The sequence below is a fragment of the Pseudomonas ovata genome (assembly GCF_003131185.1).
Classification (GTDB): Bacteria; Pseudomonadota; Gammaproteobacteria; order Pseudomonadales; family Pseudomonadaceae; genus Aquipseudomonas; species Aquipseudomonas ovata.
In genome coordinates, this window is sequence record NZ_QFFU01000024.1 from 1 (window position 1) to 54,458 (window position 54,458).

Consider the following 54,458-nt stretch of genomic DNA (forward strand, 5'->3'; position numbering starts at 1 on the left):
AGAAACGCCGCGACGTGGAGCTGCGCGAGATTGGGCAGGCGCGTCTGGGCGAAATGGAGCGGCACTCAAAAGAGCAGCTGCGCCGTGACGTTTCCAGGCAACGCTGGCAGGCCAAGGAAGCGCGTGCGACAGCGCCAGTGGCCAAGGCCGCAGGCCAGCCGGCTGTGGCCAGACCACAGCCCGCAGCCTCCAGGATCAAGACCGGCGCCGACGTCTCCAGCTCGCTGGATGCGTTGCTGGCCAAGGTCGCGCAAAAAACCAAGTAATCCCGCTGTAGGGATTTTTTAATTGCATCCGCTTACGCGGAGGCCTTCGCTCGCCTGCGATTTGACCTCTGTTTTACGATGCCTGGCCGACGCATGTCAGAGGCGCAGATGTGACAGATTTTGAGTCTAAATCACCGCCAAATGGCCTCGCTGGCACAGCAATGCCGGGTGATGTTGAAATAAATGAAATTTTATACCCGCGTCAGTATTCCCCTTCGGGTAAAAACAAGGACTTACGAGGTGTAAACCCCTCATGGAGCATAAATGCCCGCGCACTTCGTACCTGCGGTACGGCGCGGAGAATGGGAACTGAAGATCGCAGCAGAGCCCCGTCTAGGCGGGCCAGGGCGGTGAAGCTGCCCTGCCCTGGCTTCGCCACCCTAACGGGCGCCAAGACCCGGATAAATCGCCCCCAGGCGGCTTCACCACCTGCCGGCTCAACCGGGCGCGCGTGCGCGCGGGGCTTTCAAAATATCCACGCTTAACAGACCGCTTTTTGCCTTCGGTGAAGGCATGCATTTTGAGATGTGCATTCTGGCCGGTAGGGCTTTTAGGCACATGAAATTGCAGGGGCTAAACTGTATACATAAACAGTAATATCAATTTCGGTCCCCCTGCATCGAGGTTCGTCATATACGCGCAACCCATCGTCCCGTGGCTCGGCGGAAAACGCCGGCTGGCTGACCGCATCTTTTCGCTATTTCCTCAGTACAGTTGCTAAGTCGAGCCTTTTACGGGAGGTGCGGCACTGTTTTTCCTGCGCCCTGTTCCTGCCGACGTTGAAGTGCTCAACGATGAGAATGGCGACCTGGTGAATCTGTATCGCGTGGTGCAAAACTACCTGGAGGAATTCGTTCGTCAATTCAAGTGGGCCCTGAGCAGCCGCCAGGTTTTCAAGTGGTTGCAGATGACCCAGCCCGAGACGCTGACAGACATTCAGCGTGCCGCGCGTTTCTATTACTTGCAGCAGTCGGCCTTCGCAGGGCGCGTCGAGAGGCAGAGTTACGGCACGGCCACCACCACGGCACCAGGACTGAACCTGCTGCGCCTGTAAGAAACCCTCTCTGCAGCGCATTTGCGGCTGAGCGACACCTATATCGAGCACCTGGCCTGCAGGACGTCATCAAGAAATACGACCAGGAACACACCTTGTTCTATTGCGATCCACCCTACTGGAAGACAGATGGCTATGGCGTGCCGGTCGGCTTCGGGCAGTACGAGCAGATGGTTTTAATGCTGAAACAGCTCAAGGGCAAGGCGATAGTGGGCCTTAATGACCATCCGCAGATCCGGGAAGCGTTTGCGGGCTTTCATATGGAAAGCACCGACATCAACTACACCGTCGGCAGTGGGACCGGCTCAGACGCCACGGAAGTGCTTATTTTCAGTTGGGATTTGCAAGCCGAACCGGCCGGTCTGTTTTGAGCGACAAACAGAAGCCGACGGGTGATGTTTCCGCAGGTCGGCTTTGAACCTAAAGTGATCGCCCAAGTTGAAATATCGCTGTACTGTATGTGCGTACAGTATGGAGATTTTTACTCATGGCTAAGCCCGCTGCCAAACCTCGCGTTCTCACTTCTTATGAACTGCTGGGCATGCGCATGCAAAAAGCAATCAATGAACCTGCAGCGCAAAAGCGTAAATACGCTGTGCTCGAACGCTTGCCAACTGATCAGGCTGACGACTGGGCTCAGATTCTGGAAGAGCTTAATGACACCGACAACGTCACAGTGGCCTACCGAGATGATGGCAGTGTCCAGGTGTTCTGGACGGTTGTGAAAGACGACTGAGCCAAGAAATAAATCATTGCCCGCCTCGTGCGGGTTTTTCAATTCCCAACAAAAATGAGGGCCACAGCATGAGCGTTATCGTATTAGGCAAGCTGGAACACAACAAACAAAGCATCAAGGTTCCCCTGTATAGCTTCAAGGTCCCTGCGGGTTTCCCCTCGCCTGCCGCGGATCACATCGAAAAGCATCTGTCCCTAGATGAGCTGTTCAATGTGCGTGCTCCCCACATTTATCTGGCGAAGATCCAGGGTGACAGCATGCAAGGTGCCGGTATCTATGACGGTGACCTGGTCATCGTTGATCGCAGCCAGGAAGCGCTGCATGGTGAAATCGTGATTGCCGCGCTGAACGGCGAGCCACTGTGCAAACGTCTGCACCGCCAAGGCCGGGAGATCATTCTGCAGTCAGAGAACAAGGCCTACTCGCCGCGCTTTGTCCTCGAGCAAGACGAGCTGATGATCTGGGGTGTTGTGCGTTACAGCGTGCGCGATCATGACCACGCCTAAGAAAGTCTTCGGGCTTTGCGACTGTAATTCGTTTTATGCAAGCTGTGAGCGTGTGTTCCGTCCGGATCTAGCCAAGGTGCCGATCGTGGTGCTGAGCAACAACGATGGCTGTGTCATTGCTCGCAGTTATGACGCTAAGCCCTACGTCAAAATGGGTGCGCCCTACTACCAGATCAAGGACCAGCTGCGCCGGCATGGCATTGTGGCGTTCAGCAGCAATTATGCGTTGTACGGCGATCTTTCAGAGCGCGTCATGACTGTCATCGAATCAATGGTCCCCAATTCAGAGACCTACTCAATTGACGAAAAATTTGTTGACCTGACCGGTATGCCAGGCGATCTGACCCAGTTTGGCCGAAAGCTCAGGGCCAAGGTATTGATGGATACTGGCATCCCGATCGGCGTCGGTATCGCGCATACCAAAACCCTGGCGAAGCTGGCCAACCATACTGCCAAGGTGCTACAGACCCGCACAGGCGGCGTCGTGGACATCTGCGATGACTATAAACGCGATTGGGTACTCAAACGCGTCGACGTCGGTGAAGTCTGGGGAGTCGGTCGACGCATGAAAGCTCATCTGGAAGCGATGGGCATTAAGAAGGCAATGGACCTGGCCCAAGCTGATCCCACAATGCTTGGCCGCAAATTCAGCATTGTGATCGAGAAAACTGCGCGTGAGCTGGCCGGTTTCTCATGCTTGGACCTTTCTGAACCCGACCCGCCAAAGCAGGAGATCTGCTGCAGTAGGATGTTTGGCAAACGCCTTACCGAAATCGGCCCAATTCAAGAGGCGGTGGCAACCTACATGCAGCGTGCCGCCGAGAAATTGCGAGCACAGAACTCGCTCTGCAAGAAAATCCGCGTCAGCATCCGTACTGGCATGTTCAATCCTGAAGAGGCCAAGTATGCCCAAGGTGCTCTGGTAGAGCTGCCCTACCCTACCAATGATGTCCGGCTAATGACAAAAGCTGCAGTGGAAGCGGTGGGACGGATATTTCGAGATGGGTACAGATACAGCAAGGCAGAGGTTTTGCTGATGGATCTTCGTCAACCTGGTGAGTTTACCGATGACCTTTTCTCGATCATCCAGCCGGCTACGTCAGAAAGGGTCATGAGCGTGCTTGATAAAATCAATGGGCGCTGGGGAAGGGGAACGTTGCGGGCCGCTAGTGTGCCCGCAAATCCGGACTGGGCCATGCGTCGAGAATTGATGAGCAGCAGCTTCACTACCCGCTTAGATCAGCTTTGGACTGTGAAAGCCAACTGAGGACATGCACTAGCGGGCAAAGCATTCGTGCGTGCGGTTCATCCCCCGCTTGTGCGGGGGAACAAGGACATGACCTGGTCTCTTTCGTTGGCGCTTCGCCATAACCGACATTTACATAAAAATTTCCTAAATTCCGTATTTTTCATGAAAATATATGTAAATACGGAATTAAAACTTTATTTGTATTTTTTGTGGAATTAGAATGAGGCCATCATCCAGGACGGTAAGCCCATGACTGACACCATCGCTGCTGAAGACCTTGAGAACTTTGTTGATTTCAAAAACGTTTTTTACATGCCTGCCTTCGCGGCGGCGTGCTTGGATTTGAGTACGCGCCGTCTGGCCGACATTGGAGAGGAAAATAATCTAGAGATACGCCGAATCCCCACAGGTACCTCGTCACGGCGCTCTTACACAGCAGAAGATATTTTTGAAATTTCGGCATTGCGCCGTTCCTTGGGACACGTCAAGGGGCTTACTCGGCAAATCGTCGTCTCCACGTTTGTTCCGAAAGGTGGCACGGGTAAGACCAATACTGCTGTAAGTCTCGCCCTTTACGGCCAGATGGCGGGATTGCGGACCTTGCTGATTGACAACGATCCTCAAGGGGATTCGTCCACCATGTTGGGTTATGACCCTGATCTAGATCCTGATGATTTGAAGGAAATGGGTATTCCTGCTGACAGGCTGGTTGACGGGCACCTCGGCAATCTCATCAGTCCCTTGCTGCGGATGCGTCCATTTGAAACGAAATCTTTGGATCAAGTGATCAAAAAGCCATTTGGTGAAAAAGGCATTCACCTCATTCCGGCCGACAGCTCCTTGGAGGATTTGGTGTTCGCCCTCGACGCCTCAAACGCATCTGATATGTGGTACGCAAAGTGGATTAACGATGCTGCCACAGGGAAGATCGAAGGGTGTGACCTCTCGGGGTACGACCTGATTATTTTCGACAATGCCCCATCCGGGTCTCGTCTGACTAAAAACTCAGTTGCTGCCAGCGAATTGCTTTTATGCCCTGTTCGGATGGATAAATTTTCTTTCCGTGCTTTGCTCCGTCTGCATGACTGGTGTGCCAGGTTTGCAAAGGAGTACGACTATTCCCCTGCAATTGCTGCCATTCCTACGATGTTCAAGCGTAATCGAACGCGCCTACAGAACAACCTTGGCCGTCTGAACGCGCTGTTTCCAGGAGGTGTTACTGAGGGAAAAATTTACTTCTCGGAAGACTACGAAAAGGCACTGGATACGGGGATTCCCTTGATGCTTTGGAAGGGTGCCAATAAAGAAACGCTGGCCGATGCCCGGAGCGTCTATGGCGAAATCCTTGAAAAAATCAGGGCACTGGCGACGACTGTATAAGGGCGTTGCTACTAGCAACACCTACAAAACGGCGAGGGTGTTGCTAGTAGCAACACCTGCAAAATCGGCAGAGGTGTTGCTACTAGCAACACTTGAAAAGCGAGATGAAAAATGAAATCCAGCGACTTTCCTGGGAACCCAAATAGCAAAACGATGGCTGCGCTTCGCACCCCCGAAGCCATTCCTGAACCGCAGGGTTCGCGTTTGTCGGCAAAGGCAGCGATGCTTGCAGGAATGAGCGTAGAGCCGGAGGCTGATCAAGTGCCGGCGGTTGGGCCTTTGGAAGGAGAGTGGATAAGCGGAGATTCGGTTTTAGCTGACGTTCCTGTGAATCTGATCGTTCCTTCACCGTACCAGCCTCGATTGTTTTTTGACGAAGGATCCCTCGAGGAGCTTGCGACTTCGATTCAGACAATTGGTCTTTGCAAGCCGATTATTGTTCGGCGGCTGCCCGATGGAAAGCTGGAGCTGGTCGGAGGGGAGCGGCGTTGGCGTGCTGTTCGATTGAACGGATCTGCCACTATCAAGGCTGTTATTCAGATTATGAGTGACGCCCTGGCGATGATAATGGCGATAACGGACAACGGCGGGGAGGACTTGACGGACTACGAGCATGCTAAAAGTTACCACCGGATCCTGCAGGATGGAGAGGAAACCAGTCAGCGAGCGCTTGCGCGTCGCCTCGGTATCAATGTTTCGATAGTCAATCGATGCCTCACTCTGATGCAGCTTCCTGAGCCTATCCGGGCGGTGCTGGACAAGAATCCGAAACTGATCACCAGCAACTATGCGAAGAAATTTGTCGACTATTCAGAGGCGCAGCCAGAGATAGTGGAGAAAGCGGTGCTGGTAATGGCCGAATCTGGTCTCCAGCAAGAAGCGGCTTTGCGACAAATCGAAAAAGAAATCGCGGCATTGAGTAAGACGCCTGAGCCGCTAAAGAGTGAGGTCAAATCGGTTAAAGGTGTTGGCACCATGAAGGTGTCTGGTACACGCCTTGAGTTCAAGTGCGCAAAGGGCATCGATATGCAGCGCTTCGGGGTGCAGTTCGAAGAGTTTTTACGCACGCTCGACTTAGGGGCGGTACGTAACGAGGAGTAGTAATCGCACTTTCCGTAAAAACCACGGCATGCGGGCCTGTAAGCTGTTCAGGAGGCTCGCTGCCAACTCTCTCAGGATTAATCGCGATTCGTCACCAATCCTGATAGAGAATCCTATGACTGCATCTATCCGCCGCGCAACTTCCCTTCGCCTTGCCAATTCAAGCACCTGATCCGCGTCGCTTCCGTGACTGGTCGTCTGCAAAAGCGCGACGTGATGCTTTTGTGGCTCACGCATACCCTGTATGCGGGTCACCGCGCTGGCCGTGCTGAAGGTCGCAGATGTGCTGTATCTCAGAGGAGCCATCCAGCCCTAAGTTTATTTGCGTGCCGACATCACTAAGGGGTGTCGACACGCAATGTGTACCTGATGCATGCCCGTTATCTTGCTGCGCTCGATGCTTGGTTGATGGTACGTCACCAGCATCGTTGGGGGGCTGGTGCAGATGAGTACCAAGAATTTCGCCCAGGTTCGAAGCTGGTCACTACGCACAAGGGGCAAGCCTTTGAACTGGTGTTAAACACCGCCAGTTGGACAGCGGGCGGGTGGCCTACCGTGCCTGTGATGCGCTACAACAGACGTTCACCATGCTTTATCGGCAGGCTGGTACCAAGCTGGGATCGTGCCACAGTGGCAGACGTTCGCTTGCGGTAAAAGTTCTGGCCGCAACCGCAACGTTGAGACAGTACAGACCATTTCTTGGGCGCGCCTGCCTAGATCACAGCAAACCTTATCGAAACGTCGATCAGACCACGATACGAGGGGCTTATGAACTAGCATTGTAGATACTATGTTTAAACAACGCACTTGCGATTTTTTCGCCAAGTATCTACAATGTTTCTACTTTATGAGGTGTTTTTATGGAAGTGAAAATTCAGCAGTGGGGAAATAGCGCGGCGATTCGCTTGCCAGCAACCGTGCTCAAGCAAATGAGCCTGTCCAGCGGTGATGTGTTAAGGCTCGATGCCTCCGCGGAAGTGATGACGCTCAAACCGGCTAAAGCCAAGCTGCATTATCGGTTGGCTGATCTGATGGCCAAGTGTGATTTGAATGCCCCGGAGCCTGCGGAACTGGCCGGGTGGAACGGCATGCAGCCAGTAGGACGTGAAGTTTGAAGCGGATCAAATTCAACCGGGCGGATGTTGTGCGCCTGAACCTGAATCCAACCGCTGGCCGCGAGCAGCAGGGTGATTTTCGCCCGGCGCTAATTCTCACACCTGCGGCTTACAACGCATCCGGCCTCGCGGTCATTGCGCCGATCACGCAGGGTGGCGATTTTGCCCGGTACGCCGGTTTCGCGGTGCCATTAAGCGGTTCAGGCACCGAGACACAGGGTGTTGTTCTGTGTAATCAGATTCGCACCGTGGACCTTGAGGCCCGTGGTGCCAAGCGCATTGAGTCGGTTCCCGAGGTGGTGATTGACGATGTGCTGGCCCGTGTCCAAGCACTCTTTGAATAGCAGGGAAATCGATCCACGAACACTGCGCAGCGCAAGGCAACAGAAGCACTCCGGCTGGCAATGGGCCAAGCCGACAAAGCGGGCTTAGCGCTGCGGGTCTTCGACGGTGCCGTCTTGATCTGTCCGAAAGGTAATTTGAGCGACCCTCGTCACCTTTTTCAGATTTGTACGGCTTGGGAAGCAATCTTTAAGGCCGACTCGAATCTAGGTGAACTGCCTTCGCATGCGTACTCAATGATGGTGAAGTAGCCGAGGTTGCGTCGAGGGGAACCTGTTATTAGAGCTATCGGCGCTACACAGAACGTCAAGGGAAAAGATCGAGTACCCACAAGCCCGCCGTCGTGCGGGCTGAGCCATTAGAAGCGCACCGGGTTTTCTGAAATACCGAACTTGTGAAGTAAGGACTACTAATTGAATATCTTCGATGAGCCCGTGAGCTTGGCTGGTTACCAGCTGGTGAAAGCGTTCGCAGCCTGCCTGAGCAGCTTCCCTGAGGAGGAACAGGTCCCCAAGAGCGCATTCGACATGTGGTCGGCGCCGTTGGCTGAAACTGGCGCCAGTGAAGACCAGATGCGGAAGGTTGGCGAGTGGTATGCCTTGCACCACAAGAATGCCCCATCCCTGCTTTACGTTCTCGGTGCCGTTCGAAAGCTGGTGTTAAACGGGTCATTGCCGCGTCACCAGCCTTGCTGGGACCATCGAGCGCAACGCGATGGCAATCCTCCATGCTGCTGAGAAGCTTGGGTTATCAGCAGATGGCTGCGCCCAGGCGATCATCCTCGCCGGCGCCCTCGCGCATCTTTCGCACTATCGTCGAAGCTTACCGGGGATTGATCGGGCATACCAACGCCAGGAAATCGAAGGTATGGCACGCATGAGTGACTATGCCGCCGACGAAATTCTTGATGAGATAGCGAGCGGCACTGGAGATTTGAAATCGCTAGGTCCGTATTTGTTCTACCTCGATCCTGATTCGTACCAGGACGACGCTTAACTCAGGCCGCAAGGAAGACCTCCCATGACACAACTGATCGAGGCGCTATGAAGTGGCGAGCAGGCAAAGTACTGTGGCGGCGTCGTGCTGGTTTGGGAAGGCTCGGTTACGGCTGGAAGAATTCGTTGCGTGACGCCGACCACGAACGCCTTGGCGTATACGCCGTCGACGAGACTGGCCATGTATTAGAGGAAGATTTCTATTCCACGCACCAGGAGAAGCACCGATGGCAATTGAAGACGTAAAACGGCTGTGTACCGTGAATGATCCTACCCAAGCCCAGCGTCTGCTGGATGAGGGCTGGAAAATCCTAGCGGTATGCGTCAAACAGGACGAATTCGATCAATTTGCCGAGTACCACTTGGGGCATACACAACCGGCAAGTATCTTCGATGGTTCTACCCGGGAAGAAATTAAAGCCGCGCTTGAGGCGGCGCAAGGAAAGGTGTTAGGTCCTCAGGAGTGATCAAGGTCCGTTCAGCAATCGATGGAAAACCCGCTGTACACTCTGGACCGTCGCGAGCGGAAGAAAAGCAATGCCGATATTCTGCGTGAGGCGGGTCTGTAAGCTTTACGCATAACGAGGACATTACGTTAAAAAAAGCCCGATTTTGCGGGTTTTTTGTCAATTTCTGAACGCCAGAATGATGGCAATTGCTATACCGTTATAGCTCCATTTGGTTTGGCACAGGAACAAGGAGGCGCTGTGTCGCTACCCATCACTGCTCGACAGCTTAGAGCCCTCAAGGCATTGCAGGAAAACCATCCAGATTTGGGCAATCTAGCGGCTGCCATTGCCTTGGCGTTCGATGCATCAAAAGTCGACAACCCAGAAATGGCCCGTTTGATCCTGGAGAAGACGTGCCGTCGGATCTTGACGGGTCAGCCTGGAAGCCGTGATGTGCTGATCGAGCACCTTGAGCGCTTTTCTAGTTTGAACTGCCTCACGCTTGATCAGGTCTCTGATTTTACAAACAAGATCAAGGAACTGACGTAACGATGTCTGAAGGGCTTCATGAGGATGTGCTGCGTGTCTTGTCAGCCACTGGTGTGGTGCGTGAGGTGGTGGTAAGCCGACTGGACGAAAAGTGGCGCGTGTCCATCCGCCTAAGCGGTAGTTCTTCGCGCATGTTGTATGTGCGGTCAAGACGTGAACCCGTGCGCACCTGGGCAAGCCTATCGGCTGTAGGCACGTATCTGGAGTGCCTCAACCTTTTCGATTTTCACGTTCAGTTGTAGGTCTGTTTTAAAGCCTGCCTAGGCCATCCAGCTTTTAAATCAAGGACGTATTATGCCCATCGATAATCACACCGCAATAGCGCGAGCGCGAGCGCGAGCCAGCATTCAGGACCTTCGTCTTGCTACAAGCGCCAGTAATGGGTGGATTAGCCCCTACAAAACCGGACACCAACTCCCCGTTAAATTGATGCTGCCGCCAAGCGCCTGAACTCCCTCGGTGAGCGATATTTCAAGGCGCTGTGTGGATGCTGCTCGTTGTAATGCTCGAAGGCAATGGCCAGGTTACGCAGCGCCGTTTCTCGATCCGGTTTGGGCATATGCGCCACGTAGTCACGCTTGAGGGTCTTTACGAAGCTCTCGGCCATGCCGTTACTTTGCGGGCTACGCACCGGTGTCGTTACCGGTTGCAAACCGATCTGCCGGGCAAATGCGCGCGTCTGTTCAGCGGTGTACGCCGAACCGTTGTCGCTTAGCCATTGAACTGGCGTGGTGGGCAGTTGATCACCAAAACGCTTCTCCACGCTTTCCAGCATCAAGTCGCGGATATCATCGCCGCTGTATCCGGTCGGGCTCGCGACCCAGCCGATGGCTTCACGGTCACAGCAGTCCAGGGCGAAGGTTACGCTCAGTTTGGCGCCGTCCTCGCAGCGGAACTCAAAGCCGTCCGAGCACCAACGCGTATCGCTGGTTTTCACGGCGATACGGCCTTCGTGCCGACGCGGCACGCCGGGCTGTTTGATCCGGCGCTCAAGCAGCAGGTTGTGATCACGCATGACCCGGTAAACCCGCTTTACATTGATCGCAGGGAGTCGTTGCTTTTCTCGTGCACGTCGCAGTAATCCCCAGACGCGACGGTAGCCATAGCTGGGCAGCTCGCTGACCTGTTGCTGAATTTCCACTACCAACTCAGCGTCATTCACAGACCTGCTTCGCCGTACTCTGGGCGATAGCGATTGCTTGATCCGAACCGTTAATTGCGAGCGCGCCACACCGAGACATTTGCTGACCAGCTTCACTGGTCGTCCCCCGGCAACAAGGGTGAGTGCGCAATCCATTTTCGCGACCGGGCGATCTCTACGGCCTCTTTGAGGATTTCCGCTTCCATCGTTTTCTTGCCCAGCATCCGCTGCAATTCACGAATCTGCTTGAGCGCATCGGTCAGTTCCGAAGCGGGCACCACGGCCTCACCGGCACTGACCGCCGACAGACTGCCGTCCTGGTAAAGCTTGCGCCACAGGAACAACTGGTTGGCGTTGATGCCGTTGCGTCGGGCCACCACGGACACGCTTTGTCCCGGTTCAAGGCTCTCGCGAACCATGGCCAGCTTCTGGTCGGTACTCCAGCGGCGCCGGCGCTCCTGGCCGAGCAATTCGCCACCCTTATTATTGCTGTTAGTCATAAACATACCCGTTTGCCTATCCCTTATCTTAAGGGGGGAACGGTATCCTGTCTTTCATGGGGCTCGTTCAGTCTCGATAAAGCGGCACCCATTTGCGGATGACATTGACGTTGATGCCGTGGCTAATGGCGACACTGGACACGGTTGCGCCAGGTTGCAGGCATTCCTGAACGACCTGGGCTTTGAACGTTTTCGGATAAGAGCTTCGTTGGCGCATGGAAATCCTGGCGATAAGGACGATCGCGTCCGCTTAAAAATACGCGGACACCATCGCCCTTAAAGCTGGAGTTCGGAAGGTAAGTTCGCCGGACGCTTACGCATAGGCGTCCGCTTAAAAAGGCTAAAAATGGTGTCCACTTAAATTTAGGTGGACACCATCGCCTCAAGCGACGGTGTTAGGAAGGTGTGTTGCCCGGACGGTTACCTCGCTATGACAAGCTGGCCAGGAGCTTTGCGGCCATGGTCACGCTGGCCTGCAGCTTACGTTGTATGCGGCAATACTTTTCGTACAAAACCTAGGGAAACGAGCCTCGGCAAGTGGCGATCTCAGAGCGCAGGTCTTCGATCAGCGTCGAAAGTGCTAAACTGGACGCGAGGATATCACTACGGACAGCGGTAACAAGAAGATCCACACGACCAGAACTAGGTTCGTAAAGCTTTATAGTAAAGGTGCTATCTGCGCTCAATGTACAATCGCAAGATAGGGGAAAAAATGCTGATTCAAGCTTTTTTCGCAACTGAAGCGCAGAAATCACAGATCGCATATTTTATACCGAGATATGCAGTACAAGCGAGTTTACTAGACTGATATTTTGAATAGATTTTTTCAGTCATGTTCGGAAGCAAAAATGCTGACCGCCGCCACCGCATCGCTTGTCCCCCTCTGGATCTGAGATATAACCTCCCCCGCTTGATCAGCCAGCATCACACCGCGTTGTGCACGTTCGCGAGTTGATACCATGCTCGCTACCGCGTCGCGCGTCTCAGTTAGAATTCTTCCGATCATTTCTGCTATTTCCGCTGTTGAGCGGCTCGTACGCCCTGCGAGCTGTCTGACTTCATCCGCCACTACTGCAAATCCACGGCCCTGGTCACCGGCACGTGCCGCCTCGATTGCAGCATTCAACGCAAGTAAGTTGGTTTGTTCAGCAATACCCCGTATCGTGTTAACGATCGCCGTTATTTGCTCAGATCTATCACCCAAATCTCCGACCAATCGCGCGGAAATTCCAATGCTGTCAGCTATTGAACGCATCTCAATTGCTGTCTCGTGAATGACTCTCGCACCTTGCTTTGCTACTTGCTCAGTTTCAGCCGAGATATGATATGCACGTGACGCACCTAGGGAATCTTCGTGGACTTTCTCAATTCGAGCAGTGATGTCGCTAGCAAATTTTATAACCTTGATTAACTTCCCATCACAATCGTAAACAGGGTTGTAGCTTGCTTCTAACCAGACCGATTTTCCGCCCTTGGCTATTCTTTTGAATTGGCCGCTAAAAAGCTCGCCCGCATTCAGACGTCGCCAAAAATCACTGTATCCTTCAGTGCGTGTAAACTCGGGCTCACAAAACAAACTATGATGTTTTCCTTTTAATGCAGGTAACTCATAACCCACAACATTTAGAAAGTTTTGATTCGCGCATACTATATTTCCAGCTGTGTCGAATTCAATAATTGCCATTGACTTGTCAATAGCATTTAATTTTGCGCGAAGCTCTGAATTCTGAGCTACCTGCGCCGTTACATCATAAGCAAGTTTTATTATTTTCTCAACTTTTCCAGACGCTCCCAGCAGTGGGTTATAGGAGGCCTCAAGCCATATTATTTCACCAGTCTTGGTGACTCGAGCAAATGTACCAGACAAAGATTCTCCTATTATCAGCCTTCGCCAAAAAGAAGAATGTTCCGAGCTTCGACCAAAAATTTCCGTACAAAAATCTTTGTGCGATTTGTGAATTACTTCGTCAGTACCATATTCAAATAGCCGCAAGAAGTTATTGTTTGCGTTAGTCACCTTCCCGTCTGAATTAAACTCTATAATAGCCATTGATCGATCAAGAGCCGCAAACAATTCGCTAAGTTCGCTGCTTTTAGCTTCTGCATCGGCTAATTTTTTTTTCAGAGCTTTATTGAACATGAGCATGCCTTGAGAAATTGCATCGAAGTGAATGGGTTATTCAGCTGACTTAACTAAATTAACCTCTGGGCTCAGAGCCGCAATCTGAATTTAAAGGCAATTAGTCAGTGGGCTTGAAATGGAGGGGGTAACTTCAGCCCGTACACAGAGTAATTATGAATTTTCATGAGTGCCAGCAAAGGGAGAAAATAATCCTGCGTTTTTCTTTACGTCTGCGCTTTATTATTATTTTTAACAAAAATGCAATAAAAAATAATTGGATGCAGGGTTGGGCAAAAGCTATAATTATAAATTTACTGCCACAATAATTGAATTATGGATATTTACAACGCCGGCAAACTACATTTTTACAACATAGGTGATGCGTCAGATCATTTCCAGAACTACGATAATTTCATGTCGATAGTTCCTGGTTTAAATGGGGCGTTAGACTACGGGAAAAGGTTTTGTGTAATGGGTACGTCATTCGTAAGTATTTCTTATAGCCAGTCTGGGTGGGGATATAGAACGTCGAACGAACTGGATGGTTTCTTAATCACCATGCCACATTCCGGATTTATACAATGGCGAAACCGTAATGGCACACACAGAGCTGAGCGAGGTGCTGTTGTGATCGCTGATCAAAGGGAAATTCACTTCGCAAACTATGCGGCAGGTATACACTATACAACGGTATACATTTCCAATGCTGACATGGTTAAACAACTTTCCTTGATCTTAGGGTATTTGCCTAGGTCGAGAGTTTTTTTCGAAAAAACAATAAGTGAGCAATGGAAAATCAATTCTATCCAGAAGCTTGTGGAAACGATTTTAGATTTTTCTGAAAAATCATCTTTTTTTGTAAGAAAAGTTGCTGACAGTTTAAAGGAAAGCTTGATAGGTTTTTTTCTTTGTAATTTTAATAGTAATTATACCCTGAGTATCCTCGGTCCCGAAAGATCAATTATGCTAACGCCTCATTTGATCAACAGGGCAGCAGAGTATATGGAGGCTAGTGTAGACCCACACTTAACCGTATGCGAAGTCGCCGCCCATACAGGCCTAAGCGTTCGCTCTTTACAAGTGGGCTTTAAGAAATTTAAGAACACAACCCCTATCGTCTTTTTGCGAGAGCAGAGGCTAGAGAAAGCGAGGCGTATGTTCGGTATGAAAGATAATTCGCTTACACCAAAAGAAATTGCATACGCATGTGGCTTTACTAATTACCAATCCTTTTGCAAGTATTACAGCCTTAAATATTTTGTTCATCCTTCGTTCATAGGACAGCCCACCCACAGCAAGAAGTCGTGAAAGTACATTGGTTCGTAAATTTTAAAAAAATTGAGAGCGGTGATTGATTCCGGCTGGAAGATCAGCTAGCACGCAGCGTTCGCTCTCAGTAGTTTACTGCGGCCTAGTAATAGGAGCTGTTGCCGTTTTGACATAACCTATTGATCTATAGAAGAACAGGCTCATTTTTTTTGAAATTCTCACATACAACCTAACCTGTCCTGCTCGACTAATACTCAGTGATGAGCACTGGCCGAGGTTATTGAAGTTCTGACGTAAGCCATGCACACCCATACTGTCGACCTTGATCCGGTGACGACGGCCCAGTGAGCAACGATGTTCTAGATGCCATCAGCGCCGATGCCAGCAGCGGACGTGTAACCGCGTACTGATCGGAGTAATGCGCCAGACTCAGCTGGTCGTTCGTGGTCGGGTTACAGGTACGCATAGATCCGCGGCGGCCATCGGATGCAGGGGAAGCCGCCGTATTTTTCAGTCTTTGCCGTGCACCCGAAGATGCTTGAGCCCCGCGGCTTTCCTGCAAGTCGCCTGTCTGCAATTGGGCTTCGTAGGCCGGGATACAAAAGCAAGGCGCGGTCACGCAGTCCCTTGAGCGTGGCTGCCGGTGGTACATCAAGCAGCGGCTTTGCCTGATGATCGTCCAGGGGCGGTGTTTTCATTTCATTGCCCTCCATTCTAGGTCGCTTCACGCCGCGCGCCGGTTTGTTCTCCTGTAGGTGATCGAACAGGCTGGCCAGCGCGGCTAGCTTGCGCTGGATTGTGGCCTTGGCCAGGTCATGCTGTTCGAGATAGGCTCGCTAAGCCAGTACATGAGCAAGGGTTACGATGCCATTGGCAATGATGCCGGCATCTGGACATGCGCTCCGGCACTGAAACCGCGTTGGCCTGAGTGGTCGCAATGTTTGGTGCGGCGAAGCCGCACTGTGCTTACCTCTTTGCCAACCGTCGGGTGAACCGTATGAAAGTTTTGATGCACGACGGCGTCGCCCCCGCCTCTTTTTTCAATAGATCGCTCTCACCCGTGACCCGCCAAGAAGCGTTGGCGACTAACTATTTCAACTCGGCAATACTTTTCATTGCTTGCCATCCGTGTGTTATCCCTCCGCCCGCGCGAAGGGCCGTCGCGACCATGATCGCCTCGGCTACATCTTGCTTCGACGCACCCGCGTTGACAGCTCGCTTGGCGTGATCGGCAATGCAGTAGGAGCACTGCGTAGTGACTGCTACTCCAACAGCGATCAATTCCCGTGTAGCTAAACTCAGGCTACCTACATCCTTGTTAAATACAACTTTATCGAAGTTGAAGAAAGCCGCGACCATTTCGGGGGTGGCGTCTTGCAGGTCGCGCATGTAGTTTGCGTCAGCTTGATGGTTGTGCATTTTGGAGTGCCTTTTGATTTTGGTATTAGGATTAAAGATAAACTCGAAACTTTTTCATTCTGCATCTGATGCGAGCCTCCTACGGTGACCAGACGCAAACATATTGAGCCCCCTCTGTGTCATTACCCTACCGGCTGGTGTTTGCGGCTCGTATGCAGCGAGATAGGACAAACGCTCCGCCGCACGTTGGTTGAACCAATTAGCTGATAGTTGCTTTTTCTGCATTTTTTCTACATCTGAAGCAAGCGCTCTGATAATTCGGCGCTGCAACCAAGTGGACTTGGGCGGCCCTAACAGATCAAAACCTGCATAGAGCAAGCCCAGGCCTGCTGCGATCCCCAGCCCAGTGGACAGGCATTGATCAATTGCAAATGTCATGTAGTTGCTCGGCTGAACAAGCACTGCCAAAGTGAGGCAGAAACCGAGGCCGTAGGAAGCAAATTGCGGTGAGGTCATGCTCATCAGTCCCAGAAAAAGCGGTGCGGAAAGCACCAGAATCAATATCTCGAAATCGCTTGAGCCTTGGGCAAGCAAGCCGAGCACGAAGAAGATGGCAACGGGTATGGCAAACAATGCTCCTCCGAGTAATTTGGCGGTTGCAACTCGTGGGGCTGGGTGTGCAGAGAATATCTGGGAGAGTAGAACGGGTAGCACGATCATCATGATGAGAGCGGCGTGTTCGCCCGACAGGATCCATATCCAGATAGCGCTCAGGAAAACAAGTGAGCTTCTTAGGGCCGATCTGAGTCCCACTACCCAGTCACGATGTCGCTTGAACCGTGCAGAACGCTGCATACCACGCGACCCATCAACAACCGAAAGGGAGGCCCTGAGCATCGCCGAGAATACCTCGGATACTTTATCCAGACTCTCTATTAGAGCGCGTGCCGCCGTATTTTCCTGGCCTAAGGCGCGTACATTTTCATTGGGCACGCAATCCTCAAGGGTTTGAATGCGAGCAGTGGATGATAGATGATGCCGTGAGCTGCAGCCATGAGCGTATTGATCTATAAGCCGAGTCAGGCTGTCCGGTAGTTGCAGTGATTTATTATTCACCATGTGCTCAATAGTTTGTCCCCAGGCAACGATGGTCAGTGCGTTGCTAGCGGTTATCAGGGCAGCATTGCTATTGCTTGCTTGTTCATATCGTCCTGCATTGGCGTCATCGTTTATGGACGTGGCCAAGGCAATGATGCCTATGCGTTGTTGATGGACAGCTGTTGGATTTGATTGATCCTGCAGGATCGTCGAGATGTGAGTGAGGCTCAGTTCTAGTAAGTGACTTAAGCTCGTCTTAAGCACGGTCTTAAGCTTGAAGGGATAGAGGAGGACGCTGGCCAGGACGGCGCTGCCGGCGCCGACAAGAACTTCGCTCAACCGCGCGCGCGCCACCATAAAGATTGATCCGCTGCTGGGGTTTACAGGGTCGGCCATGGCAAAAAGTACAATCAGAATCGCTGTGACACTGACCAATGCAGTCGCGAACACAAAATTGACATGTCGCATTGTGGAAGCAATTGCAGATGTGATGGCAACGCATAGCGCGAGTGCACCGATAGCTAACATAGGGTTAGGCGTCAAATTGTCCAGGATCAGGATGGCTATCACAGCGCCGATCGTTGACCCTAGAACCAGACATGCGGCTTTTTCTATGACCAATCCGGCCTCTGGGCGAGCTTGAAGCATCATCGACGCCACCATCGCCCAGAAAGGCTTGTCCAGATCCTGGCTCATTGAAATTGCTAGAGCGAGCGCAACGGCACAAAGCCCTTTGCAAGCGAACACTATGCTGCGTAAGTCAGGCGCCAGGTAATGCACTAGGATAGCTCTCATGGCGTGCCCATCGCCGTGGCGCGCTCGTGAATCCTCACCGATGCGCTCATGCCTGCAATCAAGCGCGTGCTCACAGTGTCCCCGTCCAGCTTTATATCGACCGGTATGCGTTGCGCGAGTCGCACCCAGTTGAACGCCTGTTGCACTTGAGGCAGCAGCATTGGGTCTGCCTGTGTGTTGGTGTTGGCGACACCTTTGGCGATGCTCAGGACGTGGCCGGTGATCGAAGGCCCTCCGGTCATGAATGACACCTCGGCCAGGTCTCCCTCACGAATGTCGAGTAGCTTGGTTTCCTCGAAGTACGCAGTAACGTAAAACGAATTGTCTTTGACGAGTGAGAAGGCGGGAGAGCCTTGGGCTATGTAATTGCCTTCCTGCAGTCTGACGTTGATGATCGTGCCGTCAGATGGCGCCGCCACAGTTGTGCGAGCCAAGTTGATCTTGGCAATTTCCCACTGCGTCTTGTTAACTTCATATTGGGATTTGGCCAGCATGGCTTGGGAGCGGGCGTTATCCAGATCCTCGGCACTGATGGCGTTGATCCTGGCCAGTGGTACGCGGCGACGCTCCAGGAGTGCTGCAAGCTCCCAGGCATGCTTTGCGTGTTCCATCCTGGCCTTCGACTCGTTCAATAGGGAGCGATAACGGGTGGGATCAATTTCAAAAAGCAGATCGCCTTTCTTTACTGGCTGGTTGTCTTTCACTGCCAACCTGGTTACCCAGCCCGCTACATCGGGTGCTATTACCACTATATCTGCCCGGACTCGCCCATCCCGCGTCCAGGGTGAGAGTTGGTAATGTTTCCATGTCCAAGACCCCGTCAGCGCGGCGCAGGTGGCGATCAGTAACGTCACGCTCACCCTAATGGTCGGATTCATTTCCACCACCTACCGAGAAAGGCGAGTGCGGTGGCGATGTAGTAGGTGAAGAGCGACAGCACCAGCCATGAGCGCTTCCAGATCCAGCGCCGTATTACCCATTCTGGAATGAGCTGGTGTGTGATGATGGTCAGAGATGCCGCCGCACCAATGCAGATCACCATTGGGGTAATCAACAGGCCTGCGACTGAAAATTCACGAAGCATTTATCAGTCCCTCTTTTTTGTATCGCAATGCGGTAACTGTACCGCTAATTATAATCGTACCGCAATATGGTACAGTGACCAAAATTTTGGAGGTGCTGATGGACGAGCGGATTCAGGCTGGGGTCAACGATGAGCGTGGTGGGGGTATCCAAGTCATTGCCCGTGCAGCAAAAATTCTGAATTTACTGGGAAGAAATGTTGGTGGTATGAGTTTGGGCGAAATAGCCCAGGCGGTAGATTTGCCTCGTTCAACGGTGCAGCGCATCGTAGGAGCGCTCGAAGAGCAGGGAATGATTCGCAGTGAAGGCGCTGGGGGAATCAGTCTTGGAGCGGGTTTGTTAAGGCTTGTCGCGAATGCACACGTTGATCGTATGACCGTCGTACGTCCTTGGCTGCATAAGCTGAGCGAGGCGGTTCAAGAGACGGTTGTTTTTTCCAGACCTGCTGGTATTCAATTGATCGTTGAGGATCGTGTTGTTGCTGATCGTGAATTGCAGGTGATGCCACGTCTTGGTCAGCTGGATACGCCGCTGTATGGAACGTCTGCTGGACGTGCGCTCTTGGCTTTAGACAAAGATGAGGATGTGAGAACCTTGCTTGCAACTGAAGGCATTACCAAGCAGAAGGTAGTCGTGGTCCAGACTCTAATAGTCCAGTTGGAAGCTATTCGAAAGAAGGGGATTTCAAGTGACCACGGTGAGCATATCGAAGGAATCACGACGACAGCTGTTGCTTTAGATACGGTGTTGGGCCGTTTTGCAATTTCGATGCCCATTCCGACGTCCCGTTTCGAAAGGAATCGCGATTTTTGTATCGAAGAGTTGCTGCGCTGCAAGGCTGGATTGCTCAAAGAAATCGCTATAGACGGCTAACGCTCAAGTGGGGAGTGCTGAAAACTAAGCTTTCTTGATTGTGAGACGATGAAAGCTTCTACGTTGCCGGCCCCAGTAGGGGCTAACCCACATTCGAACAAGTCGTAGCCGCAGCTTGCGAGGACGTCACATAACTGCGCATCGCTATGACGCAAGGCTCCTGTGCGCTTCAGCATGCCACCATACGCAGTTGTATGACCTGTGCCTGCTGAAGAAAATAAAGTTTAAAGAGCCAATTTGTGTAAAGTTTTCAGCTCAATCGCTTTCACGGAGAAGTTGATGCCGTTCTTGAATGCCTGCTCTTGGCGATTGCTGCCGATTCACAGGGCGGCCTTCAGGGAATGTTCCATTAGAGTGGCCAGCCTAGGCTACCCCCAAGCAGGAGTATGATTTCGAGCGTAGCCCCTCAATTAGTACTTTACCTTGTAGGTAGGCGAGTCCTCAGGCCGGTTCTCTCGCCTATCATAGATCTTGGTTGTGCTGATATTGGCATGACCCAGCCAGGCCTGGACCTTGGCAATATCAGCTTCATGCTCCAGCGCATTGGTAGCTGCGGTTGCTCTGAGTCCATGGACTCCCAAGCCGTCCACCTTGATCCCCGCCTTCTTCGCATAAGCAGCCACCACGGTGTAGATGCCGTTGGCCGTGATTCCCGCGCCGGTCAGCTTGCCACGCAATGGAATGAAGAGCGGCACCTTCCTGTCCGCCCAATGGTGCCCTGAGCTTTCCAGGTACTGGTGGATACGCCCGGCCGCCACGGGGTGCAATGGCAGGTAGCGCACCTTGCCGCCTTTGCCGTGCACCTTAAGGTGTTGGATCCCGCGCCGGTCCTGAATGTCGCTCACCTGCAGCAGCGCCGCTTCTTCGCGGCGTAGTCCGTGGTAGAGAAGAACAGCCAATATCGCCCGGTCGCGCTGCCCTTTAAGTGTTGCTTCATCCGGCGCCTCGAGCAGCGCCTTCGCCTGGTGATCGCCCAGTGCCGGTGTCTTGCCTTCGTTGCTTTCAATCTTCGGTCGTTTTACCCCGTGCACTGGATTGCCACCGGCGATCGCATTGTTTTCCAGGAGGTGATCAAAAAGGCTGGCCAGCGCGGCCAATTTGCGCCGGATCGTCGCTCCCGCTAAGCCGCGATGCTCGAGCTGGGCACGCCAGGCCAGAACGTGCGATCTGGTCACCACACGAAACTCATCGGCCGAAGCCAAACCTACAAAACCGCAGAAGTCTTCCAGGTCATTTCGGTAAGCGCGTCGTGTTCGCGGGTTGTCTAGGTTGGCAAACCACTCGACTGCAGCGGATACCCGGGCCAAATCCTGAAATTCGACCGCCGTCAGCCTGCGCTGATCATTCTGGGCGGTTTTCGTCAGTTCCTGCATACCTATCTCTCTGTTGGCACCGCTACGATTACTGAGGGTCATTCCAGTCACCAAAGCAACGCGTTAAGCGATCGGCGTACGCAGATCGGATAAACGGCGATAATTGCTGATAACGTATTTCTTGGCTTGTTAAGCGCTCGATAAAAACCCGCCGAAGCGGGTTCAGGTCAGACTCGGCGGGTTGCGGCCTCATAGACCTCATCGTCGCGCCTAGCACCTACACAAAGGACCAGGACGATTTCGGTCCCGTTGATGCGGTAGACAATACGTACATCGCCTGTTCGAATCCGCAGGTAACCGGTAAGAACTCCACGGAGCGGCTTGCCAATTTTATCCGGCTCCCCTTCAGCGATGCGCTCGCGTATTACTTTCAGGATCCTCCTCGCCTCAGCCGTCCCCAGCTGTTTGAGGTCTTGCTCTACTTCGGGATGAAACCGGACGCTCCAACTCATTGGTTTTGCCTACCTGAAGTTCGCCTCCATGTCCTCAAGGCTCACTGTGTTCATTTCGTTCAAGGTGGACAGGCGTTCGATGGCCATGCGTTCTGCGCGAAGGTCTTCAAGCTCGTCTTGCAAGGCCTGATAGGCATCTACACCTACCAATACCGCTGCTGGCTCGTTGTCCTTAAAGATCACCAGGTGAGTTGTTATCCCACTGGTGACCTCCTTCAATTTCGCGCTGAAGCCGCGGACCATTGCTGTTGCGGACACAGCCTGTTCAGCTCGGTCTAGGAGTGCACTCATGCGCTTGATGCCTCGATTCGGTAGTCAGATTCAGTAGTCAGATTCAGTAGTCAGATTCAGTAGTCAGATTCAAAAATCGGTTTCAGTGTCAGATATTGGCAGCGCTGTTCTATTATGCGCATTTATATACGCATAACAATGCGCCCGTCGCGGGAGTGACGAACGGTCTAATCCCGCAGCTATGACCTGGGCCCACATCAAGCGGCCAGGGAGCAGGTGGGTTGTCTAGATCAACGTTGAAGGATCAACGCCGTTCAATTTCAACGATGGGCTGGGCGAATATACTTTTGGAGACGGTTGAGAGAGTCGCGACCGAATGGGGCTGTCACCAGGCATGGTGTGGCTATTGCCTGAGTAGCGTTGGTCCATGTGAACGTCAACATTCGACCCACAGCCGTTAGGGCCTAGAGACTATGCTACCTCTGGCTACGTAGTACGGGATTTATGTTCAAGAAGGCCCCCGCATCTGGTCACGGTGCTGGGGCCTTTTTTTGTGCCTGCTGTTCATCTATTAATACCACCCGAGTGGCAATCTCGGCGCCGCGCTCGATGCGCAGTGAATTTTTTGGATCGCGCAAGGCGATGAAAATCATTTGCAGTCCGCTGGGTCGCATGCGACCCGGCGGCGCCCGGCCAGCGCGCCGGCGGCGAAAGTAACTTGACCGCGGGGCCCGGCCGGCACCTGGTGCGCGGCGCCCCTGGGGCCCCGCCGGGCGCCCGGCCAGCACCTGGTGTCCGCGCAAGTAACTTGACCGCGACGCCCGGCCGGCGCCCTGGCGCGGCGCAAATGATTTCTTGCCAGCGCCCGGCCAGCACCTGGTGCCCGCGCAAGTAACTTGACCGCGGCGCCCGGCCGGCGCGGCGCCGGGCGCCGGCGCAATCTGCAGGCGAAAAAAAACCGCCCTGAGAAGGCGGTTTTTATGCCAGAAAGCTGAGAGGCAATCTGGCGGCGTACTGGATTTGACGACGAATTGATACTAACTGGCGCCCGGGCGGTGCGCAATATGGCCGGCCACCACTGGACGGTTGCTCAAATTTGATTAACGTATTCAACAGGCGGTTGAATACGAATCACAAGCAGGCGCAAGTGAATCGAAGAAATGCCAGAAATCTGCGTGACTGCGTGTAAAAGCCTGAATTTGCGGGGTTTTGCGAAACGAAATGACCCCGGGTTTGGGATTTCTAAAAAGCCAACCATAAGGAGATAAGCGAATAAGGATGACGGAAATTGTCTGATTACCGTTGGTCGGATAGTTGGGGTTTCTGTCACCCTGACCATGGTAGAAAGGTGGCACGTAGGATTTACTTCTGCGGGGACCTTGCACCACGCGTGAGAAACGTGCCGGCGCGTCAAGGACCATCAATGAACATTGGCGTACTGGATTTGACGACACTTCTCCAGTAGCTACATGCCCTGGCCGGTAAGGGTATGTGACGCCGAGGTTCCTGAATCAGGAAACCTTCCCTATGGATTGGTTTTTGTTTTTGCACCGTCTCTGGCGGTGGATTCGCGTATGCGCGCAAGTGATTCATGTAGCACGAGCATTTGGTTTTCTTGTGGTCTGGATCACCAATGCTGTGACCTGGCTTTGCGATCTCATGGATCGCTTAGATACCGATAACCACCTGTAACACACGGCCCCGCCTATTGGCGGGGTTTTTTGTGTCTGCATGAAAACTGTCCGGCGTGACGCGTCACGCACCGTTCAGTGCGTCGCCATGTCCGCGGAGCCACTCTCCGCGTACATGGCCCGTTTTAAGCCCGTATACGCACGCCCAAGCCCTTATCTCTTCCTGCCAGACCCACACCAAGCCCCTCACGCGTGACGCGTCACACGCCCATGAAAAAGCCTCGTACAAGGACGTTGTTCGATAAGTCGATGCAACTCGACAGGAAGTGCCTCAATAACTGCCTACCGCCATAGCTAAGAACCGGTCTAAGGTTGTCTTTCATGGATGACAGCTTTCGAGTTATTGCGGACGGTCATTCAGGTGGCAAAGAGATCCCTTGAATTGCGGTGCGCATGCGGTCTAGAGCGTCTTGAAGAACCGAGCGTGGACACGCGAGATTCAGGCGAACACATCCATCGCCGTTATCGACGAACATTTCTCCTCCTTCAAAAATCACACCGGCTCGTTCTAGGAAAAAGCGAGTGAGATTTACCGATTCAGGGAAATAGGCCCGGACATCCAGCCATGCTAGGTAGGTTGCTTCAGGAATTACGAAGCGGGCTTCAGGTAAATATTTTCGTACGTAGTTGTCCAATAGAACAAAGTTGCCGTCCAGGTAAGTACGTAGATCCTCGAGCCAGGCTTCACCATCGCGGTAGGCACCAATGGCGGCAGCCAAGCTGACTGGATTAATGAACGGATAGTGCAAATCGTTCCAGCGCTCACGTAGCACAGGGTCGGGAATAATTATGTTTGCAATCATCATCCCTGCGAGATTGAAAGTCTTGCTCACCGCCATACAAGTAATAATGTCTAGGGTTTCAGGAAATAGTTTAGCCAATGGCGTATGTTTGTAACCCTGGCGAAGAAGATCGCAATGGATTTCGTCTGATATTATCTTTATGTCGTTTGCCAGACAGATCTCTGTCATTCGAACCAATTCGCCTTCTGTCCAACGCCGGCCGGTTGGGTTGTGCGGATGACATAGAAAGAACACCTTCACCGCTGGATCAGATGCATTTTTCTCGAAATCTGCGAAGTCGACTTCGTAATGCCCGTCCTGTGCGACAAGCGGTGATGTGATAAAGGTTCGGCCGCTCTTAACGGCGGCATGCTTGAAGTATCCATAGGAGGGGCTAAGCGTCAGCACCTTGTCATCCGAGCCACACAAGTAGTGAATAAGCGCAAATAGAGCAGGTATGACGCCGAGCGAAACCATCATCTGCTCACGTGGAAAACTCCACCCATAGCGCCGCTCGCACCAGCCACGGAATGCGTCATAAAGCTGGTCATCAAGGTTCATCGTATAGCCGAATATTGGATGCCTAAGCCGATCTGCCATTGCGTCCAAGGCTGCCTGTGGGGCAGAAAACTGCATATCGGCGACCCACATCTGGATAATGTCTTCCGGTGCAATATCCAATGTAAGAGGTTCGCTACCTGGACTAAAAAGATACTTTTCATAGCCGTCGAGAGCTAAAGCGTTTGTCCCATCGCGCGGCAATAGAATGTTGAAATCATGGCCCATCGGAAACAGTCCTCTTATGTGATGTGAAATTTAAGCCTGACAGTTGTGGCCGAAGGCCTAGAAACCAAATTGCATTACCGCCTGTTACGTTGCTGGGGAATCGGCTGGGCCATGGATGACTTCACCAGAGTCTTTCATGACGTGTCGGAAGCGGGCCCCATCAAGAGCGTTCACTCTAGAGTCGCGGTAATTGCCGAGTGATCATTTTCAAAAGTGCATTTGCTTGCCTCGATGAGCACCCAGTCACGAAAGTCCCTTACCTTGGGCAGTTCGCTGAACTCAGTCCGATAGACGACGTAATAAGCCTGCGTCAGCGGACACTCCAACCCTTTATCAGCAAAGGGGCGGATCAGGCGCCCAGCAGCCAAGTCATCTCCCACCATCACGCTACGAGCTAGAGCAAGACCATGACCTTCTGCAGCCGCCTGCAGCACCGCAGCCGAGTTGTTGATCCTCAGTCCATGATTCGTAGGAATATGACTGAATCCAGATGCATCTAGCCACATTCGCCAGGTTGGGTAATCCGGATTGTTGACCATAGTGAGGTCGTGAATAAGCGTGCACTCTCCTAACGCCTTAGGTGTCAACACTCCTTGTTGGAGAAGCGGAAAGTCAGGTGAGCAGACAGGAAATATCACTTCATCCATCAAGTGGACGGCTGTCAGCCCATTCCATTTTCCAGCCCCGTAGCGCACCCCGATATCGACATGCTCAGTCTGAAAGTTTATTGCGCGGGGGTTGGTGTCCAGCAACACATTAATATTGGGAAAGGCCTGTTGGAATCGCTCAATGCGTGGCAGCAGCCATTTCGATGCAAAAGCGGGACTCACCGTTACCGTCAACTCAGCGTGTAAGCCTGCATCTTTCAGGCGGTCCAGCCCCATGCTCAAGCGAGCAAATCCTTCACGTATGTCCGGTAGCGCGGCTCGGGCCGCATCTGTGAGCAAGAGCCGCATAGCTCCACTTCCTAATCGGTTGAACAATGGCACCCCCAGCCAGGATTCCAATGCTCGTACTTGCTGTCCGACTGCTGCGGGCGTGACGTTCAGTTCGATTGCCGCAGCAGAGAAGCTCTGATGCCGGGCGGTCGCTTCAAAAGCGCGCAGCGCATTAAGATGAAGGGTGGCATTCATTGATAGTTTTTCTTTCTCGTAAATAAAATTTTTCTGCGTTGATACAGTAAAAATACTAGCTAAAGATACGCATCTGTAACGCAATCTCGCAAATAGAAAGTATCAGCTACCCAGAATTCGGAAAGGGCTGCTTTTGCACAAGATTTTTAGTACGCAGCCAACGTTGGAGAAAGGGGAATGAAGATTTTTTTCAAAAAGGTAGCGATCGTCACTGGTGGCAGTTCCGGTATCGGTAAGGAAGTTGCCAAGCGTCTGGTCAACGCAGGTGCAGCAGTCGTCATCGGAGGCCGTGACTCCGCAAAGCTTCTCGACGTGGGTCGTGAGATTGATCCATCCGGAAAGCAGGTGCGCACATTGGCCGGTGATATTGCCGAGCCCGCCCATGCACAGGCCCTTGTCGAGTTGGCGGTAAAGGATTTCGGCGGGCTAGACATCCTTATCAGCAATGCGGGTGTTTTCAATCCCAAGCCCTTTCTGGACGTCAGCCCCCAAGAGTACGACTGGTTTCTCGACACGATCTTGAAGGGGAAATTCTTCATGGCGCAGGCGGCCGCCAAAGCCATGGTGACGCGTGGCGGCGGTGCTATCGTACAGACCGGTTCGTTATGGGCAATCCAGGCCATCGGCGCCACTCCGTCTGCCGCGTATTCGGCGGCAAACGCTGGGGTACATGCGTTAACTCGCAATCTTGCCATTGAGCTCGCCGGATCGAAAATCCGCATCAACACAGTGGCTCCGGCTGTGGTTGAGACCCCGGTTTACAGCACCTTTATGACCGCAGACGAGGTAAAAGCGGTGCTGCCGACCTTCAATGCTTTCCATCCACTGGGCCGCAATGGGCAGCCTTCTGATGTTGCTAAAGCAATCTTATTTCTTGCCTCTGACGAGGCAGCATGGATTACCGGCACCATTTTGCCGGTCGATGGCGGCGTCACTGCCGGCCGCAACTGAGAGGTAACAACTAAATGAATGACTGGAACAAGTACTCAACCGAACTGATGCAAAACGTTGGTCAGTTTGCCAAGCTCGCACCTGACACCATGCGCGGCCTCAACACAATCGGCAGCACGCCCGCCAAGCATCTGGAGCCAAAGATTCATGAACTGATTGCCCTGTCTGTAGCCATAAGCACGCGTTGTGACGGCTGCATTGCGGTACATGTGCAGGCTGCACTGAAACATGGTGCGACCCGTGAGGAAATCGCCGAGGCACTGAGCGTGGCAATCGCGTTGAATGCCGGCGCCGCCCTGGTGTATACGGCGCGAGTATTTGATGCGATATCGGCATTCGAAAAACCGTGATCGGAGCGTGTTGAGGGCGAGTCCCAATACACGCGCTTTTCGCGCTCAAGATCGAGACGGTCAATCTGAAAAGCTGCGTTGATCGTCTCGTCGGCTTATACAAATGAACAACGACCAATGCTGTGACTAACCATCGAACAGCGCCCCCTCCGTTATCGCACTAGGTTTTGTACGAAAAGTATTGCGGCGTACAACGGAGGCTACAGGCCATTGTGACCATGGCCGCAAACCTTCTCATCAGCTTGTCGTAACGAGTGCCTATTCTCCATTTCTCCTTTAGCTAGCCAAGCATTCGCTCGATGATGTTCCGCGGCCGATACTTTGGACGGTAGCAAGACCGGCATTTGCGTAGCATGACGCATAGAGAAATCATCGGCTGCATTCGGTAACGGTCGCAATAGCGAGCAGGTGTTCTGCGTCACAGCCTTTGTCAGCCAGTAATCCGGTGCACAGCGTCAAGTAAAAAACGAGGGAAAGCCCCCTGCCCTGGACGATCATGAGACTAAGGCTCTGCTCGAGGCACCGGATGCAAATACGCTGAAGCGACGAAGCGGCACCGAAACCTGGCTATTCTCGTCGTGTTGCTATATCGCGGTCTGAGTCGTTAAGAAACCCAATTCGTGGTCCGCGATATCCGAAAACGCCGAGAGGTCAAGCACCTCCAGGTCCACGGCAAGGGCGGTAAGCTGCGCTTTATTCTGCTGCCCCCCTAACCATCGAACGGATCTATAGGTATCTGGAAAAGTCCGGCCACTACCTGGTCGACAGCAAAGCCCCCTTGTTTTTGCCTCTTCGGGGCCAGGCGACCGGGTCGACATTAGCGCCAATGGTATCTACGCCTTGGTGGGCCATTACGCGAAAATCGCCGGCATCGAGGTCGCGGGCCTCGGCGTGCATGGCCTGCGCGCGACGGCAGCGACCAATGCCCTGGAGCATGAGACGGACATCGCCAAGGTCCAGGCCTGGCTGGGTCATGTCAACATCGGCACGACCAAGATCTATGATCGGCGGCAGAACCGGCCTGAGGATTCACCGACCTACATAGTGAGGTATTGAAAGCTCATCTTATGCCGAGGTTTTCAAAGGTTCTTCGCTGGCCTTCCTGACTGGCAGCAATCGGCCAGCAGCAGACATTCATCGATCGCAAAAGACAGGCACTCATGCCCTGTTCGATCAACGCAAGCTCGCCTCTCTGCGCCCACAATAGGCCGATTGCTGCCTATCGCCAACGTCAGCGTTGGGTCTATTGCAGCCGATAGTGATCGAATAAAAAATCCGTCCCCTTTCTGGCTCTTTGCTGTCTTTCTGGTAAAAAGATGGCTTAATGATGGCTACATTGAAACGCGTGAGATGTAATCCATGGAATACTTGGCTAGGATCTGCTTTAACTCTCAAGGATGGCGGCGTCCCACCGGCGAGGCACGATTGCTTGAGCTTGCCAGCCCGCCCTCTTTTTCGCGGATGTTCGGCTACGGCCACGAAGAATGGTTGTTCCGGTTTGATTGGCTAATTGATGGCTGGCAGTACGGTTTTTTGCAAGGCGTGAATAATAGTCGCTCCACTGTTGCAGGCATGGAAGAGGCAGTCGACGTCACCCTATATACTTGTGAACCTTCGTCACAACGTCGATATGTCGCCAAAATTCTGGATGTTGAATGCCTCAGTTATTCACAATCCAAAGCCATTCATGCTCAGTTTGTTGCTAATGGCTGGCTGGCCGATATGCAGGCCGATATCGTGGCAGTGAATGGAGACGTTTCTACATTAGGGGATCCGAACTGGGTTAGCGGGATGATCAACGTACGTTTTCGTCAAGAGAATGTACGGTGGTATCCAGCGAACACTTATGCTGAGGACGGTGAATACGTACGAACTCTGCGACGATACCAGTTCAACGAGATCAAAAACCTCGCCCAAGCTCCGCTTGTTGACCGAATCCGCATGAATCGTAACGGTCGGCCGGATGCACCGAATCAAAATCCTTTTTTTCGCAGCGGTTCTGCCGGAAAAATATGCACACCCGAGCACGGGCTGATTCAAGCTAAGTTGCTGGAAGAATTGAAAGCTGAATACTCGAACGCGGACATTAGCTGCGAAAAAGATTTTGTAGACATCACCGTTGAAACACCCAGCGAGAGAATTCTATTTGAAATAAAATCTGATGTAGTCCCGCGTACCGTGCTTCGACTGGCGGTTGGACAGCTGCTTGAATACGGCTTTTACTATCCCTCGCAGGATGAGGATTCCCATAGGGTGACGCGACTGGTTGCGGTTGGGCGCAAAGCCATGTCACATGAAGATCAAGCGTATCTGAAGTGTTTGCAGCAGAAGTTCAATCTACCCTTGGAATATCGTGTTGTGGTCATCTGAACATAATCTTTCAAAGCCAAAAATATTCTTTTCAGTCAGCAGGTTTGGGTTTTGAGAGAATTCAGGAGTGAATATTATGATGGACAAATTAAATCTTGCTTGCAATATAAAACTAACTGAGCAAAATGAAAAATATCGGCACATCCAGAGCTATATATTCTTTCGCTCTCTGATGGGAGCTGTCCAACAAAATCACCAAGCATTAATTCTCGATCTAAAAAACTTGCAGAACCTCAGCATTAGTACCGATCAAAGTACCATTTTTGACAAGCGAAGTCGGGTGCAGAACTCACTATTAAACCTCCTGAACTCACACAAATTATTTATCGATATATTAAAGCGAAATCATGAAAAAAATGATCCAAAGATGTATGCTCGCTTTAAGGTCGTCGCCTCTCATTATTATGATGAAGATTTCAACTATCGAATGTTTGAGGTGCTACGAAACTATTGCCAACACGCCAGCACTGCGCCAATAGACATTTTTTCGGACTTTGAAGGCACCACGTACATCTTCATCAATAAGCAGGAACTAAGCAAAGACAAAAAAATCTTAAAGAAGATTGAAAAGGAGCTAGAGTCGCCATTTCATATCGAGTTTAACTCGATAGTTCTTGAGTGGATTTCTACCGTATCGCACATCTATGGATTAGTTTTAGATTATTTTGCCTACCGGGCAGGTCTAGTTATAAATGATTACTTAGATCACCTAAACAGGGATGTGATGGCTTTAAAATCTGACCCATTGGTTGCTGAGACAATGCGATCTGTAGAGATCAAAATCATAAAGACTAGGATGCTATTTCCAGTCCTGCCAGATCCTAAAATGATTTGTAAGGAAATTGTGGAAAGACTTGTAAGCCCAGAGCGTGCCAACAGATATTCAGAGATGAAGGAGATTTTTTTGGGCATAAGGTCTTCGAAAAACTCATCTAGACGAATGAAGAAACTCGGGGCGAAATTTGATTTTCCGAAATTTGACACTCTATTTATAAAAACTCTTAACAAGTTTTTGAATGGTGATGGACCTTTCTGAAGCCTTCTGCCGTATGGATTCAGGATAATCTGTCGGGATTTATTATTTACGGTACCTGCCATTGGAGACACATCGAGCGGCTGCTTCTGGCCGACTGCTGCCCTTCATGACCGGCGGATTTCGACCCATAACAGCCCCTCGCGAAAAGCAGCAGTCGGCCAGGATCAGCCGTTGAACAGATATACGACCAGGCGTTTGGACGGGCTCACAATGATCACGCCAATCCGGCCAAAGGCGTAGTAGCTTCCTGGGGCATTGATAATGGCGTCAACCTCACTAATGACTGACGGATCGACATCAGTGCAAAGTAAGCGCTCCATGAACCCCACATTCCAAGCGCTTATCTGATGCTCGATGCTGTGCTCCCGATTCTCTCAGGAGCCCGTTCGCCATGATGCGACCCGACGCCAAAGTCGAAAAAGTCTATCTCTACCCCAAACCCGTCGACTTCCGAAAATCCATTGACGGCCTGGCTGCCCTGGTCGAGTTGGATATCAAGGTCGCAGTCTTTGACCCAGTGCTTTTTGTTTTCCTCAACAAGCCACGCAACCGCGTGAAGATCTTGTACTGGGAACGCAACGGCTTCTGCCTTTGGCTCAAGCGCCTGGAGTCCGAACGTTTCAAAACATCGCCTGACGTGACGGACGAAGCGATTGTGCTGACTGTCCAGGAACTCAACTGGATGCTCGACGGTTTTGACCTCTGGCGTAACCGTCCTCATCAGGTTTTGACGCCGCGATTCGTGGCCTGATTCGGTATAATCCAGGGCATGAAATCCATGCCCGACAACCTTCCCGACGATCTCCAACTGCTCAAGCAAATGCTTGCGAAGATGCAGTCGCGGGTCGGTTTTCTTGAAGAGGAAAACGCGCTGCTGCGTCAGCGCTTGTTCGGACGTAAGTCCGAGCAGACGGCTGATCCTGCCACGCCTCAGCTAGCCCTTTTTAATGAAGCAGAAAGCATCGCGGACATTGCCGACGAAGACACGGAAGAAGAGGTCGTCGCACCCGCCAAGCGCCGTGGCAAGCGCAAGCCGCTGCCCGCTGGCCTTCCGCGCATCGAGGTCATCCACGAACTGCCCGAACATGAGCTGATTTGCACCTGCGGCTGCCGCAAGCATGCCATCGGTGAGGAGATCAGCGAGCAGCTTGAAATCGTCCCGATGCAGATCCGTGTCATCAAACACGTCCGCAAAGTCTATGGTTGCCGCGACTGCGAAACCGCTCCGGTCACTGCGGACAAGCCAGCTCAGTTGATTGAAAAAAGCATGGCCAGCCCGAGCGTTCTGGCGATGTTGCTGACCACCAAGTATGTGGACGGCTTGCCGCTTCATCGATTTGAAAAAGTATTAGGTCGCCACGGCATTGATATCCCTCGCCAGACCTTGGCACGCTGGGTTATCCAGTGCGGCGAGCACTTCCAGCCGCTGCTGAATTTAATGCGCGATAGCCTATTGGCCAGCCGCGTCATCCACTGCGATGAAACGCGGGTGCAGGTGTTGAAAGAGCCTGACCGCGAGCCAAGCAGTCAGTCGTGGATGTGGGTGCAAACCGGCGGCCCGCCGGATAAGCCGGTGATCCTTTTTGACTACTCCACCAGCCGTGCGCAGGAGGTACCGACTCGCCTGCTCGATGGCTATCGTGGTTACGTCATGACTGATGATTATGCCGGTTACAACGCGCTGGGCGCCCAAGCTGGAGTTGAGCGTTTAGGATGCTGGGCCCATGCGCGTCGTAAATTTGTTGAAGCGCAGAAAGTGCAGCCCAAAGGTAAAACAGGACGCGCGGATATCGCGCTGAATATGATCAACAAGCTTTACGGCATCGAACGCGACCTAAAGACTTGCGGCGACACTGAACGCAAGATCGGCCGTCACGAACAAAGCCTGTCGATACTGGCGCAGTTGAAAAGCTGGATCGAAAAGACGCAGCCACAGGTCACCGCTCAGAACGCCCTGGGCAAGGCTATCAGTTACCTCGCCAGTAACTGGAGCAAGCTGGAGCGATACGTCGAGGAAGGCTACCTGCCGCTCGACAATAACGCCGCTGAACGCGCGATCCGCCCCTTCGTGATCGGAAGAAAAAACTGGCTGTTTAGCGACACGCCCAAGGGCGCGACGGCCAGTGCTCAACTTTACAGCCTGGTCGAGACCGCCAAAGCCAACGGCCAGGAGCCCTATGCGTGGCTGCGCCACGCACTCGAACGCCTACCGACGGCGACATCGGTTGAAGACTACGAAGCCTTGCTGCCGTGGAACTGCTCACCTGCATCGCCTAGCTGAGCGCGCCACCCATATTGAGCACGGTGGGGTTTATGGAGCGCTTACAGTGCAAAAACCGTAGTTGCATAGATAGTCGTACGTTTTCATCGGCTGGTTTTTCCCTTCGGATGGCCAACGTTTTTCAGTACGAGAGACGGGGGTTTCCTGCCAGTTTTGATAGCTGCCCCTCCAGTGCCTAGATGGGTCAGGAGGATTGGCTGGCAGTTTTTTGAAGAACGATAACCCCGCGCCAGCCCTTATAGCCGTAGTCGGCGGCAACGGATAGACGCGGATACCTGACTCGTTGCCTCCCGGCCCAAAGCCCCATGACTCCTCGCTGAAGTAGGTCACCGCCGTGACGCCCAGTGCGTCTGGAACGAAACTCAGCCGGAAGACTTTCTCGTGCTGTTCAACTGCCCACCACGCCGCCGCACCACAGGTCAGCACCAGCAGAAGGAACACGATTGAACGGCGGAGAGACCGGCGAATACGATTCATGGCAGCTTCATCCTTGAAAAAAAATCTTCTGCTCAATGACCTGCGATCGGCAACTGTCGAATAGGTAGAAACCAGCCATGAGCGGTCCTCTAAAGCTTGTGAGAGAGTCCGAGTTAGGTTTTCCACGCAAGAACAGGCTCTTCCTTTTATGGAATTGAATCGCCCAACTCACTACGACATCGCATGTCACTTCTGCGTCAGCCGTATTACTGATGCAAGCATTAAACCTGAATCAGACTCCTACTAGCGAATTTATGCTCGATAGCATGTCCGCTTCTGGCATGTCCGAGCCAGGCCTGGACCTTGGCGATGTCGGCTTCATGCTCCAGTGCGTTGGTGGCCGCGGTGGCCCTGAGTCCGTGCACTCCAAGGCCGTCGACCTGAATCCCGGCTTTTTTCGCATAGGTCGTCACCACGGTATAGATACCGTTTGCCGTGATGCCGGCACCGGTCAGCTTGCCACGCAACGGGATGAATAGCGGCACCTTCCTGTCCTCCAGATGATGCCCTGAGCTTTCCAGGTACAGGTGAATGCGTCCAGCTGCCACCGGGTGCAACGGCAGGTAACGCATCTTTCCGCCTTTGCCGTGGACCTTTAAATGCTGAATACCGCGGCGCTCCTGAATGTCGCTCACCTGCAGCAGCGCCGCTTCTTCGCGGCGTAGTCCGTGGTAGAGAAGAACAGCCAATATCGCCCGGTCGCGCAGCCCTTTGAGGGTCGTTTCATCCGGGGCTTCGAGCAGCGCCTTGGCCTGGTGATCACCCAATGCCGGCGTCTTGCCTTCGTTGCTTTCAATCTTCGGTCGCTTTACCCCATGCACGGGGTTGCCGCCGGCGATCGCATTGCTCTCCAGGAGGTGATCAAAGAGGCTGGCCAGCGCGGCCAATTTGCGCCGGATCGTGGCACTCGCCAAACCGCGATGCTCGAGCTGGGCGCGCCAGGCCAAAACGTGGGATCGGGTGACCACGCGAAACTCATCGGCCGAGGCCAAGCCGACGAAACCGCAGAAGTCCTCCAGGTCATTCTGGTAGGCACGGCGGGTTCGAGGGTTGTCCAGGTTGGCAAACCACTCGACTGCAGCGGGTACTCGGGCCAAATCCTGAAATTCGACCGCCGTCAGCCTTCGCTGAGCGTTCTGAGCAGTGTTCGTCAGTTCCTGCATATCTATCTCTCTGTTGGCACCGCTACGATCACTTACGGTCATAACAGTCACAAAAGCAACGTTCTAAGCGATCAGCGTACGCAGATCGGATAAACGGCAATAATTGGTGATAACGTATTTTATCACCAGTAATTGACCGAAAGCCTTCGCATGCCTCGAAAGTCATAAATCAACCTAATTTGCTGTTTCAGTATTGACAAGAAGGGAAAAAAAGAGTCGTTCCTGAATCGTGCAGAATCCTAAAAGAATGTGTATATTCGTATATGTGAATATACATATCCACTAGGAGTGCTCATGGATCTGCTACCGGCGACCGTCTTCAAATGTCTTGGCGACGAAACGCGCACACGCATCATGCTCATGCTCGCTGACCAAGACGAGCTCTGTGTTTGCGAGCTGATTTGGGCGCTGGATGATAGCCAGCCGAAAATCTCTCGGCATTTAGCCCAACTTCGTAATTGCGGGTTATTAGCGGACCGCCGTCAGGGACAGTGGATTTATTACCGCTTGCATCCACAGTTGCCCGAATGGGTTATGCAAGTGCTCCAGATAACACGCAGTGCTAATCAGTCCTGGATTGATCAAGACGTAAGCCGTCTTGCATCAATGGAAGGTCGTCCGGTCCGTCAGGCCGCGTGCTGCTGATTTCGCTGGAGCGTCTCCATATGGTTGCTGCAATCACAATATTCGCTTTGACACTTATGTTGGTCATCTGGCAGCCGAAGGGCTTAGGCGTAGGCTGGAGCGCCGCCGGCGGCGCAGTACTGGCTTTGCTTACGGGTGTGGTTGGTTTAGGCGACGTACCCACGGTATGGGCCATCGTGTGGAATGCAACGGCCACTTTTATCGCCGTCATCCTCATTAGCTTGTTACTGGATGAGGCCGGATTCTTTGAGTGGGCTGCCTTGCACATGGCCCGGTTGGGCCAAGGCAAAGGCATCCGGTTGTTCATCCTGATGATCCTGCTGGGCGCCGCTGTTTCGGCCCTGTTTGCAAACGATGGCGCTGCGTTGATCCTGACCCCCATCGTCATTGCCATGCTCACAGCCTTGCGCTTTAGCCCGGCGTCCACCCTGGCCTTTGTCATGGCTGCAGGTTTCATCGCGGATACCGCGAGCCTACCGATGGTGGTGTCCAACCTAGTCAATATCGTGTCAGCGGATTTTTTCCAAATAGGCTTCGCTGAATATGCTTCGGTGATGTGGTCCGTGAACATAGTCAGCGTGATGGCGACCTTGTTCATGCTGTGGCTGTGCTATCGGCGCGACATCCCTACTACCTATGATCCACAGCAGCTTCATGCGCCTGAGACTGTAATCCGTGACAAGGCTACCTTCGTCGCCGGCTGGTGGGTCTTGGCATTACTGCTTGTCGGCCTGTTCGCGCTGGAGCCGATGGGGATCCCCATCAGTGCGGTGGCAGCCAGCTGCGCACTCATCCTTCTGGGGATCGCCGGCAAAGGTCGCGTTATTTCTACCCGTACGGTTATCAAAAATGCACCGTGGCAGGTCGTGGTGTTTTCGCTAGGGATGTACCTGGTGGTTTATGGGCTGCGCAACGCAGGGCTGACTGACGCTCTCACGTCTCTGCTCAATATCTTCGCAGAACAGGGCCTGTGGACTGCAACTATGGGTACCGGTGTGGTGGCCGCATTGCTGTCGTCTGTTATGAACAACATGCCCAGCGTGCTTATCGGTGCCCTATCGATTCAGGACAGTCAGGCCACAGGCGTGGTCCATCAGGCCATGGTGTACGCCAACATCATCGGCTGCGACTTGGGCCCCAAGATCACTCCGATCGGTAGCCTGGCCACGTTGCTGTGGCTCCACGTACTGGCTCAAAAACACATCCGCATCACGTGGGGATACTACTTCAAAGTTGGCAGCCTGCTGACCATCCCTGTTCTGCTTATTACCCTGGCCGCACTCGCTTTGCGGCTCAGCATCCAAGCCTAGGAGCCACCGATGAAAATCCTTTTCATGTGTACCGCTAATAGCTGTCGGAGCGTGCTTTCTGAGGCGCTGTTCAACCACTTGGCCCCTGAAGGCGTCACAGCAGTGAGCTCCGGCAGCTTTCCGAGCGGACGACTCAATGCACAGGCGGTCAGTACCCTCCAAGCGCTCGGCATTGATACGTCAGTGCTACATAGCAAGGGCTCGGAGAGCTTCCAGGACAATCCGCCTGACGTTGTGATCACCGTCTGTGACAAGGCTGGAGGCGAGCCCTGCCCTGTCTATTTTGGCCCTGCTATCAAGAGTCATTGGGGGTTGTCTGATCCCTCGGATATCGTTGGCAGCGATGAGGAAAAGCAGGCAGCCTTTGATGGTACCGTGGCAACTATCCGGAACCGATTTACGGCCTTCTTTGCTTTGGATTTGGATGCGCTCAGTTCAGCAGAGCTCAAGCATGCGTTGGACAGGATTGGAGCGCTGTAATGATCGAGCCTACATCCGAATATCCGGAAGACTTTCCCAGCCTGGACCTAACCCTGCTCGATGTGCCTACGCCTGAGAAGCTTAGCCAGGGTATGCAGCCCGATCACAAGCCTCGCATCCTGTTGCTTTATGGATCCACCCGTGAGCGCTCGTTCAGTCGGTTGCTGACCCAAGAGGCAGCGCAACTCCTAAACCTCATGGGCGCAGAGACGGCCATCTTCGACCCTTCAGGTCTGCCGTTACCTGATGATGCACCGGTGGAACATCCAAAAGTGCAGGAACTGCGCGACCTGGTGTTGTGGTCCGAGGGTCAGGTGTGGTGTTCGCCGGAACGGCATGGATCGATGTCGGCCGTGTTCAAGGCGCAGATCGATTGGATACCTTTGGCGTTGGGCGCACTGCGACCCTCGCAAGGCAAGACGTTGGCTGTGATGCAGGTATGTGGTGGATCCCAGTCATTCAATACGGTCAATCAACTTCGTATCCTGGGCCGCTGGATGCGTATGGTCACGATCCCGAATCAATCCTCGGTACCCAAAGCCTTCCTTGAGTTTGACGAAGCCGGGCGCATGAAGCCGTCTGCCTACTACGATCGGGTAGTGGACGTTATGGAGGAACTGGTGAAATTCACGTTGTTGGTACGAGGTCGAGAGACTTACCTGGTAGACCGCTATTCGGAACGCAAGGAGGTGAAATGACCCCCAAATGTTGGACAGGGTTGGTTTCAAGCAACGAGCACTGGTCTGAACGGGAACTAGAGAGGTGGCCTCTGCGAGATCGCCTCACGCAAGGTATCAAACGATGCTTCGCTAGGACTCACCAACGCAAAGTTGTAGCCCTGTCCTGACCAATAGTCAGCCGTAACATCGCTTTCCCTACGAGATCCGTGGCCAACGTCGCGCTGGCTGTTGGGATGCCGCACATAGAAGATCACTTGGCGCCCTTTCGTATCCCGGTAGAGCACCATCGCGGCGGCGCCGGTGTCCGTGGCCATGAGACGACCACCCACTGGGATCAAGCCGAAGCGCTCCAGGTTAGGGAGGGCGGGCGCCTGCACAAATGTCCTTTCAAGCCAATGCTGAATCGCACCGTCCTGGCCGGTTACATCGACTGGCGGCCGCCCCTCGGCGCTCGCAAATAGTCGATAAGCCTCCACGGCATCCGCCATTGGAACGTGCGCCCGCCGCAGCATCGATTCCCGTGCCTGCCACCCTAAGCCGCTACCCAGGCCTAACGTCAGCACTAGCGAAGCGAGATAAGTCATACGTCTTTTACGTCTGGCGACTATCCGGTGTCGCACGACTGCTGGCATAAGGTGTGTCGGTAAAGGCTCAAGCACGGGAGAAAAAACCAGCCGTAGCCGACGATTCTGCTCGCGGATATCAGCTACCCGTGCGGCATCTTCCGGATGGGTTGCAAGATAGCGCATCACCTCCTCGTGCCGCAGCGCATCCAACTGATTGTCGGCATAAGCCATCAACTCTTCAGGAGTAGGAGGTCGATACATCATTTCAATACTCGCAAAGCGGCGGTAGCCAAAGGACTTTCGTGGATCTGTCTCAAGGCCGCGCGTGCCCGCGCCAAACGAGACATGACGGTTCCCAGTGGAATGCCAAGCGCCTGTGATACATCGCGATAGCTCATGCCTTCCACCGCGACCAACAGCAGCAGGGCACGCTGTTCGTCATTGAGTCTCTCAAGATTCGTCAACGCTTCTTGATCCAGATAGATCGTCTCAGCCGAAGGCTCAACCGGGACCTCTTGGAATCCCAGCCACTCCAACAGACGACCATAGCGGCGCTCACGACGTCGGCCATCAACGAATTGGCGGTACAGGATGGTGAACAGCCAGGCTCGCACATCACCGGCGGGACAGCGCGTGTTCCCATGCGTAAGCGCCCGTTCTAGACAACTCTGGACCAAGTCATCGGCGCTGGCTTCGTGACGAGTAAGCGATCTTGCGAAGCGACGCAGAGACGGTAGTAGCTGAGAAAGCATGGCGTCATCAAGCATGGACATTCCCCTGGTATCGCTGACAGACGCTTGAGCTGACCTTTTATTCCCCACAATTTTTATTTTTGTAGGTATGGAATAACCCAGACCGTACAAACGTCTGCATTGGAAACTCACCAGTCTGCTGGAGCGCCACGTGTTTTCAGTCAAACACCCGTTGTTGGCAGTCACCCTTCTGGTGCTCGTGCTTCCCATTGCCTGGGCCGAACCTGATAGCAGCGCCGCCACGGCGCAGGCCGACAACCGTCAGGCCATGGATCAGATGATGGCCGCGATGCACAAGCCCAGCAGTGGCAACGTAGACCGCGACTTTGTGACCCAGATGACGGCACATCACCAGGGTGCGATCGAAATGGCACGGATCCAATTGCGGTATGGCCATAACGAACGCCTACGCCGTCTGGCCCAAGAGATCATTGTCACCCAACAACAGGAAATCGCCGTCATGCAGCAGGCGCTTTCTGAATTGCCCGCCTCTCCAACTCGGTAATCCTCATGCCTCGATTGTCGCTCACCCCGCTCGCCGCTGTGTTGTTAGTAATCTCCTGCACCGCTTCAGCCGGTCAAGTTCCGCGTGCTGCTGCACAACCGGACATCACGATTAGTTCCCAAGACCGTGTGTATACGGCGGAGCAGTTCTCCAACACGGTATCGGTGATTGATCCCAGCACGGAAAAATTGCTCGGCGTCATCACCCTAGGCGACAGCCAACCCAAGAACTTGAGTCCTTTGTACAAGGGCGAGCTACTGGTGCATGGCTTGGGATTTTCGCCAGATGGGCGAACCTTGGCCGTCGTAGCGATAGGCTCGAACTCCGTGTCCTTCATCGACACCGCCAACAACCAGGTGAAGGGTAAAACCTATCTGGGTCGCGCGCCTCATGAAGCCTTTTTCACCCCTGACGGCAAAGAGCTCTGGGTCACGGTACGGGGCGAGGACTATATCGCCGTGATCGACCCGGTGACTTTCAAAGAGAAGACGCGAATTGGCGTACCGCCAGGCCCCGGCATGCAGATCTTCTCCCCTGATGGCCGCTATGGCTACGTCTGCTCCTCGTTCACTCCGGAAACCGTAGTGGTTTCGGTTGCCGAGCATCGAATTGTTGGCCGCGTCGCTCAGGCGAGTCCCTTCTGCCCCAACATCGCTGCGTCTGCAGATGGCCAACAGGTCTGGCTCACCCTAAAAGATGTCGGTAAGACCCAGGTGTTCGCAGCCAAACCGCCGTTCAGCTTGATTAAGACGCTTGATACTGGCGCGATCACTAATCACGTCAACTTGGTTCGCAATGCCCGCGGAAGCTTCGCCTATGTAACGGTAGGCGGAGAAAATCGAGTCAAGGTCTTCCGAACCGATGATTTCAGCCAAGTCGCCAGCATTCCTGTTGGCGCTTTGCCCCACGGTCTCTGGCCGTCAGGAGATGGCACGCGGTTGTACGTGGGACTAGAGAATGCTGACAGTGTGGCCGTCATCAATACGCTGACCAATAGCGTTGAAACCACTGTACCCGTGGGGCAGGCGCCCCAGGCTTTGGTCTACGTTCCCCGCGCCGCTACCCAGGGCGCTGGGCTGGCAAATCTTAAGCCGTTAGGGAGCGCCGCCAAGAGTATTCAGATCGCCCTGGCTCCGCCGGGTCAACACGAACGTCATACCACTCAGGTGACACTTTTCGACCAGGGCTTGACTCAGGTCCTGCAGGCCTCGGTTACGGGCCTGGTGGCCAAGCAGCCCTATGTACTAGCGTTGGCTCGTCATGCAGACGGTAGCGGCGCTCTTGAGTCTCTCGCCGCTTTTCAAACCAATCCCGCCGGCGCAGCTATCGTGAATGCGGTAGGACCGATACGCCAACTGGTTCAGCAATCCCAGGCGGATGAACAGCGCTACCTCGTCATCGCACCTGGTGCAGCCGATGCGCCAGGTGCTCCCGTGCAAGTGCAAGTGCTCCAATCGAAATACTAATAACCAATAACCATCGAGGTCCAGCATGCTCAGACAAGTGTTGATTGCCACTGCCATTTTCTCCATGACAGGGCTGGCCGTGGCGGCCACGCCCGCCAAGGTTGGCGACACCACCTTGGGTAAGGTGCTTGTGGATGAAAAGGGTATGACGCTTTACACCTTCACCAAGGACAGCGAGGGTAAGTCCGCCTGCAACGGCCCGTGCGCCAAGAACTGGCCGCCGCTGATGGCACCGGCAGGGGCCAAGAGCGGTGACGGCTATACCGTAGTACAGCGTGAGGATGGTAGCCAGCAATGGGCCTATAAGGGGCAGCCACTCTATACCTGGGTAAAGGACAGCAAGCCCGGTGAAACGACCGGTGAAGGTGTCAATCAAGTCTGGCACGTCGCGAAGCCTTGATCGTGGAGCAGTCCCTGCGGACAGCGGGGACTGCTTATCTATTTAGTAGATTACTTTTTATATCATATTCAATTTTTCAGATAATCGAGCCGGGCTAGACTGTTTGCATTCCTCAGCGGAGCTCACCTCATGACATTAAAGGATGCTATAGCCCTGCGCACCGGCGGCAAGCCGCTCAGCCAGCTCAAGCAGCCGCTCGAAGTCGTTCGCCAGTTCACCCCCAACTGGTTTGCGGCAACGATGGGCACCGGTATTTTGGCAATCGCCTTAGCGAGTTTTCCCGCGTCGGTACCCGGCTTGCGTCTGATCGCCGAAGGACTGTGGCTGTTCAACATTTTGCTTTTCGTTCTATTCAGCGGCTTGTATGCCGCTCGCTGGATCTTGTTCTACAACGAAGCCAAGCAAATTTTTGCCCACTCCACCGTATCGATGTTCTTCGGCACCATTCCGATGGGGTTGGCAACAATCATCAACGGAATGCTGATCTTTGGGCTGCCACGATGGGGTGAGGTGGCTGTCACGATTGCCACCGGACTTTGGTGGGTCGATGCGGCCATGGCACTGGTTTGCGGAGTAGCGATTCCGTACCTGATGTTTACTCGTCAGCAGCACAGCATCGATCAAATGACGGCGGTATGGTTGCTACCTGTGGTAGCCGCCGAAGTGGCCGCTGCCAGTGGCGGGCTGTTGGCACCGCACCTAGCCGATGGCGGGCACCAATTCACCGTGCTGGTGACCAGCTATGTGCTTTGGGCCTATTCGGTACCTGTCGCCCTAAGTGTCCTCGTGATCCTGCTATTGCGGATGGCACTGCACAAGCTGCCTCACGAGAACATGGCTGCATCGAGCTGGTTATCGCTTGGCCCCATTGGTACAGGTGCGTTGGGTCTGCTCGTGATGGGCAGCGACGCGCCGGTCATCTTCGCTGCTCACGGTATGGCCGGAATTGGCGCCGTCGCGCAGGGGCTAGGCGTAATTGGCGGGATCCTACTATGGGGACTCGGCTTGTGGTGGATGAGCCTTGCCATACTGATCACGCTGAAGTACGCGCGCCACGGCATCCCTTTCAACCTGGGATGGTGGGGTTTTACTTTTCCACTGGGCGTCTATGCCGTCACGACGCTACGTTTGGGAAGCACGCTTGGGTCAGGTTTCCTTACCGTCTTCGGTGCCTTTTTGGTCGTCGCCTTGACTGCTCTGTGGGCGGTGGTCGCGGGACGCACCCTAGCCGGTGCCTACCGCGGGACGCTGTTCGTCTCGCCTTGCATTGCTCATCTGCAACCACGCAAATGAGGTCGATTAGGTGGCGCCTCGCTGAGCAACGCTACCAAGCTAGGACCATCAGCCCACTCTCTACGACGAGTGAGCTGATGAGTCCGCAAATGGGGCTCAGTGAAAGCCATCCCTTGATGCCGTTGGTTACCGCGGCCGCCTTAACCGATTCAAAGGTGCGTCAGCTCAGGACGAGGATGACTCTGTCTCTTGGGAAGGGCGGTGGCGTCCTACCGTGCCAATCTCGGCAGGCGTCTTGATGTAGAACAGTGCCAAGTCTTCCGATTCGAGGCGTTGAAACAGCATGTCGTGTTGAATTTGAGTCAGCGCCATCGTTACCTGGATGGGCTGATCGGCAAGCTCAAAAAATGAGCGGAGTGGCGTTTTCCATCTTGGCCAAAGCCTTCAGCCGCCACTGACAACGTTGCGCCACTTAGGTGAAGCTCTTTAGCAAGATCCAGAGTAAGCGGCTGGTGAACACGTCTTCCATTTTGATGAGGGCATCGCGTGGTCTGACCGTCATCTCGCATTGGCCGACGCGAAATCCTTGATCACACTGAAAAAGGTTTCAAGAGAGCGGGAGATAAACTTGTCTCTGTGATAAATCGCGTGCAACTGCCGTTTGTGCTCAGGAATCATGTGGTTCAACGAGATCAGGCTCCCCTCGGCGATGAGATCTCCAACCACCCAATAGGAAAGGCAACTGATTCCGACGCCAGCCGAGACCATCCGCTTGATAGCTTCTGAACTGCCAATCTGCCGGGCATTGCGCCAGGCACCCAGGTGTGGAAAAAGCCAGCGCTGAACCTCTTCAGCCGTACCCGATCCCTCTTCGCGTACCAGCCAGCGCGCTTCTTGCAGGTCACTAAGCGAAAGCCGCCCCTTGTGTGCCAGAGGGTCATCTGCCGCTGCGACAATGATCAACTCGTCTTCACACCAGGGCTGCACGGCCAGAGTGGGCTGATGGCTCGGCCCCTCGACCAGGCCAACGTCAATTGACAATTGTGCCGCCTGCCGGGCGATCTCTGCGCTGTTGCCCAGGATGACATCGATCTGTGTCCCGCCGGCACGCTCGGCCATGTGTTGCATCAGCAGCGGCATGATGTAGTTGCCAATCGTCGTGCTGCAACCTACCCGCAGCCGCGCGACCACGTCAGTCCGAAAACCACCCTCGATCTCCAGTGCAGCCTCCAGCAGGCGGATAGCCTTGGGCAATAGTGCCTGGCCGTTTTCGTTGAGCACCAGGCGTTTGCCGACGCGGTCGAAGAGTCGAATATCCAATGCGCCTTCGAGTTCTTGGAGTGCTGCGCTGGTGGCTGACTGCGAAAGAGCGAGGGTTGCGCTGGCTTGGGTGGTTGAACCCAGCTGGGCGATAGCGCGGAAGATGTGGAGTTGCCGAAGTGTGAGCTTCACTTTCTTACCTTGAAAATAGGTATGCCATATTCAAAATATCCGTTTTTCCAGATAGATGCATGCCGCTATTCTGAACCTGTTGCCGCATCGCAATCATTCGGAGGTTTTATGCGCGAGATCAGCCTTATCAAGGTCATGCAGGGCGGCCAGCCGCTCTCGGCGCTTTCCAATCCCAAGGAAGCGATTCGACAGTTCACGCCTAACTGGTTTGCCGCAACGATGGGCACCGGCATTCTGGCCTTGGCCCTGGGGCAGTTGCCGGGTCACAGTATGCTGCTTACAGGTATTGGGGAGGCGCTTTGGCTGTTCAATATCCTGCTGTTTACCGTCTTTACCCTGATGTACGCCGCCCGCTGGGTGTTCTTCTTCGATGAGGCCAAACAGATCTTTGGGCATTCCACGGTTTCGATGTTTTTCGGCACGATACCGATGGGCCTGGCAACGATCATCAACGGCTTGGTTCAGTACGGCCTGCCGAACTGGGGAGACGGTGTGATCCCCTTGGCCCATGCGCTCTGGTGGCTGGACGTCGCCATGGCACTGGCGTGTGGGGTGCTGATCCCGTTCATGATGTTTACCCGGCAGGAGCACAGCATCGATCAGATGACTGCTGTATGGCTGCTTCCTGTGGTAGCGGCGGAAGTGGCAGCGGCGAGCGGCGGTACCATCGCACCGCATCTGGCTGATACCAGTGCTCAGTTCACGATGCTGATCACCAGCTACGTCTTGTGGGCCTACTCGGTTCCAGTTGCCTTAAGCATACTGGTTATTCTGGTACTGCGTCTGGCACTTCATAAATTGCCCCATGAGAGCATGGCGGCGTCGTCTTGGTTATCGCTGGGGCCAATTGGCACGGGCGCTCTGGGCATGTTGGTCATTGGTAACGATGCACCGGCAATCTTCGCTGCCCACGGCATGTCAGGCGCCGGCGTGGTGGCCGGGGGTATCGGGGTAGTATCGGGTGTCCTGTTCTGGGGCTTGGGCTTGTGGTGGATGCTGTTGGCGCTGTTGATCACCGCGCGTTATGCCAAGGGCGGCATACCCTTCAATCTTGGCTGGTGGGGCTTCACATTCCCGCTGGGGGTATATGCGGTGACCACGCTGAAGCTCGGCGCGACGCTGAACTTGGCCTTTTTTGATGTGCTGGGCATTATCCTGGTGATGATGTTGGCCATCATGTGGCTGGTGGTTGCGACCAAAACCGCTGCCGGTGCATACCGTGGCAATCTATTTGTATCGCCTTGTATCGCGTCGCTGAACGCCAAACGCGCCAGTCGCTAACGATCAGACACTCGCCACGTTCGCCGCCCGGGCCAGCGTGGCGACAATGTCTTTAGCGACATCAGGATGCTGACACACCGAAAGCGGGCTTGGGTGCGGCATGGCGAACAGCCTGACCTCGGGGCGATGATGCTCGATTTCGGGTGCCGCTCTTTGAGCCACGCGTCCAGCCAAGACCACGACGCGCAGGCACGGGAGCAGATCCATTACCTCTTTCAGCAGTGTGACGCCCTCTGTGATTTTCGAGCGGGTGATCGCTTCGGCAGGACTGTCCAGCTTCGGCAGCCACGGATAGATATTCCACAAAATGGTCTGCTCACGCGCGAGGCACGCCTGTTCAAGGAAGCGCTTCAGGTTGCGCTGGGAGGGCCCTGTGTTGTCGCGGGAAACGAAGCGTGGCCACGAGCAATCCCTGGCCGGAGATTCCAGCAATATCAGAACAGACGCATCGACCCCACCATCCAGCGGATCAAAGTACGGCAGTCGTCTAGCTCCCAGGCTCCGGGCGTCTACCCACTTGTTCAGAATACCAGCAGGCTGGGAGTACAGACGATGTCTGCGGGTATCTTGAATATTCATCTAGTCTCTAGGCGTCGAGGGGAAACCGTGCTCGCGTCAACGATTGCGAAGCACTATTTACGTGACAATCGCGCGAGTGATATGTTGCTTCTAAGGAGATGGCATTCCTCCTCACAACCGCCCCGTGCTGATGATGCCTACGTGAACCCTGGACAGGGTGCGTAGGTGTGCCCCCTGTCCGCGAATCTAGGACAGGAAATTGACTCAAAATTCCGTATTAACTCTCTATCGCAATCTGCGGTTATCAGCACCTCCTCGGCCCTACCAGCTTCGAGGAGATTTGCAGTCATGCTGAAATCACTCTTTGTCATCGCCATCGGCGCATCACTTGGTGCCTGGTTGCGCTGGCTCTTGGGTATGAAGCTCAACGCTCTGTTCCCGACTATTCCCCCAGGCACTGTAGTGGCGAACATGGTCGGGGGATACATCATTGGCCTAGCCATCGCGCTCTTGGCCGCATCTCCCTCCTTAAGTCCAGAATGGCGCTTGCTGATAATCACGGGCTTTTGTGGGGGACTTACCACCTTTTCCACCTTTTCAGCCGAAACAGTTGCCCTCATCCAAGAAGGAAGATTGCTGTGGGCGCTCGGCTCAATTTCATTGCACGTTGTAGGTTCGTTAGCGATGACCGCTGCCGGACTACTTTCCTACCAAATGATTGGTACTCGCTGAGGAAATTGAAATGAAAGGCTATATGGTCGTTTTCTTCACCCAACAAAACCGTCGTTATCAAGGAAAGATGCTCGGCGAATGGATCGTCGACATAGCTAAGGAAATGGGGCTGCGCGGTGCCACGCTATGCACCGGAATCGAAGGTTTTGGACACACTGGAAAACTTCACTCATCGCACTTTTTTGAGCTGGCTGATCAACCTACCGAGATTCGCTTGGCAATGACGGAGGAGGAGTCAGAGTTATTATTCAAGCGACTGGACTGTGAGGAAATTTCGGTGTTTTTCACAAAAACGCCAATCGAGATGGGCACACTTGGAAAAGCGCCTTCCAGCGCAGCCCCGTCTACAACTTCGGAGCTATGAACATGAGCTATACGGACATTTCAGCTGGTAAAGCGATTCCCGATGACTTCTTCACCGTTATTGAGATCCCTGCAAACCACTCGCCGATCAAGTACGAGGTGGACAAGCCAAGCGGACAGATCTTCGTTGACCGCTTCCTCAGCACGCCGATGTTCTACCCGGCCAACTACGGGTTCATTCCAAATACACTGAGCGATGACGGCGATCCTCTCGACGTCCTAGTGATTTGTCCTTACCCGGTATCACCTGGCGTTGTCATTCGTAGTCGCCCGGTTGGTGTGATGTACATGACGGACGAAGCTGGAGCGGATGCCAAGGTGATCGCAGTGCCTCATGAAAAACTCAGCTCTATGTACAGCGACGTTAAGGAGTGCTCAGACCTGCCTGCATTACTCCTCGCGCAGATCCAGCACTTCTTCGAAAACTATAAGGCGTTGGAACCGGGTAAGTGGGTAAAGATGGGGCGATGGGGTAGCGCAGATGAGGCTAGGGAAGAAATCCGCAAGTCAGTAGCTGCCTACGTTCCAAAGAGGCTGATGTCTCACTAGAGAATCTGGACTGTTAGAGTGAACCCACTTATGCGGAAGTAGCTCAGTAATCTCACTCGCCCGCTGTGTTGGCAGGCGGGTGAGCACGTCCTTTAGGTACGCATACGGATCATGTCCATTGAGCCGTGCCGTCTGGATCAAGCTCATAATTGCAGCCGCACGTTTACCGCTGCGCAATGAGCCCGCAAGTAGTAGTCGATATAGGCCCGAATTGCTACTGCCAGCTCCTCTACGCTTGAGAACCTGTTGCAGTGGAAAAGCTCAGATTTTAGTACTGCAAAAAAGCTTTCCATTGCCGCATTGTCGAGGCAATTGGCTCGCCTTGACATACTCTGAGTCAGTCCATGCTGACGGATCAGCTGTTGGTAGGCAGGGTATTGATAGTGCCAGCCTTGATCGGAATGGATGAGCGGTTTCTCATGAGGCCGAAGGGTCTTCAATCCGTCTTTCAACATACGTAAGACCATCTCGAACGATGGGCGCTCACTTATCTCGAAAGCCACAATTTCCTTATTGAAGAGGTCAAGAATCGGTGACAGGTATAGCCGGTTTTGATTGACACGAAACTCCGTTATGTCAGTCGCCCACCGCTGATTGGGCTGCGGTGCGGTAAAGCGGCGTTCCAGCAGGTTAGGCGCCACGCAGGACTCCGGCCCTGTGAATGGACGATAGCGACGGCGTCGCAGCGTGCACTTTAACGACATTTCGCCCATCAGCCGCTGTACTGCCTTGTGATTGATCTGCTGCCCCTGATTGCGTAGCGCCTGCGTGATGCGGCGATAGCCATAGCGACCCCGATGATGCGCGAACATCGTCCGGATGCTCTCTTTGCGGGCACCTTGTTTGTCTGGTTGGCGAGTGACCTTGAGGTGGTAGTAGAAGCTGCTTCGAGGAAGACATGCTCCCTGAAGAAGCGCATCAAGTGGATATCGTGACCGCAACTCCTGCACGATAAGTGCTTTCTGCTGATTGTCCAGGTCACTGTCCTTGAGACCCAAGCTCATGGCTTTGCGCAGAAAGGCGTTTTTGACCTGCAGATAGGCAACCTGCTTTTCCAGCTCTCGGACTGGGTTTGCGATGTGGGGCTTGAAAGCGGATGGATCTGGAACGGGAAGAAGGGGCAAGGAGTCACCTCTGCGTTTGCTGGCCAACCCCTCGATACCATACCTCTGCCACGCATCGACCCAGCGCTGCATTTGGGAGCGATTGAGACTAAATCGCTCACTAGCCCGTCGGATTGATAGGCCTTCGACGATCTGTCGCACCACCTCGATCTTGAAATCGATGCTGTGATAACGATAACGCTTTTGTAGAGCCGCTTTTCCGTGATTGGCATAGGCGCCAATCCATCCTTTTACCTGCACCACGCTGACGTCATGCACCCTAGCGAGGTGGCCGTAGCTGCAATCGCCCTTTTGGTACTGAGCGACGATCTTCAATTTGAACGCTAGAGAGTACTTGGGCATGGTACGCCTTCAAGGCAGCGTCCAACTTTCGGGGGTCATTTCAAGGACGCCGAGGCCCTTTCCAAACGGGTAAACCAGCGGTCTATTTAGCCTTGGGCTTACAAGCCTGTTAGCGCATTGCGCTAACAGGCCCAACGAGTAGCTACGGCGCGGACGGATAAGTCATAGGCACCTAAATTTTGCGCCACACCAACGCAGGAATGGTTCTGATATAGATCAGCTCGCTTATCAACTCAATCAACGTTTGAGTAATGACCGCAGCTGCAGCTAGCCCTCTGATTTCTCAGGAAACACCTAGCGGAAGTAGAGGCGAAGGTAGCCAAGCTCCAGCAAATCAGGATCGATTTGCTCTCAATGGCAGGCAGGTGCGAGTCGACTTGCTTAGGCTCGAGCACTCCAGATTGCACGATCGTAGAGTCCCTGTTTGAACCGGCTGCTGGGACTGGTTCGGGTTGCTGCTCTTAGACAGATTAAAATCTAAGTATATGATAAATATAGAAAAATATCTGTTTTATACGTATTTTATCACCACAAATCTCATCGGTGCAGAATCGTGCGATATGGATGCTTGATGACCAACCAGAGATGATGCATTGAGAGGCATCAGGGAATAAATTTTACATAGTGCTATTATTCGATGCTCTATGACCGTTTAAAACTATTCTAAAATATGATGATAGTGGGGTGTTTAAATTGCTGCTAGATTTAGATGAGCTTGTTATGACATGTTCCGACCCACGATCAAAGGTCTATATAAAGGAGTCGGTGCAGTGCTACAAAGCCGGTGCTTATCGGTCATCAGTAGTGGCGTGTTGGATAGCAGTAGCATTTGATCTAGTAGATAAAATACGTGAGTTAGCTGCCCTTGGTGATAAGCAGGCCATAGAGCAAATTAACAGATTCAATCGCATACATGAGAATAATGATATACCAGGAGCGCTAAATTTTGAGAAAGAGCTTCCTGACATGGCACTCAATAAATTCAGCTTTATATCGCATTCTGAATTTAGAGATTTAGAGCGATTGGTTGAAGATCGAAATCGTTGCGCTCATCCATCGCAAGTCTCTGAATCGCAGATATTTGTAGCGTCGGCTGAGCTTGCTAGGCTTCACATTTCAAACTCCATAAGATCAGTTTTATCTCAACGCGCCACACAAGGTAAAGCTTCTCTTGCTCGACTTATGGAAGAGCTTGAGTCTAGATACTTCCCGAGCAAACAAGATGATGTATATAAGTTCCTGGGGGCGGGGCCTCTATCCAGACCTACCGTAGCTTTATATAGAAATTATTTACAAGTATTGGTTATAGCTCTCACTCGGAAAGGTGTAACAGTTAATAGACAGAGAGCAAGTCATGCATTGACAGCATTGAAGATGATGCATCCTGATTTATGGCAGGAACAGTTTCCTAGTGTTGTTATAAAGCAATTGACATCTGTAACTTCAGATGAGGATCTTAGTGTTGCTTGTGATTTTCTAATCTTTCCCCTTGAGGTTGAGGCTTGGAAATATTTATCAGATATTCTGAAGCTTAAATTTACTTCCTATGTATTTAATATTTCTAAGGATGAAATTCATATTCTCCAGTACATGTTGGAATTGACACAAGATCACCCATTGCACAAAGCTGCTGCAGCTAGAATAAATAGCGCTAGGCTTGAGGAGCTTAGGTCTGTAGTGTGGACTTTTTCTGTTCCACAAGAAGCCTTTAAAAGGCTGGTTTACCTTTACTCGCTATCTACAAATATTGCTGCTGCAAACTCGATAGGTAAGGTGGTTAGAAGCCAAATTGAGCTTTTGCTTAATCCGGACGTCTTTGTGGATGAATTGGTTATTTGCGCTAAGAGCAATGATAAAGTATTATTAAGTGATGAGTTTCCATATGTTCTGAAAGAGCTTGCTCATGAGCTTTCAGCTGGGAGGAATAAGGTTTTGGAAAGTGTGGAAAGGTTAGGGCTAGAGATTGATGTTGCAACGTGGATTAATTGACTATACGTAGTAAATCTATGGTTTTTTAAAACTGGTAGGAGTAATGAGAGACGTGCCCAGGCAAGCAAACTCCTAGATGCTACGTGGTAGAAGGCCGGACTGATCTTCAAGGCCAAAGGCGGCGACGATTACAACGTTGCGAAAGCCTGGGCCGCTATTGACCCTAATGAGCAATAGGAAAAAGACGCAATGGAACATTTTCACGGTAGTCATAACCCGCTCAGTCAGATCCATGGGGAAGGTGTTTTTGGCGGAATTTTTGCGGCTTCATCAGAGGCCGCTGCATTGAGCCACGGTCCGCTGCTTCATCGCATTACCTCTCCGCGTCCTCTAACAGACTACGAACTGAACTACAGCATCGACGAAGCCTGGGACATTGCAGTCAAGGTTGCTAGGGGCAACGAGGCCATTGCCGAATGCATCATGTCGCGGGATTGCCCATCACTGGACTCATGCGAGCCAGAGAATGCTAGCGAACAAGGTTGGGAGTTCCAGCGATTACGCGGGGTGCTGGCCAGCAAGTTAGGCTTTACCAGCGTTGAAATGAGTGACGAACACGGAACCTCTTGGCTCTGCCTACCTGGATGTGTTGTTGAGCAACTGATATAAGAGAAAAGCCGATGGCCATCTACGATGAAATGAAGATACAGCTTCAAGAACTGGTAGATTTGATCAAGCAGGACGAACAGTACTCTGCAGCTGTTGCCTATGGCGTAGTTGTAGCCGATCAGAACACATCGAAATCACACCAGCTGCGTGCCATTCGTATAGTCGAACTGAAGCGAAAGTACGGACTAGAGTAGCGCTATACAGCCACCAAGGGAATGTTTTTTATAAGGTTAATATGGAGGACTATATGTATGCAAGGATTGAAGATGCAAACAATTATTACCATCTGACGAGACAGGTTGTTATTGGTTTGCAGCTCATGTTGAATGAGCAGACCATAGTGAAAGAAAAGTATATCGAAACTCGCTTACGTCAGCAGGAAGAAATCAAGTTTCTTGAAAGTAATTGTGAGCTTCGCGAACAGGCAAGGACTAATTTAGTTAGGTATCAACTGAAACTGAGCGCTACGGTTCGTGCGGTTCTGATGACAGAGCAAACAATGACGATCGTAGCTGGAACACTTCTTCAGGTTGCAAAGCAAGCATTATCAATACGATACGGTACAAGTATTAAAGACTGTACTGCCAATGCACGAAAAGTATCAGGAGAAAAAATTCAGGAAATCATATGGTATGGTCGTAATCAGGCTATGCACTTTGAAGAAGGTAAAGGAAGCTGGACGACTCTCTTCGAAGCTCTAGACATGGTCCATCCTGGGGAATTTACACCTGACCCCATACCGCGCTCGATGGAAATAATAGAATTGTTGGGGTGGATTAACTTCGGAGTATATGAAGATGATATGAAAAAGCTAGGTATTTTAAAATCATAATACTAGGTTTAGGGAGCGGGAAGATGAGTGTTGAAAATCGATATAACGCAGCTCGCAAAAAAATTTTTGCTGATAACCCAGAGGCTCTTAACCAGACTATTTCGGTCGAATAGAAAGTTATTGAGTCGTACGGTATGACTGTTGATGAGTATTATGAAAAGCAACGTCGAACTGTGTTCGAAAATGCTGCCATAAGCCGTGGGCTTGCGGTTGATGAGTTCGTGATTCGTTTGGTAGCCACATCACCGAAGCAAGCTCAAGAATGGCGCTTGGATCAGCATCGTAAAGTAGCCGAAGCTCTCGGTATGGAATGGTCTGAGTACAAGCAGCTTAATAATATCGCTGAGTAGAGTAATTCGCTGCGCCACTGACGCCGCTGAAGCGAGAGATAAAGAATATTTCTTGAATTTATGTAATTTATAAAATACAATGGTTGTATGATAGAAATCAAACAAACCGCTACATTCATGACTTGGGAAAGCAAGCTGAAGGATCAGCGGGCCAAGGCTGCCATTGCGGCACGCATCTTTCGTTTGGCCAATGGTCTGCCCGGCGACGTCTCACCTGTAGGGCAGGGGGTAAGTGAGTTAAGGATTCATTATGGCCCAGGCTACAGGGTCTACTTCCAGCAGCGCGGGACGGAAATCGTGATCCTGCTATGTGGTGGAGACAAGAGCAGCCAGCCCAAAGATATAGAGACGGCAAAACGCCTAGCCACTGAGTGGAGAACGCAATGACCGAACTAATTTACGACTACGATCCCGCACAGGCGCTGGATGGCCCTGAAGCCATTGCGGTGTTCATTAGCGATGCACTGGAGACCGGCGACGCGGCTTACATTGCCAAGGCTATGGGGGTGGTTGCTCGTGCTAAGGGTATGACCGAACTGGCCAGAGAGACTGGGCTGGCCAGAGAGCAGCTTTACAAATCGTTCAGTGAAAACGGAAACCCAACTCTCAAAACCATGCTGGTCGTGATGCGAGCTTTAGGTGTTGATCTGACAGCCAGGCCGCATGCGTAGTTTGGTTTTGATACGGCGCTCGCACAACCTATGTGGTTACAACAGGTGTCATTTTATATAGGATCTAATCTGACATCCGGAGATTCCGCCATGACCTTCCCCAGCGACGACTTGGTCGCGCACGCCAAACACATCAACGAACGCTACACGCCGGCTCAGGTCGCCCAGCTGGTGCGCCTGATCAGTCCGGTCCCCAGTTGCGGCTTGATGACCCCAGCCGAGTTCGAGCTCGTGATGGTGATGCTGGCCAGCCAGCATCGGCGCCGCGCCTTTTCAGACCGTTCAGTCCACGCCGCCAGGCTTGTCCTGGTCATGGGAGCCAGCGTGGCCGAGGCTGCCGCTGACACTGGATTGGCCAGGCAGGTCGTGCACAGGCTTATGGCGCGTATACGTGCGCGCATGCAGGGTTTGCCTGGCAGTTGGGTAAAGGTTGAAGCATGGCTACCACCGGCGCATGCAAAACAAGTGGTGGACCTTGCCGCCACGCTCAGAGCGGCGCATGAGGCGGGCAAAGGGGTCGACGTGCCCGATGTCGACCAGGTGCCGATGA

The 54,458-nt window shown here is 53.0% G+C and carries 61 protein-coding genes, 9 pseudogenes and 1 riboswitch (1 of these 71 running past the window's edge); of the genes and pseudogenes, 44 read left to right on the forward strand and 26 right to left on the reverse strand.

From position 1 onward, the window contains the following. The 14 genes and pseudogenes from DGA31_RS29885 to DGA31_RS23675 form a co-directional block, all read left to right on the forward strand. Positions 1–266, forward strand: a pseudogene (locus tag DGA31_RS29885) (hypothetical protein); the annotation flags it as partial. Between the two features lie 631 nt (positions 267–897). Continuing rightward, positions 898–1,691: pseudogene (locus DGA31_RS23610) on the forward strand (DNA adenine methylase). Between the two features lie 116 nt (positions 1,692–1,807). Next, the gene (locus DGA31_RS23615; protein WP_109514169.1) at positions 1,808–2,056 is read left to right on the forward strand and encodes a DUF1654 domain-containing protein; all 249 of its coding nucleotides are present in this window, start codon (positions 1,808–1,810) and stop codon (positions 2,054–2,056) included. Positions 2,057–2,124: 68 nt separating this feature from the next. Then, on the forward strand, positions 2,125–2,562 hold the full coding sequence (locus DGA31_RS23620) for a LexA family protein (protein ID WP_109514170.1): 438 nt from the start codon (positions 2,125–2,127) through the stop codon (positions 2,560–2,562). Then, positions 2,549–3,829, forward strand: a complete 1,281-nt coding sequence (gene umuC / locus DGA31_RS23625) for a translesion error-prone DNA polymerase V subunit UmuC (RefSeq protein WP_109514171.1) — start codon at positions 2,549–2,551, stop codon at positions 3,827–3,829. The genes DGA31_RS23620 and umuC overlap by 14 nt, the downstream gene beginning before the upstream one ends. 231 nt (positions 3,830–4,060) lie before the next feature. After that, entirely contained in the window at positions 4,061–5,191 is a 1,131-nt protein-coding gene (locus DGA31_RS23630) for an AAA family ATPase (RefSeq protein ID WP_109514172.1), read from the forward strand. Between the two features lie 111 nt (positions 5,192–5,302). Continuing rightward, entirely contained in the window at positions 5,303–6,292 is a 990-nt protein-coding gene (locus DGA31_RS23635; protein WP_109514173.1) for a ParB/RepB/Spo0J family partition protein, read from the forward strand. 860 nt (positions 6,293–7,152) lie between these two features. Continuing rightward, on the forward strand, positions 7,153–7,407 hold the full coding sequence (locus DGA31_RS23645; protein WP_109514174.1) for an AbrB/MazE/SpoVT family DNA-binding domain-containing protein: 255 nt from the start codon (positions 7,153–7,155) through the stop codon (positions 7,405–7,407). Beyond that, the gene (locus tag DGA31_RS23650) at positions 7,404–7,751 is read left to right on the forward strand and encodes a type II toxin-antitoxin system ChpB family toxin (RefSeq protein ID WP_109514175.1); all 348 of its coding nucleotides are present in this window, start codon (positions 7,404–7,406) and stop codon (positions 7,749–7,751) included. Before DGA31_RS23645 ends, DGA31_RS23650 begins: the two co-directional genes overlap by 4 nt. A 411-nt stretch (positions 7,752–8,162) precedes the next feature. Further along, positions 8,163–8,486, forward strand: coding sequence for a hypothetical protein (locus DGA31_RS23660; protein WP_109514177.1), 324 nt, complete (start codon positions 8,163–8,165; stop codon positions 8,484–8,486). After that, positions 8,464–8,745, forward strand: coding sequence for a hypothetical protein (locus DGA31_RS29700; protein WP_152035070.1), 282 nt, complete (start codon positions 8,464–8,466; stop codon positions 8,743–8,745). Before DGA31_RS23660 ends, DGA31_RS29700 begins: the two co-directional genes overlap by 23 nt. A 75-nt stretch (positions 8,746–8,820) precedes the next feature. After that, positions 8,821–8,990 (forward strand): annotated as a pseudogene (locus DGA31_RS30355) (antirestriction protein ArdR); the annotation flags it as partial. Beyond that, positions 8,972–9,211, forward strand: a complete 240-nt coding sequence (locus DGA31_RS30030; protein ID WP_109514178.1) for a hypothetical protein — start codon at positions 8,972–8,974, stop codon at positions 9,209–9,211. The pseudogene DGA31_RS30355 and the gene DGA31_RS30030, both read left to right, overlap by 19 nt. Positions 9,212–9,451: 240 nt before the next feature. After that, positions 9,452–9,742, forward strand: coding sequence for a hypothetical protein (locus tag DGA31_RS23675; RefSeq protein WP_109514179.1), 291 nt, complete (start codon positions 9,452–9,454; stop codon positions 9,740–9,742). A 421-nt stretch (positions 9,743–10,163) separates the two neighbouring features. On the opposite strand, the gene DGA31_RS23685 is transcribed toward DGA31_RS23675, so the two are convergent. Beyond that, a protein-coding gene (locus DGA31_RS23685) for an IS3 family transposase (RefSeq protein WP_421958005.1) occupies positions 10,164–11,383 on the reverse strand; the annotation gives its coding sequence in 2 pieces (ribosomal slippage) (positions 10,164–11,038 and positions 11,038–11,383; 1,221 coding nt in all). A 67-nt stretch (positions 11,384–11,450) separates the two neighbouring features. Further along, complete coding sequence (locus DGA31_RS23690; protein ID WP_109514182.1) at positions 11,451–11,600, reverse strand: transposase; 150 nt, start codon at positions 11,598–11,600, stop codon at positions 11,451–11,453. A gap of 209 nt (positions 11,601–11,809) precedes the next feature. Here DGA31_RS23690 and DGA31_RS23695 point away from each other — a divergent pair. Then, positions 11,810–11,902, forward strand: a pseudogene (locus DGA31_RS23695) (IS5/IS1182 family transposase); the annotation flags it as partial. Here DGA31_RS23695 and DGA31_RS23700 read toward each other — a convergent pair. From DGA31_RS23700 to DGA31_RS30910, 3 genes and pseudogenes are all read right to left on the reverse strand, one after another. Next, positions 11,899–12,147 (reverse strand): DUF1652 domain-containing protein, encoded by a 249-nt coding sequence (locus DGA31_RS23700; RefSeq protein ID WP_241509639.1) that lies wholly within the window; start codon positions 12,145–12,147, stop codon positions 11,899–11,901. The pseudogene DGA31_RS23695 and the gene DGA31_RS23700 overlap by 4 nt on opposite strands. A 62-nt stretch (positions 12,148–12,209) precedes the next feature. Further along, a complete protein-coding gene (locus tag DGA31_RS30905; RefSeq protein ID WP_421958006.1) occupies positions 12,210–12,782 on the reverse strand; it encodes a methyl-accepting chemotaxis protein in 573 nt (190 codons plus the stop codon). Then, positions 12,759–13,529 (reverse strand): annotated as a pseudogene (locus DGA31_RS30910) (PAS domain-containing protein); the annotation flags it as partial. The pseudogene DGA31_RS30910 and the gene DGA31_RS30905, both read right to left, overlap by 24 nt. A gap of 309 nt (positions 13,530–13,838) precedes the next feature. On the opposite strand from DGA31_RS30910, the gene DGA31_RS23710 reads away from it, so the two are divergent. Beyond that, positions 13,839–14,813 (forward strand): helix-turn-helix domain-containing protein, encoded by a 975-nt coding sequence (locus tag DGA31_RS23710; RefSeq protein WP_109514184.1) that lies wholly within the window; start codon positions 13,839–13,841, stop codon positions 14,811–14,813. Between the two features lie 1,050 nt (positions 14,814–15,863). Here the strand turns inward: DGA31_RS23710 and DGA31_RS23725 are convergent. The 4 genes from DGA31_RS23725 to DGA31_RS23740 are packed head-to-tail and all read right to left on the reverse strand — an operon-like array spanning position 15,864 to position 19,110. Further along, entirely contained in the window at positions 15,864–16,193 is a 330-nt protein-coding gene (locus DGA31_RS23725; protein ID WP_109514185.1) for a carboxymuconolactone decarboxylase family protein, read from the reverse strand. Between the two features lie 54 nt (positions 16,194–16,247). Next, on the reverse strand, positions 16,248–18,026 hold the full coding sequence (locus DGA31_RS23730) for an FUSC family protein (RefSeq protein ID WP_109514186.1): 1,779 nt from the start codon (positions 18,024–18,026) through the stop codon (positions 16,248–16,250). After that, the gene (locus DGA31_RS23735) at positions 18,023–18,904 is read right to left on the reverse strand and encodes an efflux RND transporter periplasmic adaptor subunit (protein ID WP_109514187.1); all 882 of its coding nucleotides are present in this window, start codon (positions 18,902–18,904) and stop codon (positions 18,023–18,025) included. The genes DGA31_RS23730 and DGA31_RS23735 overlap by 4 nt, the downstream gene beginning before the upstream one ends. Continuing rightward, on the reverse strand, positions 18,901–19,110 hold the full coding sequence (locus tag DGA31_RS23740; protein ID WP_109514188.1) for a DUF1656 domain-containing protein: 210 nt from the start codon (positions 19,108–19,110) through the stop codon (positions 18,901–18,903). The genes DGA31_RS23735 and DGA31_RS23740 overlap by 4 nt, the downstream gene beginning before the upstream one ends. Before the next feature lie 98 nt (positions 19,111–19,208). Here DGA31_RS23740 and DGA31_RS23745 point away from each other — a divergent pair, with 98 nt between their 5' ends. Beyond that, a complete protein-coding gene (locus DGA31_RS23745) occupies positions 19,209–19,982 on the forward strand; it encodes an IclR family transcriptional regulator (RefSeq protein ID WP_109514189.1) in 774 nt (257 codons plus the stop codon). Positions 19,983–20,392: 410 nt separating this feature from the next. On the opposite strand, the gene DGA31_RS23750 is transcribed toward DGA31_RS23745, so the two are convergent. The 6 genes from DGA31_RS23750 to gcvA form a co-directional block, all read right to left on the reverse strand. After that, positions 20,393–21,355 carry a tyrosine-type recombinase/integrase gene (locus DGA31_RS23750; RefSeq protein WP_109514190.1) on the reverse strand — a complete coding sequence of 321 codons (963 nt, stop codon included), beginning with the start codon at positions 21,353–21,355 and terminating at the stop codon, positions 20,393–20,395. Positions 21,356–21,522: 167 nt separating this feature from the next. Further along, positions 21,523–21,807, reverse strand: coding sequence for a type II toxin-antitoxin system RelE family toxin (locus DGA31_RS23755; RefSeq protein ID WP_109514191.1), 285 nt, complete (start codon positions 21,805–21,807; stop codon positions 21,523–21,525). 9 nt (positions 21,808–21,816) lie between these two features. Beyond that, on the reverse strand, positions 21,817–22,050 hold the full coding sequence (locus DGA31_RS23760) for a Phd-YefM (RefSeq protein ID WP_109514253.1): 234 nt from the start codon (positions 22,048–22,050) through the stop codon (positions 21,817–21,819). 518 nt (positions 22,051–22,568) lie between these two features. Next, the gene (locus DGA31_RS30510) at positions 22,569–22,691 is read right to left on the reverse strand and encodes a hypothetical protein (protein WP_277749408.1); all 123 of its coding nucleotides are present in this window, start codon (positions 22,689–22,691) and stop codon (positions 22,569–22,571) included. A 1,391-nt stretch (positions 22,692–24,082) separates the two neighbouring features. Next, positions 24,083–25,297 (reverse strand): MalY/PatB family protein, encoded by a 1,215-nt coding sequence (locus DGA31_RS23765; protein ID WP_109514192.1) that lies wholly within the window; start codon positions 25,295–25,297, stop codon positions 24,083–24,085. 170 nt (positions 25,298–25,467) lie between these two features. Next, positions 25,468–26,430 (reverse strand): transcriptional regulator GcvA, encoded by a 963-nt coding sequence (gene gcvA / locus DGA31_RS23770; RefSeq protein WP_109514193.1) that lies wholly within the window; start codon positions 26,428–26,430, stop codon positions 25,468–25,470. Between the two features lie 177 nt (positions 26,431–26,607). On the opposite strand from gcvA, the gene DGA31_RS23775 reads away from it, so the two are divergent. Then, positions 26,608–27,381, forward strand: coding sequence for an SDR family NAD(P)-dependent oxidoreductase (locus DGA31_RS23775; protein WP_109514194.1), 774 nt, complete (start codon positions 26,608–26,610; stop codon positions 27,379–27,381). A 14-nt stretch (positions 27,382–27,395) separates the two neighbouring features. Then, the gene (locus DGA31_RS23780; RefSeq protein ID WP_109514195.1) at positions 27,396–27,731 is read left to right on the forward strand and encodes a carboxymuconolactone decarboxylase family protein; all 336 of its coding nucleotides are present in this window, start codon (positions 27,396–27,398) and stop codon (positions 27,729–27,731) included. 160 nt (positions 27,732–27,891) lie between these two features. On the opposite strand, the pseudogene DGA31_RS23785 reads toward DGA31_RS23780, so the two are convergent. Continuing rightward, positions 27,892–28,181, reverse strand: a pseudogene (locus tag DGA31_RS23785) (IS5/IS1182 family transposase); the annotation flags it as partial. 15 nt (positions 28,182–28,196) lie between these two features. On the opposite strand from DGA31_RS23785, the pseudogene DGA31_RS30915 reads away from it, so the two are divergent. From DGA31_RS30915 to DGA31_RS23800, 3 genes and pseudogenes are all read left to right on the forward strand, one after another. Then, positions 28,197–28,787, forward strand: a pseudogene (locus DGA31_RS30915) (tyrosine-type recombinase/integrase); the annotation flags it as partial. Positions 28,788–29,090: 303 nt separating this feature from the next. Then, the gene (locus DGA31_RS23795; protein WP_152035071.1) at positions 29,091–30,101 is read left to right on the forward strand and encodes a hypothetical protein; all 1,011 of its coding nucleotides are present in this window, start codon (positions 29,091–29,093) and stop codon (positions 30,099–30,101) included. Between the two features lie 76 nt (positions 30,102–30,177). Further along, the gene (locus DGA31_RS23800; RefSeq protein WP_109514197.1) at positions 30,178–31,137 is read left to right on the forward strand and encodes a hypothetical protein; all 960 of its coding nucleotides are present in this window, start codon (positions 30,178–30,180) and stop codon (positions 31,135–31,137) included. Between the two features lie 164 nt (positions 31,138–31,301). Here the strand turns inward: DGA31_RS23800 and DGA31_RS29825 are convergent, their stop codons facing one another. Further along, positions 31,302–31,457 carry a hypothetical protein gene (locus DGA31_RS29825; protein ID WP_153811679.1) on the reverse strand — a complete coding sequence of 52 codons (156 nt, stop codon included), beginning with the start codon at positions 31,455–31,457 and terminating at the stop codon, positions 31,302–31,304. A 71-nt stretch (positions 31,458–31,528) separates the two neighbouring features. Here DGA31_RS29825 and tnpB point away from each other — a divergent pair, with 71 nt between their 5' ends. Next, the gene (gene tnpB, locus DGA31_RS23805; protein ID WP_007247730.1) at positions 31,529–31,888 is read left to right on the forward strand and encodes an IS66 family insertion sequence element accessory protein TnpB; all 360 of its coding nucleotides are present in this window, start codon (positions 31,529–31,531) and stop codon (positions 31,886–31,888) included. Between the two features lie 18 nt (positions 31,889–31,906). After that, the gene (tnpC, locus tag DGA31_RS23810) at positions 31,907–33,418 is read left to right on the forward strand and encodes an IS66 family transposase (RefSeq protein ID WP_109514198.1); all 1,512 of its coding nucleotides are present in this window, start codon (positions 31,907–31,909) and stop codon (positions 33,416–33,418) included. 30 nt (positions 33,419–33,448) lie between these two features. On the opposite strand, the gene DGA31_RS29705 is transcribed toward tnpC, so the two are convergent. Both DGA31_RS29705 and DGA31_RS23815 read right to left on the reverse strand, forming a co-directional pair. Beyond that, positions 33,449–33,895, reverse strand: coding sequence for a hypothetical protein (locus tag DGA31_RS29705; RefSeq protein ID WP_152035072.1), 447 nt, complete (start codon positions 33,893–33,895; stop codon positions 33,449–33,451). Between the two features lie 221 nt (positions 33,896–34,116). Next, positions 34,117–35,058 carry a tyrosine-type recombinase/integrase gene (locus DGA31_RS23815; RefSeq protein WP_109514199.1) on the reverse strand — a complete coding sequence of 314 codons (942 nt, stop codon included), beginning with the start codon at positions 35,056–35,058 and terminating at the stop codon, positions 34,117–34,119. Positions 35,059–35,352: 294 nt separating this feature from the next. Here DGA31_RS23815 and DGA31_RS23820 point away from each other — a divergent pair, with 294 nt between their 5' ends. The 4 genes from DGA31_RS23820 to arsH are packed head-to-tail and all read left to right on the forward strand — an operon-like array spanning position 35,353 to position 38,191. Beyond that, positions 35,353–35,703 carry a metalloregulator ArsR/SmtB family transcription factor gene (locus DGA31_RS23820; protein WP_109514200.1) on the forward strand — a complete coding sequence of 117 codons (351 nt, stop codon included), beginning with the start codon at positions 35,353–35,355 and terminating at the stop codon, positions 35,701–35,703. 20 nt (positions 35,704–35,723) lie between these two features. Continuing rightward, complete coding sequence (locus tag DGA31_RS23825; protein WP_109514201.1) at positions 35,724–37,013, forward strand: arsenic transporter; 1,290 nt, start codon at positions 35,724–35,726, stop codon at positions 37,011–37,013. A 9-nt stretch (positions 37,014–37,022) separates the two neighbouring features. Then, positions 37,023–37,493, forward strand: a complete 471-nt coding sequence (locus DGA31_RS23830; RefSeq protein ID WP_109514202.1) for an arsenate reductase ArsC — start codon at positions 37,023–37,025, stop codon at positions 37,491–37,493. Continuing rightward, positions 37,493–38,191 carry an arsenical resistance protein ArsH gene (gene arsH / locus DGA31_RS23835; RefSeq protein ID WP_109514203.1) on the forward strand — a complete coding sequence of 233 codons (699 nt, stop codon included), beginning with the start codon at positions 37,493–37,495 and terminating at the stop codon, positions 38,189–38,191. Before DGA31_RS23830 ends, arsH begins: the two co-directional genes overlap by 1 nt. A 56-nt stretch (positions 38,192–38,247) precedes the next feature. Here the strand turns inward: arsH and DGA31_RS23840 are convergent, their stop codons facing one another. Continuing rightward, on the reverse strand, positions 38,248–38,970 hold the full coding sequence (locus DGA31_RS23840; RefSeq protein ID WP_109514204.1) for an anti-sigma factor family protein: 723 nt from the start codon (positions 38,968–38,970) through the stop codon (positions 38,248–38,250). 29 nt (positions 38,971–38,999) lie between these two features. Then, positions 39,000–39,512: an RNA polymerase sigma factor gene (locus DGA31_RS23845; protein WP_027597937.1), complete on the reverse strand. Its 513-nt coding sequence runs from the start codon at positions 39,510–39,512 to the stop codon at positions 39,000–39,002. A gap of 130 nt (positions 39,513–39,642) precedes the next feature. On the opposite strand from DGA31_RS23845, the gene DGA31_RS23850 reads away from it, so the two are divergent. The 4 genes from DGA31_RS23850 to DGA31_RS23865 all read left to right on the forward strand — a co-directional run bounded on the left by DGA31_RS23850 (position 39,643) and on the right by DGA31_RS23865 (position 43,155). After that, positions 39,643–39,996, forward strand: coding sequence for a DUF305 domain-containing protein (locus DGA31_RS23850; RefSeq protein ID WP_051398701.1), 354 nt, complete (start codon positions 39,643–39,645; stop codon positions 39,994–39,996). Positions 39,997–40,001: 5 nt separating this feature from the next. Beyond that, on the forward strand, positions 40,002–41,462 hold the full coding sequence (locus tag DGA31_RS23855) for a YncE family protein (RefSeq protein ID WP_037007585.1): 1,461 nt from the start codon (positions 40,002–40,004) through the stop codon (positions 41,460–41,462). Positions 41,463–41,487: 25 nt separating this feature from the next. Beyond that, positions 41,488–41,862 (forward strand): COG4315 family predicted lipoprotein, encoded by a 375-nt coding sequence (locus DGA31_RS23860; RefSeq protein ID WP_027597935.1) that lies wholly within the window; start codon positions 41,488–41,490, stop codon positions 41,860–41,862. Between the two features lie 129 nt (positions 41,863–41,991). Beyond that, on the forward strand, positions 41,992–43,155 hold the full coding sequence (locus tag DGA31_RS23865; protein ID WP_027597934.1) for a TDT family transporter: 1,164 nt from the start codon (positions 41,992–41,994) through the stop codon (positions 43,153–43,155). 498 nt (positions 43,156–43,653) lie between these two features. Here the strand turns inward: DGA31_RS23865 and DGA31_RS23875 are convergent, their stop codons facing one another. Next, on the reverse strand, positions 43,654–44,547 hold the full coding sequence (locus DGA31_RS23875) for a LysR family transcriptional regulator (protein ID WP_028697120.1): 894 nt from the start codon (positions 44,545–44,547) through the stop codon (positions 43,654–43,656). Positions 44,548–44,655: 108 nt separating this feature from the next. Here DGA31_RS23875 and DGA31_RS23880 point away from each other — a divergent pair, with 108 nt between their 5' ends. Next, complete coding sequence (locus DGA31_RS23880) at positions 44,656–45,828, forward strand: TDT family transporter (protein WP_028697119.1); 1,173 nt, start codon at positions 44,656–44,658, stop codon at positions 45,826–45,828. Between the two features lie 3 nt (positions 45,829–45,831). Here the strand turns inward: DGA31_RS23880 and DGA31_RS23885 are convergent, their stop codons facing one another. Further along, the gene (locus tag DGA31_RS23885; protein ID WP_028697118.1) at positions 45,832–46,407 is read right to left on the reverse strand and encodes a uracil-DNA glycosylase; all 576 of its coding nucleotides are present in this window, start codon (positions 46,405–46,407) and stop codon (positions 45,832–45,834) included. 85 nt (positions 46,408–46,492) lie between these two features. Continuing rightward, positions 46,493–46,554: riboswitch (Fluoride riboswitch) on the forward strand. A 141-nt stretch (positions 46,555–46,695) separates the two neighbouring features. On the opposite strand from DGA31_RS23885, the gene crcB reads away from it, so the two are divergent. From crcB to ppa, 3 genes are read left to right on the forward strand one after another with little or no spacing between them, the layout of a single operon-like run. Next, positions 46,696–47,079 (forward strand): fluoride efflux transporter CrcB, encoded by a 384-nt coding sequence (gene crcB / locus DGA31_RS23890; protein WP_028697117.1) that lies wholly within the window; start codon positions 46,696–46,698, stop codon positions 47,077–47,079. Positions 47,080–47,089: 10 nt separating this feature from the next. Next, complete coding sequence (locus DGA31_RS23895) at positions 47,090–47,443, forward strand: DUF190 domain-containing protein (protein WP_028697116.1); 354 nt, start codon at positions 47,090–47,092, stop codon at positions 47,441–47,443. A 2-nt stretch (positions 47,444–47,445) separates the two neighbouring features. Then, on the forward strand, positions 47,446–47,991 hold the full coding sequence (ppa, locus tag DGA31_RS23900) for an inorganic diphosphatase (protein WP_028697115.1): 546 nt from the start codon (positions 47,446–47,448) through the stop codon (positions 47,989–47,991). On the opposite strand, the pseudogene DGA31_RS23905 reads toward ppa, so the two are convergent. The 3 genes and pseudogenes from DGA31_RS23905 to DGA31_RS30370 all read right to left on the reverse strand — a co-directional run. Then, positions 47,950–48,183: pseudogene (locus tag DGA31_RS23905) on the reverse strand (transposase domain-containing protein); the annotation flags it as partial. The gene ppa and the pseudogene DGA31_RS23905 overlap by 42 nt on opposite strands. Further along, positions 48,135–49,457, reverse strand: coding sequence for an IS3 family transposase (locus tag DGA31_RS23910; RefSeq protein WP_109514205.1), 1,323 nt, complete (start codon positions 49,455–49,457; stop codon positions 48,135–48,137). The pseudogene DGA31_RS23905 and the gene DGA31_RS23910, both read right to left, overlap by 49 nt. A 172-nt stretch (positions 49,458–49,629) precedes the next feature. After that, positions 49,630–49,740 (reverse strand): annotated as a pseudogene (locus DGA31_RS30370) (arsenic resistance protein); the annotation flags it as partial. A gap of 482 nt (positions 49,741–50,222) precedes the next feature. Between DGA31_RS30370 and DGA31_RS29710 the strand changes: the two are divergent. From DGA31_RS29710 to DGA31_RS23955, 8 genes are all read left to right on the forward strand, one after another. Next, complete coding sequence (locus tag DGA31_RS29710; protein WP_152035073.1) at positions 50,223–51,446, forward strand: hypothetical protein; 1,224 nt, start codon at positions 50,223–50,225, stop codon at positions 51,444–51,446. 189 nt (positions 51,447–51,635) lie between these two features. Next, a complete protein-coding gene (locus DGA31_RS30035) occupies positions 51,636–52,055 on the forward strand; it encodes an AcrIF11 family anti-CRISPR ADP-ribosyltransferase (protein ID WP_109514206.1) in 420 nt (139 codons plus the stop codon). A gap of 11 nt (positions 52,056–52,066) precedes the next feature. Further along, positions 52,067–52,249, forward strand: coding sequence for a hypothetical protein (locus tag DGA31_RS23930; RefSeq protein ID WP_109514207.1), 183 nt, complete (start codon positions 52,067–52,069; stop codon positions 52,247–52,249). A 53-nt stretch (positions 52,250–52,302) separates the two neighbouring features. Further along, positions 52,303–52,887, forward strand: coding sequence for a hypothetical protein (locus DGA31_RS23935; RefSeq protein WP_109514208.1), 585 nt, complete (start codon positions 52,303–52,305; stop codon positions 52,885–52,887). Between the two features lie 134 nt (positions 52,888–53,021). Next, positions 53,022–53,237 (forward strand): DUF6388 family protein, encoded by a 216-nt coding sequence (locus DGA31_RS23940; RefSeq protein ID WP_193551527.1) that lies wholly within the window; start codon positions 53,022–53,024, stop codon positions 53,235–53,237. An 87-nt stretch (positions 53,238–53,324) separates the two neighbouring features. Next, positions 53,325–53,624: a type II toxin-antitoxin system RelE/ParE family toxin gene (locus tag DGA31_RS23945; protein ID WP_109514209.1), complete on the forward strand. Its 300-nt coding sequence runs from the start codon at positions 53,325–53,327 to the stop codon at positions 53,622–53,624. Beyond that, the gene (locus DGA31_RS23950) at positions 53,621–53,908 is read left to right on the forward strand and encodes an addiction module antidote protein (protein WP_109514210.1); all 288 of its coding nucleotides are present in this window, start codon (positions 53,621–53,623) and stop codon (positions 53,906–53,908) included. Before DGA31_RS23945 ends, DGA31_RS23950 begins: the two co-directional genes overlap by 4 nt. A 90-nt stretch (positions 53,909–53,998) precedes the next feature. Next, positions 53,999–54,458, forward strand: partial view of a TrfB-related DNA-binding protein gene (locus DGA31_RS23955; protein ID WP_109514211.1) — the 5' portion only. The gene runs 8 nt beyond the window's last position; 460 of the gene's 468 nt are visible here — the first part of the coding sequence; the start codon lies at positions 53,999–54,001; its stop codon lies off the right edge, out of view.

Bases quoted from the DNA above. Each gene is read 5' to 3' on its own strand.
- DGA31_RS23845 (WP_027597937.1), bottom strand. From the start codon at position 39,512: ATGTCCATGCTTGATGACGCCATGCTTTCTCAGCTACTACCGTCTCTG.
- DGA31_RS23620 (WP_109514170.1), top strand. From the start codon at position 2,125: ATGAGCGTTATCGTATTAGGCAAGCTGGAACACAACAAACAAAGCATC.
- DGA31_RS23765 (WP_109514192.1), bottom strand. From the start codon at position 25,297: ATGGGCCATGATTTCAACATTCTATTGCCGCGCGATGGGACAAACGCT.
- DGA31_RS23750 (WP_109514190.1), bottom strand. From the start codon at position 21,355: ATGCAGGAACTGACGAAAACCGCCCAGAATGATCAGCGCAGGCTGACG.
- DGA31_RS23760 (WP_109514253.1), bottom strand. From the start codon at position 22,050: ATGGTCCGCGGCTTCAGCGCGAAATTGAAGGAGGTCACCAGTGGGATA.
- DGA31_RS23825 (WP_109514201.1), top strand. From the start codon at position 35,724: ATGGTTGCTGCAATCACAATATTCGCTTTGACACTTATGTTGGTCATC.
- DGA31_RS23840 (WP_109514204.1), bottom strand. From the start codon at position 38,970: ATGGCTTATGCCGACAATCAGTTGGATGCGCTGCGGCACGAGGAGGTG.
- DGA31_RS29705 (WP_152035072.1), bottom strand. From the start codon at position 33,895: ATGAATCGTATTCGCCGGTCTCTCCGCCGTTCAATCGTGTTCCTTCTG.
- DGA31_RS23865 (WP_027597934.1), top strand. From the start codon at position 41,992: ATGACATTAAAGGATGCTATAGCCCTGCGCACCGGCGGCAAGCCGCTC.
- DGA31_RS23820 (WP_109514200.1), top strand. From the start codon at position 35,353: ATGGATCTGCTACCGGCGACCGTCTTCAAATGTCTTGGCGACGAAACG.
- DGA31_RS23885 (WP_028697118.1), bottom strand. From the start codon at position 46,407: ATGAATATTCAAGATACCCGCAGACATCGTCTGTACTCCCAGCCTGCT.
- DGA31_RS30030 (WP_109514178.1), top strand. From the start codon at position 8,972: ATGGCAATTGAAGACGTAAAACGGCTGTGTACCGTGAATGATCCTACC.
- DGA31_RS23700 (WP_241509639.1), bottom strand. From the start codon at position 12,147: ATGCGATCTGTGATTTCTGCGCTTCAGTTGCGAAAAAAGCTTGAATCA.
- DGA31_RS23830 (WP_109514202.1), top strand. From the start codon at position 37,023: ATGAAAATCCTTTTCATGTGTACCGCTAATAGCTGTCGGAGCGTGCTT.
- DGA31_RS23910 (WP_109514205.1), bottom strand. From the start codon at position 49,457: ATGCCCAAGTACTCTCTAGCGTTCAAATTGAAGATCGTCGCTCAGTAC.
- DGA31_RS23645 (WP_109514174.1), top strand. From the start codon at position 7,153: ATGGAAGTGAAAATTCAGCAGTGGGGAAATAGCGCGGCGATTCGCTTG.
- DGA31_RS30510 (WP_277749408.1), bottom strand. From the start codon at position 22,691: ATGATTTTCATCGCCTTGCGCGATCCAAAAAATTCACTGCGCATCGAG.
- DGA31_RS23950 (WP_109514210.1), top strand. From the start codon at position 53,621: ATGACCGAACTAATTTACGACTACGATCCCGCACAGGCGCTGGATGGC.
- DGA31_RS23800 (WP_109514197.1), top strand. From the start codon at position 30,178: ATGATGGACAAATTAAATCTTGCTTGCAATATAAAACTAACTGAGCAA.
- tnpB (WP_007247730.1), top strand. From the start codon at position 31,529: ATGATGCGACCCGACGCCAAAGTCGAAAAAGTCTATCTCTACCCCAAA.
- DGA31_RS23615 (WP_109514169.1), top strand. From the start codon at position 1,808: ATGGCTAAGCCCGCTGCCAAACCTCGCGTTCTCACTTCTTATGAACTG.
- DGA31_RS23945 (WP_109514209.1), top strand. From the start codon at position 53,325: ATGATAGAAATCAAACAAACCGCTACATTCATGACTTGGGAAAGCAAG.
- crcB (WP_028697117.1), top strand. From the start codon at position 46,696: ATGCTGAAATCACTCTTTGTCATCGCCATCGGCGCATCACTTGGTGCC.
- DGA31_RS23930 (WP_109514207.1), top strand. From the start codon at position 52,067: ATGGCCATCTACGATGAAATGAAGATACAGCTTCAAGAACTGGTAGAT.
- DGA31_RS23690 (WP_109514182.1), bottom strand. From the start codon at position 11,600: ATGCGCCAACGAAGCTCTTATCCGAAAACGTTCAAAGCCCAGGTCGTT.
- DGA31_RS23895 (WP_028697116.1), top strand. From the start codon at position 47,090: ATGAAAGGCTATATGGTCGTTTTCTTCACCCAACAAAACCGTCGTTAT.
- ppa (WP_028697115.1), top strand. From the start codon at position 47,446: ATGAGCTATACGGACATTTCAGCTGGTAAAGCGATTCCCGATGACTTC.
- DGA31_RS23710 (WP_109514184.1), top strand. From the start codon at position 13,839: ATGGATATTTACAACGCCGGCAAACTACATTTTTACAACATAGGTGAT.
- DGA31_RS23795 (WP_152035071.1), top strand. From the start codon at position 29,091: ATGGAATACTTGGCTAGGATCTGCTTTAACTCTCAAGGATGGCGGCGT.
- DGA31_RS23740 (WP_109514188.1), bottom strand. From the start codon at position 19,110: ATGCTTCGTGAATTTTCAGTCGCAGGCCTGTTGATTACCCCAATGGTG.
- DGA31_RS23755 (WP_109514191.1), bottom strand. From the start codon at position 21,807: ATGAGTTGGAGCGTCCGGTTTCATCCCGAAGTAGAGCAAGACCTCAAA.
- gcvA (WP_109514193.1), bottom strand. From the start codon at position 26,430: ATGAATGCCACCCTTCATCTTAATGCGCTGCGCGCTTTTGAAGCGACC.
- DGA31_RS23725 (WP_109514185.1), bottom strand. From the start codon at position 16,193: ATGCACAACCATCAAGCTGACGCAAACTACATGCGCGACCTGCAAGAC.
- DGA31_RS23940 (WP_193551527.1), top strand. From the start codon at position 53,022: ATGACTGTTGATGAGTATTATGAAAAGCAACGTCGAACTGTGTTCGAA.
- DGA31_RS23780 (WP_109514195.1), top strand. From the start codon at position 27,396: ATGAATGACTGGAACAAGTACTCAACCGAACTGATGCAAAACGTTGGT.
- DGA31_RS23630 (WP_109514172.1), top strand. From the start codon at position 4,061: ATGACTGACACCATCGCTGCTGAAGACCTTGAGAACTTTGTTGATTTC.
- DGA31_RS23775 (WP_109514194.1), top strand. From the start codon at position 26,608: ATGAAGATTTTTTTCAAAAAGGTAGCGATCGTCACTGGTGGCAGTTCC.
- DGA31_RS23880 (WP_028697119.1), top strand. From the start codon at position 44,656: ATGCGCGAGATCAGCCTTATCAAGGTCATGCAGGGCGGCCAGCCGCTC.
- DGA31_RS23745 (WP_109514189.1), top strand. From the start codon at position 19,209: ATGGACGAGCGGATTCAGGCTGGGGTCAACGATGAGCGTGGTGGGGGT.
- DGA31_RS29825 (WP_153811679.1), bottom strand. From the start codon at position 31,457: ATGGAGCGCTTACTTTGCACTGATGTCGATCCGTCAGTCATTAGTGAG.
- DGA31_RS29700 (WP_152035070.1), top strand. From the start codon at position 8,464: ATGGCAATCCTCCATGCTGCTGAGAAGCTTGGGTTATCAGCAGATGGC.
- tnpC (WP_109514198.1), top strand. From the start codon at position 31,907: ATGAAATCCATGCCCGACAACCTTCCCGACGATCTCCAACTGCTCAAG.
- DGA31_RS23735 (WP_109514187.1), bottom strand. From the start codon at position 18,904: ATGAATCCGACCATTAGGGTGAGCGTGACGTTACTGATCGCCACCTGC.
- DGA31_RS23635 (WP_109514173.1), top strand. From the start codon at position 5,303: ATGAAATCCAGCGACTTTCCTGGGAACCCAAATAGCAAAACGATGGCT.
- DGA31_RS23860 (WP_027597935.1), top strand. From the start codon at position 41,488: ATGCTCAGACAAGTGTTGATTGCCACTGCCATTTTCTCCATGACAGGG.
- DGA31_RS23730 (WP_109514186.1), bottom strand. From the start codon at position 18,026: ATGAGAGCTATCCTAGTGCATTACCTGGCGCCTGACTTACGCAGCATA.
- DGA31_RS30035 (WP_109514206.1), top strand. From the start codon at position 51,636: ATGGAACATTTTCACGGTAGTCATAACCCGCTCAGTCAGATCCATGGG.
- umuC (WP_109514171.1), top strand. From the start codon at position 2,549: ATGACCACGCCTAAGAAAGTCTTCGGGCTTTGCGACTGTAATTCGTTT.
- DGA31_RS23935 (WP_109514208.1), top strand. From the start codon at position 52,303: ATGTATGCAAGGATTGAAGATGCAAACAATTATTACCATCTGACGAGA.
- DGA31_RS23855 (WP_037007585.1), top strand. From the start codon at position 40,002: ATGCCTCGATTGTCGCTCACCCCGCTCGCCGCTGTGTTGTTAGTAATC.
- arsH (WP_109514203.1), top strand. From the start codon at position 37,493: ATGATCGAGCCTACATCCGAATATCCGGAAGACTTTCCCAGCCTGGAC.
- DGA31_RS23815 (WP_109514199.1), bottom strand. From the start codon at position 35,058: ATGCAGGAACTGACGAACACTGCTCAGAACGCTCAGCGAAGGCTGACG.